Origin of the sequence: Acidovorax facilis, assembly GCF_023913775.1 — a bacterium.
GTDB classification, from domain to species: Bacteria; Pseudomonadota; Gammaproteobacteria; order Burkholderiales; family Burkholderiaceae_C; genus Acidovorax; species Acidovorax facilis.
The window spans coordinates 1-46,082 of record NZ_JAMXAX010000031.1; the positions used below are offsets into that span (position 1 = coordinate 1).

A 46,082-nucleotide genomic window follows, 5' to 3' on the forward strand; every position below is an offset into this window, starting at 1 on the left:
CTCCGGCAAAGTCGGTCAAGCCGGCTGCGGTGGCCACGAAGGCTCCCGCCAAAACGGCTGCTGTCGCCAAGCAACCTCAAAAAGCAGCCACAAAGCCTGCGTCGGCTTCCAAGAAAAAGGCGTCCACCGCCACGCAAGTGACACCGAAATTGGCCAAGGCCCCCGCCGCGCCAGCCGCCGCCCGGGATACCAAGGCCAAGAAGCCCAAGCTGGTGCGCGACAGTTTCACTATTCCCAAAGATGAATACGCGGTCATAGAAACCCTGAAGCAGCGCTCGGCTGCTCTCGCCCAGCCCGTGAAGAAAAGCGAGCTGTTGCGCGCGGGCCTGAAGGTCCTGGCCGCCATGTCTGACGCCGCCCTGCGCAGCGCGGTACAGGCAGTACCTTCCATCAAGACAGGTCGCCCCAAGGCGGAAGCCGCGCCTGCGGTTCCGGCGCCCGCCACCAAAACGTCGACCAAAGCCTCGCGCAAGTAGCCCCAGCTGTACCGAGGCATACCCTCGGCACAACAGGTCTCAAAGAAACTCGGGGGACTGGACAGTGATCAACAAGGTCTGGCTCTGGTCCAGCCGCTGCCGCTGCCTCAACCACCAGACAGCTCCCTTGCGCACAGCGCATTCCGAAGCCTGCAGCCCCATCAGTTGCGCAATGGTCTGGCCCAGCATGGGTTGATGGCCCACAACCAGCACCGTCCCCTTGGCGCGCGGCCACTGCACAAGGTCCAGCAGATCTTGCGGCGTTCCACCAGGTAACAGCTCGGCGCGCATCTTGAACTTGCGCCCCAGGGCGTTGGCCGTTTGCTCGGTGCGCCGGGCCGGACTGGCAAGCACGCGCAAGCCCTCGGGCAATTGCCGGTCCAGCCAGGCCGCCATGCGCGCTGCCTGCTTTTCCCCGCGCGACGTCAAGGCCCTCGCCAGATCATCGCCCGCCTCTGCGAGCTCCTCTGCCTCCGCATGGCGCCACAGGATGAGGTCCATCATGCCGCCCCCTGGTCCATGCGCGTCCCCGACGGGGCTGGACCGTAGCGAACCATTAGAGCGTTCTGGGCGCCCAACCCATCCTGCGGACGGGGGGCTCGGCTGTAGGAGCCGTCAGCGTTCAGCGTCCATGCATCCCGGTCGTCATGCAAATAGGCGACCAAGCACTCGTCCACAATCTGTTGCCGCAGGCGCGGGTCTGTCACAGGCCAGGCCAACTCCACACGCCGCATCATGTTGCGGTTCATCCAGTCGGCGCTGGAAAGGTACAGATCTTCCTCCCCCCCGCTGCGGAAGTAGAAGACACGTGTGTGCTCCAGGAAGCGGCCGATCACCGAACGTACACGGATGTTGTCGGTCACCCCAGGCACTTGGGCTGCCAGCATGCAAGCTCCCCGCACGATGAGATCAATGCGCGCACCGCGCTGGCCGGCCACGATCAGAGCACGCATCAGGGCCTCGTCGGTCAGGGCATTCATCTTGGCCACGATCCGCGCATCCTCTCCCCGGCTGGCCGCCAGACCCACTTGTTCGATTTTCTCCAGCATTCGCCTGTGCAGATGGAACGGCGCCAGCATCAGCTTGCGCAGCTTGGGCGGGCGGTTCTGGCTCGCAAGGTGATTGAACACCCCGTCCATGTCGGCCGTGGTTTCTTCATCGGCCGTAAGGTAGCTCAGATCGGTATACAGCCGTGCAGTACGTACGTTGTAGTTGCCCGTCGATAGGTGCCCGTAGCGCCGCAGTTTTCGCCCATCCCTGCGCGTAACCAGCAGCATCTTGGCGTGCGTCTTGAGGCCCACTACGCCGTAGACCACCTGGGCGCCAATCGACTCCAGGGCCTCGGCCCAGTTGATATTGGCCTCTTCATCAAAGCGCGCCTTGAGCTCCACCACCGCCATGACCTCTTTGCCACGGCGTACGGCCTCGGTGAGCAGGTCCATGAGTTCGGAGTCCGCGCCGGTGCGGTAGATGGTCTGTTTGATGACAAGCACATCAGGGTCATTGACGGCTTCACGCAAAAAGGCAAGGAGCCCGTCAAAACTCTCGAACGGCTGGTGGATCAGCACATCGTGCTTGCTCAGTTGTTCCAGGATGGACACGCCGGATTGCAGCTGCCGGGGCCACGCGGAATTCCAGGGTGGAAAGAGCAGTTCCGGCGCATCCACCAGATCCACCAGTTGCGTCAAACGCACCAGGTTCACAGGGCCATGCACCCGGTACAAGGCAGCGGCCGGCAAAGCAAACTGCGCCAACAGAAAATCCGACAAAAACTGCGAACACCCGGAGGACACCTCCAGCCGTACCGCCTGCCCATAGTGCCGGTGTTGCAAGCCCTGGCGAAGGGCGGTCCGCAGATTGCGCACATCCTCTTCGTCCAGTGCCAAATCGGAATGTCGCGTCACGCGAAACTGAGAGAACTCCGTGACCTCCCGTCCCGGGAAAAGATCCTCCAGATGCGCGCGAACAATACTGGAGAGGCTCACAAAAAGGGCCTCTCCAGGCGCCACGCGGGCCGGCATGCGGATCAACCTTGGCAGCGCACGCGGCACCTTCACGATGGCGATCTCGTTCTCCCTGCCGAAAGCGTCGTGGCCCTTCAGGCGAACAATGAAGTTCAGCGATTTGTTGGCCACCTGTGGAAACGGATGGGCCGGATCCAGCCCCACCGGAATCAGCAGTGGCCGGACCTCGTTCACAAAATAGTCGTGGACCCAGCGCTTTTGGGCGGGTGATCGCTCACCATACCCCACGATGCGAATCCCGTGCGCAGCAAACGCAGGCACCAGAGACTCGTTGTACAGCGCGTATTGCCGCTCCACCAGGCTGTGTATTTTGGCGGCAATGGCTTCGAACGATGCCGTCGAATAGAGCCCTTTGGTCTCACCTTTTTGCGCAGCAGTAATGTGCGGCGCAGCACGGACCTCAAAAAATTCGTCGAGATTGGACGACACGATGCACAGGTATCGCAACCGTTCCAGCAGTGGCACATCCGGCCTCACAGCCCAGTCGAAAACACGCTCGTTAAAAGCCAGGATGCTGTGATCCCTGTCCAGAAACATGTGAGGGGGCGCGCTGGCGGACTGTGAGAATCCTCCGCTCGTACCACTGTCCGGCGACAGGGAGGCGTTGGCATGCACGAGAGCATCATCGGAAGGCAAAGGCAACATGGGTACGCAAACGCGGCTAATGCAGGATGGCAGCAGTATTTAACGCCCAGATGACAAAGATGTGACAGATTTTGTGACAGTCACACGAGACGAGCCCTGCGCCTGTGCGGGAACCAGATACTGCTCGAACAGCCGGGCGGCATGCGCCCAGGTGAAGTCGAGTGCCCGTGCGCGCGCTTCGGACCGGGGTATCGCCAGTGCCTGCTGGCTTGCCACGAGCAGATCGTCTTGCAGCACGCCCCCTCTGGGCGGCTGACCAGAATGCGCCCCCAACACCTCCATCGGGCCATCCTCAGGGTAGGCGGCCACAGGCGTCCCGCAGGCCATTGCCTCCAGCATGACCAAGCCGAAGGTTTCTGACCGGCTGGGAAACACAAACACATCCGCAGCCGCATACACCTGCGCCAGCGCGGCACGGTCCAGGATGCCCAGCCAACGGACCTGCGGATACTTGGCCTTGAGGCGAGCTTCCAGCGGACCGACCCCGCACACCACCTTGGAGCCTGGTATGTCCAGCTGGAGGAAAGCTTCGATGTTTTTCTCGTACGAAATTCGCCCGACATACAAGGAGACGGGGTGCGCCAAAGCACCCGTGAGCGGGCTCTGGATGGTTGCACCGTGGAACGGAAAAGCCCGTGTGTCCACCCCATGGGTCCATGGGCGTAGATTGCGAAAGCCCCGTCGCTCCAGCATCTGCAAAACGCCTTGCGTAGGCACCATCACCCCCGAAGATGGCTGGTGAAAATGCCGGAACAGCGCATACCCCCATCGCAGTGGAACGCGCAGCGCCGCATGCAGTATTTCCGGAAATCGCGTGTGGAAAGCGGTAGTGAATGCCAACCCCTTGCGCAGGCAATAGCGGCGCCCCGCCCAGCCCAACGGCCCTTCCGTGGCAAGGTGAATGGCATCGGGTTTCATCGCGTCCAGCATCGTCGTCAGCCGCTTCGCCGGGCGCACTGCCAAGTCGATGCCAGGATAGCCGGGGCACGGACGGGTTGCGAACTGGCCGGGGTGCAGCACCTGCACCTCGTGCCCGGCCGCCTCAAGCTCCTGCACCAGCTCCAGCAAGGTGGTGACCACCCCATTGACCTGGGGCAGCCAGGCGTCTGTCAACAAGGCAATTTTCATACAACGGCGGCCGACTCGGACCGGGAAATATTGACGACAGGAGAAGCCGGCCACTGCAGCAGCTCCAGCCTGCCGTCCATGTGCTCGACCAAGGCGGTGTGGCTTTCCACCCAGTCGCCGTCATTGCAGTAAAGGGTCCCACCGATCTCGCGCATCTCGGCACGGTGGATATGGCCGCACACGACGCCGTCATGCCCCCTGCGGCGTGCTTCAGCCGCAACAGCCACTTCAAAGTCGGTGACGTAGTTCAGGGCCTTTTTGACCTTGCCTTTCAGGTAAGCCGACAGAGACCAGTAGGGCAGGCCCATGCGGGCGCGCAGTGTGTTGAGGTACCGGTTGAGCTTGAGCGTGAATTCATAAAGGTTGTCGCCCAGATACGCCAGCCACTTGGCGCACTGGATGACTCCATCAAAATGGTCGCCGTGCGTGACCCAGAGGCTGCGGCCATCCGCCGTGGTGTGCACCGCATCGGCCCGCACCTCGATGCCTCCAAACGAGTGACCTACGAACGCGCGGGCAAATTCGTCGTGGTTGCCCGGCACAAACACCACCCGGCACCCCTTGCGCGCACGGCGCAGCAGCTTTTGCACCACATCGTTGTGGGCCTGTGGCCAGAACCACTTGCGGCGCAGTTGCCAGCCATCGACGATGTCGCCCACAAGGTAGAGGTGATCGCTGGGGTGGTGCTTGAGAAAGTCCAGCAGCGCAACCGCCTGGCAACCCGGCGTGCCCAGATGCAGATCAGAAATAAAGACCGCGCGGTACCGACGATGGCCGGCGGCTGAGGCATGTGCGTCTTCGGACGCGTCCTCGTGGCCCATGGATGGCTCCATCCAGGGCCCCAGGGCATCGAATGCGGCGCGCATCAGGCCCCCAGAAAGTGCTTGCGATAGCGAGGATGCAGGTCCGCCAGGCGCATCAACATCGGCAGGTCTGCCGTGTTGAAGTCTGGATCCCAAGCCGGCGCGCCCAGCACGCGGGCCCCGAGCCGCAGGTAGCCTTTGATCAGCGCCGGTGGCTCCACCGTGATGGATCCGTCGAGTTGCTCCACGGGCAAGGGCAAACGTGGAAGCACGTGGTATTCGATGGGGGCAAGGTGTGTCTTTCGCACCTGCTGCCAGATGCTGGCGGCCGCATCGCCGCTGACAACACCGTTGTGAAGCATGGGGATGCTCGCGCAACCGATCATCGTGTCCAACTGGTTGCGCACCATAAAGTCCGCCAGCGCGCTCCACAAAGCCATGATCACGCCGCCGTGGCGGTGGTCGGGGTGCACACAGCTGCGCCCCAACTCCACCATGCGAGGGCGCAGCGAACGCAGCCGCGTCAGGTCAAACTCGGTATCGCTGTAGGTACCGCCGACGCGCCGGGCCTGGGCCGGAGTGAGCACCCTGTAAGTCCCAATGACTTGCTGGCTCTGGACATCGCGCACCAACAGGTGCTCGCAGTAATCGTCAAAAAGGTCCACGTCATGGCCCGCAATGGGAGTCGTCAATCGAGCGCCCATTTCCGCCGCAAACACGTCGAACCGCAGCCGCTGCGCCTGGCGCACTTCATCTTCATGGCGCGCCCAAGCCACCTGAATAGCGCCGCGTTCCGGCATCGGATGCGCAGCGCCCGTCAAAGCGCCCACCCCTTGAAGCACTCTCGGGGAAGCAACTTCGGCAGACAGCGGTGGTGTCAAGGTGGGCAGTTCATTCATGGTGCAACATCTCCTTGCATGAGGATGGGTTGGGCTGAAGGCACCAACCATGGCCGGGAATCTTTTTTCCCTGCGAGCAAGTGTGGAATTGAGACGTGACGTCGCCATGTCGGAGGCGTGTCAATGTCGTGACAGCCGTTCACGCAGAAGCACCAACGCTCGCCATCGTGCGGACTGCATAATTGATTCAGGAACCCGCACCGTGCATGCTCCCTCCCCCGCTCGCCCCCGGAGCCCTGTTACGGGCCCACTGGTCGTGTTTGTTCTCGCGGCGCTGTGCGCAGGGGTGATGGTGTGGGCGCTGGAGCGCCAGGAGCATGCACAACAGCGCACCCAGGTGGCGGACATGGCTGGCGACCATGTGCAGGCCCTGCAACGCGCCATCGAGCTGGCCCTGTCGGCCAACAACGCCCTGGTGGCCCTCGTGCGCCAGGGAAAAGGCCAGGTAACGCAGTTTGAAGAGATCGGCACCCAGATGCTGCCGTTCTATCCGGGCATCGCCGCCATGGGGCTGTCACCCAACGGGGTGGTCAGGCACGTAGTTCCGCGCCAGGGCAACGAAAACTCCATCGGCTTCGATCAGCTCAACGACCCACGCCAAGGCCCCGAATCCGCCAGGGCACGGGAATCAGGCCGACTGACCCTGGCCGGCCCCATGGAACTGGTGCAAGGTGGCTTGGGAGTGGTGGGGCGCCAGCCTGTTTATCTGGAAGACACACAGGGCCACCGTGCCTTTTGGGGCTTTACCTACGTCACCATCCGATTGCCCGAGGTGCTGGCAGCCGCCCGACTGCCGCAATTGACCCAGCGGGGATACCACTACAGGTTGTGGCGCATCCGGCCCGACACGGGGGAAGAACAGACGATCGCAGCCTCGACCCCACCCGCTGGCCCCGACGCCGTGGGCCGTTCCTTGACGCTGCCCAACGGACAATGGACGTTGAGCCTGGTCCCCATCAAAGGCTGGGGAGACCCGGGCGTGCTGGCCATGCGATGCGCGGTGGCCTTGCTGTTTGCGCTGCTGATGACCTACCTCGCCCGGCTGCTTTTCGAGCTGAAGGCGCATGAGCGCGGTCTGGCCTACCAGGTGGCGCAGCGCACCTCCGAGATCCAGGCCACCCAGCAGCAGTTGCGTGCCACCATCGATGCCATCCCGGACCCGCTTTTCGAGCTTGACCTGGACGGCTTGTACTGCAGCGTGCACAGCCAGCGCGCTGAGTTGCTCATGGCACCCGCAGACATGTTGGTCGGGCACAACGTGACCGAGGTACTGCCTGCGGTGGCCGCACTGTCGGTGATGGACGTGCTGAACGAAGCCCACGCCCAGGGCTGGTCCACCGGTCGGCAGATCGTGCTTGATCTGTCCAGTCTGGGCGCCACCTGGTTTGAGTTGTCTGCGGCGCGCAAGGCCACCTCCCCCAGCGCAAAGCCCAGGTTCATTGTGCTGTCGCGCGACATCACCGAACGCAAGCGGTCCCAGGAGCAGTTGCAGCTCACCGCCCAGGTGTTTGACCAGAGCAGTGAAGCCATCGTGATTGCCGACGCGGCCCATACCATCGTGCGCATCAACCGGGCATTCACACGGATCACCGGGTACACGGAAGCCGAAGCGGTAGGACAGTCCGTGCGTCTGCTCACGGTCGCCGGAGCCGACGATGACTTCCACGCCGATACCGTCTACGCACAGTTGCCGCAGGGCGGAAGCTGGGAGGGCGAGGCCTGGGGGCGCCGCAAGGATGCATCCACCTACCCGCAGTGGCTGTCGGTCAGCAGCGTGCGAGACGGCAATGGCGTTGTAACGCATTCCATCACGCTGTTCCGCGACATCACCCAGCAGCGAGAGGCCCAGGACCGCATTCAACGGCTGGCCCACTTCGACCCGCTCACCAACCTTCCCAACCGCGCGCTCCTGGCGGAACGCGCCCACCGCCACATTGCCGACGAGCAGGAGCGCGGCGGTACGCTGGCCATGCTGTTTCTGGACCTGGACCACTTCAAGAACGTCAATGATTCGCTGGGCCACAGAATCGGCGACATCCTGCTCGTGGCCGTGGCACAAAGGCTTCAGTCTCTCCTGAGGCCCCAGGACACGGTTTCGCGCCTGGGTGGGGACGAATTCCTACTGCTGCTCCCAGCCACTTCCGCCGCTGCCGCCGCCGACAAGGCCACGCAGCTGCTGGCCGCCGTGGCCCAGCCCTTCCAGATTGACCCCTACGAACTCACCACCACCTTGTCGATCGGTATTGCGATGTACCCGGCCGACGGGGAGTCGTTCGACACGCTGTACCAGCGGGCAGACGCCGCCATGTACCGTGCCAAGCAAAACGGGCGTAACCGGTACGGATTCTTCACCGCCGATCTTGAAGCCCGCACCGCCCGTGCCCTCCAGATCGAAAATGCGCTGCGCCGTGCGCTGGAGCGCAACCAGTTTGAGCTGCACTACCAGCCGCAGGTCTCGCTCACCACGCGCCAGGTGGTGGGTGCCGAAGCCCTGCTGCGCTGGCGCCATCCCGAACTGGGCCTGGTGTCGCCAGCGGAGTTCATCCCCGTGGCCGAGAGCAGCGGCATGATCGTGGCAATTGGCGAATGGGTCATCCACACAGCGGTGAGGGACACCAAACGCTGGCTGGATCTGCACCTGCCCCTGCGGGCCGTTTCCGTGAACGTTTCCGCCGTGCAATTCAGGCACCCCCAGTTGCCCGAGATGGTGACCCGCTGCCTGGAACAGGCTGGCCTGCCAGCCCGCAGGCTGGAGCTGGAGCTGACGGAGGGTGCCGCCGTGGACGATCCCGCCGCCGCACTGGCGATGATGGACCAGCTGCACGACCGGGGCGTGCGCCTGTCGATGGATGACTTTGGCACTGGGTACTCATCGCTGAGCTACCTCAAGCGTTTTCAGATCTACAAACTCAAGATCGACCAATCGTTTGTACGCGACCTCGAAGAGGATGCCAACGACCGCGCCATCGTGAGCGCCATCATCCGCATGGCGCAGGCGCTGGGTATGCAAACCACGGCAGAGGGGGTGGAGACCGACGGGCAGCTCGAATTTCTGCGTGCGCAGGGCTGCGACGAAGCGCAGGGCTTTTACTTCAGTCGCCCCCTGCCCGCGGATGCCTTCGAGGCCTACTTGCGCCAGCAGCAGGAGCAGCAGTCGTCGTCGTCGTCAGGCTAGGCACTTGCGCACCGTTGGATGCGTGCGGCATTGCGGCGGTTACCGAAGGTGCCCCCATGGGCTTGTAAGGGAGCGCTGCTACACTTTGGTACAAATTACCCAGGCCGCCAGGCCCTACAGCCCGTACCGGTCTCCATGTTTGCGCCGTACAGAACTCCAGAATTGCAGCGTCCTGGAGTCGCCACCGATACTCCTTTACAACGCGCGCTGCGCGAACAGCAAACCCTGCTCGACAGTGCGGGCGTAGGCATTGTGTTCCTGCGCCAGCGCAGTGTGGTGCGCTGCAACCAGCGGTATGCCGAAATTTTTGGCCATGCCAGCGCCGAGAGCCTGGTCGGGCTGAACACCGAAACCTTCTACCCTTCGCGCGAGGCGTTTCGCGATCTGGGCCGCACAGCCTACCCGGTCCTAGCCCAGGGCCAGGCGTTCCGCGTCGAGCGCCAGCTGCGCCGGCGCGACGGCAGCCTGTTCTGGGGCAGCCTGACCGGGCGGCTCATCAACCCGCACGACACAGCCGAAGGTTCCATCTGGATTCTGGACGACATCGACGAGCAAAAACGTGCGCAGGCTGCACTGGGCGCAGCGGTGCGTGAAAAGCAGCTGCTCTTTGACAGCGCGATGGTGGGGATCGTGTTCCTGCGCGACCGGCGCCTGACCCGCTGCAACCACCACTTCGAACAGATGTTGGGCTACGAGCCCGGTGAACTGGTGGGCAGCCCCTCGCGCCGGTGGTACGCCAGCGACGCTGCGTGGGAAGAGGTCGGCCGCCGATGCTATCCGCAGCTGGCCGCCGGCCACTCCTACGAGGGCGAGCTGGAGCTGTGCCGCAAGGATGGGACCCCCGTGATCTGCGAGGTGCGCAGCAAGTCCATCGACCCAGCCGATCCATCGCAGGGCTCCATCTGGATCACGATGGACATCACGGAGCGCAAGCAGGCGCAGGCCGTGCTTGCCAGTGCCCACGAAGACCTGGAAAGGCAGGTGCAGGACCGCACCCGCGAACTGCGCGAGACCGTGGACAACCTGCACCGTGAGATCAACGACCGCAAGGCCGATCAGGAGCGCATCTACTGGCTGGCCCACTACGACGCCCTGACAGGCCTGCCCAACCGCACGCTGCTGGCAGAACGGGCGCAGGAGGCCATCCGCGTCGCCCAGGAGGGCAACACGCCGCTGGCCCTGATCTTCCTGGACCTGGACCACTTCAAGCATGTGAACGACTCGCTGGGCCACCGCGTGGGCGATACCCTGCTCGTGGAGATCGCCAAGCGGCTGCGGGCCGTGGTGCGCGACAAGGACACCGTGTCGCGCCTGGGCGGCGACGAGTTCATTTTGCTGCTGCCAGGCGCCAATGCCCATGGCGCCGCCCGCGTGGCCGGCAAGCTGCAGGAGGCATCGCGCCAGCACTACCAGATTGACCACCACGAGCTGACCATGGCGCCGTCCATGGGCATCGCGCTATTCCCGCAGGATGGCACGGACTTCGACACGCTGACGCAGTCGGCCGATGTGGCCATGTACCGCGCCAAGCTCGACGGGCGCAACACCTTCAAGTTCTTCACCCCCGAGATGCAGGCGCAGTCGGTGCGCGCCTTGCAGCTTGAAAACGCCCTGCGGCGTGCGCTGGAGCGCAACCAGTTCCACCTGCACTACCAGCCGCAGATGAGCCTGACCAACGGCTCCGTGCGCAGCGTGGAGGCATTGCTGCGCTGGCAACACCCGCAGCTGGGCGCAGTATCGCCGGCAGAGTTCATTCCCATTGCGGAAGACAGCGGGCAGATCCTGCAGATTGGGGAATGGGTGCTGCGCACGGCGCTGTCACAGCTCAAAACCTGGCGCACGAACGGATTCCCCCACCTGACGATGGCGGTGAACCTGTCAGCCATCCAGTTTCGCCAGCCGCAGCTGCCGGAGCTGGTGAGCCGCATGCTGGCCGAGTTCGGGCTGCCGCCCGACTCCCTGGAGCTGGAGTTGACCGAAGGCGTTGCCGTGGACGACCCGCATGCTGCCGTGGCCACCATGGACCAGTTGCACGCACGCGGCGTGCGCATGTCGATGGACGACTTTGGCACCGGCTACTCATCGCTGAGCCAGCTCAAGCGCTTTCAGATCTTCAAGCTCAAGATCGACCAGTCGTTCGTGCGCGACCTGGGTGATGACGGCAACGACCGCGCCATCGTCAGCGCCATCATCCGCATGGCCCAGGCGCTGGGCATGCGCACCACGGCCGAAGGCGTGGAGACCGAAGGTCAACTGGCCTACCTGCGCGAACAAGGGTGCGACGAGGCGCAGGGCTACCACTTCAGCATGCCGCTGTCCGCGCCCGAGCTGGAAGCCTTCATGCGGCGGCAGTTGCATTGACCGACACTGCCCCATGCTGGCCAAAGGGCTCGTGCGGCGGCCAAGGAATGCATCGGTGGACGCAGCAGGGGCATAAGCCCATCGACTCGAAAAATAGCATGAAAACAGGGCCTAGCGCTTGATAGGAATGCGCAAGCAGCTATAAATTCAGTAGCAAATACACCCAATCTGCAGGACCGAGGCTCCTGGGGCAGTGCGGGCTTTCAGCAGTCAGCATCCCATGCATCGTCGCCCAGGTCAGTCCCTGCGAGCGCAGTTCAGCGGATCGGAAACGCGTACATCAGGCCCTGCTTGCTCCACAGGTTATTGAGGCCGCGCGACAGCCCCAGTGCCGACTTCTGACCGACGTTGCGCTCGAAAATCTCGCCGTAGTTGCCGGTGGTCTTGAGGGCGCGCAGCAACCAGTCCCGGTCCAGCCCCAGGAGCTTTCCGGTGTCTTCCGAAGTACCCACCATGCGTTGCACCACCGGGTGGGCGCTGCTGGATTTCAGCGAATCCGCATTGGCTTTCGTCACACCATACTCTTCGGCTTCGATCAGGCCGTAGATCACCCACTTGACCACCGCAAACCACTCGTCGTCACCCCGCCGCACCAAGGGCCCCAAGGGTTCCTTGGAGATGAGTTCCGGCAAGATGGTGTGCATTGCCGCGCCTTGTGAAACACCGCTGCGCAAGGCTGCCAGGCCCGATGCATCGGTGGTGAATGCGGTGCACCGCCCCGCCAGATAGGCGGCCGTTGCAGCATCTACCTTCTCAAACATCACGGGTTTGATGTCGAGGCCGTTGGCACGGGAATAGTCGGCCAGGTTTTTTTCGGTGGTGGTGCCCGACTGCACACACACGGTCTGTCCCTTGAGCTGGCGGATGCTCCTGATCCTGCTCTTGGCAGGCACCATGAAACCCTGGCCGTCGTAGTAGGTAACGACCGTCTGGTGCAGACCCATCGATGCATCGCGCGCCAGCGAAAAGGTGGTGTTGCGCGAAAGCACGTCCACCTCGCCGGATTGCAAGGCCGTGAAACGCTGCGGCACGTCCAACGGCACGTACTTGACTTTCTTGCCGTCGCCCAGCACGGCGGCTGCAAGTGCCCTGCAGACATCCACGTCAAGTCCGGACCACTTGCCGCTGGAGTCTGCCATCGCAAACCCGGCCAGCCCTGTATTGACGCCACACACCACCTGCCCGCGCGCCCTGATACCGTCGAGAGTCTTGCCCGCATGGGCCACGGGAGCGGCCAGCAACGCGGGCACAACGATGGCGCCCATTGCGGCGATCTGGCCAAACACTGTCTTCATGCGGTCAGGTCTCCGGGAGGGTGATTCACGGTGCCGCCAATGGCGCAGGCCCTGCCCCATCCAGCATCTTCTGCAGAAATTGCGCCTGCCCCATGCTGGGGTCCAGGGTGTAGGCAGCAAAGCCTTCCCGTTCGTACGCGCGCATTGCACTGTGGTTGCCCGAAAGCACTTCGAGCGTGAGCTTGCAGGCACCGCGCTCGCGGGCCAGCGCTTCCACCCGGTGCAGCATGCGCTGGGCGATGCGGTGGCCGCGCCAGCCGGGTGCCACCACCACGTCATGCACGTTGACCAGAGGCCGGCAGGCAAAGGTCGAAAAGCCCTCCAGGCAATTGATCAGCCCCACGGGCACCTCGCCGTGTGGCGCCAAAGCGTCCGCCGCCCAGGCCATCACGCTGAAAGCCTGCGGCCGCTGGCGCAGCGCCTCGGGCAAGCCCCGCTGGACCTCGGCGCTCAGTGGAACGCCACCACCCGCCACGTCCCTTGCATAGCCGTCGAGCAGTTCGACCAACGCCCGCGCTTCGCGGGCATTGCCGTAGTCCACGGAACGGACGGTGATGGTGGAAGGTATGTCAGTGTTTGAAGGCATCTATGGGGTTCCTGGTCGGCGGCAAAGGCCGCAGCGTAGCGGATCGTGCGGCGCGCCAACGGTGGAAGGAGCTCTCGGCGGGATCACCATCAGCCAGCACGGGCCGCGTCGGCCAACCTTTGCGCGCAGGAACTGGCCATTTGCGCATCACGGGCCTCCACCATCACCCGCAGCAGCGGCTCGGTACCACTCGCGCGGATCAGCACGCGGCCTGACGCGCCCAGTTCCTGCTCGACGGCCTGGGTCGTGTCAGCCAGCAAGCGGTTGGCCTTCCAGTCCTGGCCAGGGGCCAGCCGCACATTCAGCAGCACCTGCGGATAGAGCGTTATGTCGGCCAACAGTTGCGCCAAGGTACGGCCACTGCGCACACAGGCCTGCAGCACCTGCAAAGCACTCACCAAGCCGTCGCCGGTGGTATGGCGGTCCAGCGCCAGCAGATGGCCCGAGCCCTCGCCGCCCAGCACCCACTGGTGCCGCGCCAGCTCTTCAAGCACATAGCGGTCCCCCACCTTGGCCCGCACAAACTTCACGCCCTTTGCCTTCAGCGCCACCTCCACTGCCATGTTGGTCATCAGGGTGCCCACGACACCCGGCACATGCTCATCGCGGCCCATGCGGTCCGAAGCCATCAGGTACAAAAGCTCGTCGCCGTTGTACAGGCGCCCGGTGGCATCGACGATCTGCAGGCGGTCCGCGTCGCCATCGAGCGCAATGCCATAGTCGGCGTGGTTGGCGCGCACGGCCCGCACGAGCGCATCAGGATGGGTGGCTCCCACCTCGTGGTTGATGTTGAGGCCGTCGGGTGAGCAGCCAATCGACAGCACTTCGGCACCCAGCTCGTGGAAGACCTTGGGTGCCACCTGGTAGGCCGCGCCATGCGCGGCATCGACGACGATCTTGAGGCCCTTGAGGGTCAGGTCCTGCGGAAACGTGCTCTTGCAGAACTCAATGTAGCGGCCCGCCGCATCATCGAGCCGCCGCGCCTTGCCCAGGCTGGCCGAATCGGCCCACACCGGGGGTTCGCCCAGGGCCGCTTCCACGGCCTGCTCCCACGTGTCGGGCAACTTGGTGCCCTGTGCACTGAAAAACTTGATGCCGTTGTCGGGATAGGCGTTGTGGCTGGCGCTGATGACCACCCCCAGGCTGGCGCGTTGTGCGCGGGTCAGGTAGGCCACGCCCGGGGTGGGCAAAGGACCCAGCAGCACCACATCCACGCCCGCGGAGTTGAAGCCTGACTCCAGCGCGCTTTCCAGCATGTAGCCTGAAATGCGGGTGTCCTTGCCGATCAGCACCGTGGGGCGCTCCTCGGTCCTGCGCAACACTCGCCCGACGGCATGGGCCAGGCGCAGAACAAAATCCGGGGTGATGGGTGGCTGCCCGACGGTGCCACGAATGCCATCGGTTCCAAAGTATTGGCGCGTCATGTTCTAGCGTCTCCTCGTGTGAATCTCATTGTTTGTTATCCATCGCCAAAGGGTCTGGCATGCGCCCATCCATACAACGCCCCAGCCTCCGGAAGACCCCGTCAGACCGCTTGCATTGCACGCCACACCGCGAGCGCCGCCACGGTTTCGCGGACATCGTGCACGCGCACCACAGAAGCTCCACGCTCCACGGCCAACACCGCCGCCGCCACGCTGGGCACCATGCGCTGCTCTACCGCCAGGCCCGTCACCGCGCCCAGCGAGGACTTGCGGGACCAGCCTGCCAGAAGAGGATAGCCTGCAGCCCGCAGCACCGACTGGTGCGCCAGCAGCGCAAAATTCTGTTCCACCGTTTTGCCAAAACCAATACCCGGGTCCAGCACAATCCGGTTCTTTTCGACCCCTAGCGCTTGCAGGTCAAGCGCAGAGCGCTGCAAAAAGTATAGTACCTGCTGTACCACATCGCCCTCCATCGGGGCCATCTGCATGGTTTGGGGGTCGCGGTGCATGTGCATCAGACACACCCCACATTGCGGGTGCGATGCCACCACCTCTGCGGCACCCGGCTGGCGCAATGCCCAGATGTCATTGATGATGTCCGCGCCCAGGTCCAGCACCGCGCGCATGACCTCGGGCTTGTAGGTATCGATGGAGATAGGCACCCCCAGGGACACCGCGCCCTGCACCAGAGGCACCACCCGCGCCAGCTCTTCGTCCAGCGGCACCGCCGGACTGCCGGGGCGCGTGGACTCCCCGCCAATGTCCAGAATGTGTGCACCGTCGCGCAGCAACTGCTCGCAATGCCGCAGGGCCGCAGCGGTGGAGCCATGCCGCCCGCCGTCGGAGAACGAGTCCGGCGTGGCATTGACGATGCCCATCACGCGGGGCTCGGCCAGGTCAATAGAGAAACGGGAGGTCTGCCAGATCATGGGGGGATCGAGAAAAGGTCACAGGCGCCTTCCTGGTGGAGGTCGGGAGGCAGCACAACACCACCCATGAAAAACGGGGCACAAGGCCCCGTGAGAACGGATGGACCGGCCAGCAATCAGGCGGCCGATGGTGCGGTGTCCGTCGTCACCGCAGGCGTGCCGCCGCTGGAGTTGTCGCCGCCCGAGGGAGGTGTACGGGGCGTCCAGTCCTTGGGAGGACGGGGCTCCTTGCCAGCCATGATGTCGTCCAACTGCTCGGTGTCGATGGTTTCCCATTCGAGCAAGGCCTTGGCCATGGCGTGCATCTTGTCGCTGTTCTCTTCGATCAGGCGGCGGGCCAGGTTGTACTGCTCATCGATGATGCGGCGCACTTCCATGTCCACCTTTTCCATGGTCTGCTCGCTCATGGTCGTGGTCTTGGTCACCGAACGGCCCAGGAACACTTCGCCTTCGTTCTCGGCGTAGACCATAGGCCCCAGGGCATCGGTCATGCCGTAGCGGGTGACCATGTCGCGGGCAATGTGCGTGGCACGCTCGAAGTCATTGCTGGCCCCAGTGGTCATCTGGTTCATGAACACTTCTTCAGCGATGCGGCCACCAAACAGCATGCTGATCTGGTTGAGCATGTATTCGCGATCGTAGCTGTAGCGGTCCTGGGCAGGCAAGCTCATCGTCACGCCCAGGGCACGGCCACGGGGAATGATGGTGACCTTGTGCACGGGGTCGCACTTGGGCAGCAGCTTGCCAATGAGGGCGTGGCCAGACTCGTGGTAGGCCGTGTTGCGGCGCTCTTCCTCGGGCATGACCATGCTCTTGCGCTCGGGGCCCATGAGGATCTTGTCCTTGGCCTTCTCAAAGTCCTGCATCTCCACGGTGCGCGCATTGCGGCGCGCAGCCATCAGGGCAGCTTCATTGCACAGGTTGGCCAGATCGGCACCGCTCATGCCAGGGGTGCCACGGGCAATGATGCCAGGGGCCACGTCCTGACCAATCGGGATCTTGCGCATGTGCACGTTCAGGATCTGCTCGCGGCCACGGATATCGGGCAGCGTCACATAGACCTGACGGTCGAAACGGCCAGGGCGCAGCAGGGCGGCGTCCAGGATGTCGGGGCGGTTGGTGGCAGCCACCACGATCACGCCCAAGTTGGTTTCGAAGCCGTCCATCTCAACCAGCATCTGGTTGAGGGTCTGTTCGCGCTCGTCATTGCCACCGCCCAGGCCAGCACCACGCTGGCGGCCCACCGCGTCGATTTCATCGATGAAGATGATGCACGGAGCGTTCTTCTTGGCGTTGTCGAACATGTCGCGCACACGGGCCGCACCCACGCCGACAAACATTTCCACAAAGTCGGAGCCAGAGATGCTGAAGAACGGCACCTTGGCTTCGCCTGCGATGGACTTGGCCAGCAGGGTCTTGCCGGTACCGGGAGGGCCAACCAGCAGCAGGCCGCGCGGAATACGCCCGCCGAGCTTCTGGAATTTCTGCGGGTCTTTCAGGAAGTCCACGACTTCCTTGACTTCTTCCTTGGCCTCGTCGCAACCCGCCACGTCCGCGAACGTGACCTGGTTGTTGTTTTCGTCGAGCATGCGCGCCTTGCTCTTGCCGAAGCTGAAGGCGCCGCCCTTGCCGCCGCCCTGCATCTGACGCATGAAGTACACCCACACGCCGATCAGTAGCAGCATGGGGCCCCAGCTGACCAAGAGGGTCATGAGCAGGGAGCCTTCTTCACGGGGCTTGACGTCGAACTTGACGTTGTTGTTGATGAGATCGCCCACAAGGCCACGGTCCAGATAGGTGGCGGTCGTGCGGATCTTGCGGTCGTCATTGGTGACGGCCACGATCTCGGTGCCGCCCTGGCCTTCCTGGATGGTCGCGCTCTTGATGCGGTTGCTGCGGACTTCCTCCAGGAACTCCGAGTAGCCGACGTGGCCTGCACTGGCTCCGGCACGGGTGTCAAACTGTTTGAACACCGTGAACAGCACCATGGCAATAACCAGCCACACGGCAATTTTTGAAAACCACTGATTGTTCAAGCGGGGCTCCAGTTGCGGGAAACAGAAAACGGACACACTGCCGTCATGGCACGCATGTGCGGCCCATTTTAGGTGTTTCAAGCCACCCGGCCATCCCTATTCCCCCTAGCGGCCATGGAAACAGCACGGGCTTTAGGGTCGAAATTCACGGATTCTTGACCTGAGGCAAGCCCGTTCAGGCGGTCTTCTTGAGGCCCATGCCCACCAGAAAGGTCTCGGACGATTTGTCGCGGGAGGCCTTGGGCTTCAACGGCTTGACCACTTTGAAGGTCTGTTTGAACAGCGTGACCAGATCGCTGTAGCCGCTGCCATGGAACAGCTTGACCACCAGGGCCCCATCCGGTTTCAAATGGTTGCAAGCAAACTCCACAGCCAGTTCGACCAGATGGGCAATGCGCGCAGCGTCGGCCGATTCGATACCGGACAGATTGGGAGCCATGTCCGAAACGACAACATCCACCACCCGGCCATCCAGGGCCTGCTCCAGGCGCTCCAGCACCTCCGCCTCACGAAAATCACCGTTGATATAGGTAACGCCCTCGATGGGCTCCATGGGCAGAAGGTCTAGCGCAATGATGGTGCCGTTGAGTTGGCCCGCTGCAGCCCCCCCGGGCGACATGCGCCTGCGCAGGTACTGGCTCCAGGCGCCCGGTGTGGAACCCAGATCCACCACGGTGTAACCGGGTTTGATGAGGCCCAGCTGTTCGTCGATTTCCTTGAGCTTATAGGCGGCGCGTGCCCGGTATCCCTCTTTCTGGGCCAATTTGACATAGGTGTCGTTGACATGGTCGTTCAACCACGCCTTGTTGACCTTCTTGCTTTGGGTTTTGACTTTCATACCGCTCCATTGTCTCTCGACAATCAGCACCGCCGATAATACGGCCCATGCCCCAAATTCAACTGACTCCCGCCGAGCGCCGGGAACAACGCGCCAATGCCCACCACCTGGACCCCGTCGTCCTGGTCGGCGGCGATGGACTCACCCCTGCGGTCAAGAAGGAAATCGACGCCGCCCTGAACGCCCATGGCCTGATCAAGGTGCGCGTTTTCAACGATGACCGCGTGGCGCGCGAGCTGATGTACCAGGAGCTGACCGCCGAACTCAACGCAGCCCCCATCCAGCACATCGGCAAGCTGCTGGTACTGTGGCGCCCCCAACCCGTCAAGGAACGTACGGTCGATGAGGACCGCATGCCCGGCCCACGCGACGTCAAGGTGCTCAAATACAGCAAGCGCGGCGGCCAGCGCCCCGAGATCAAGCAACTGCGCGTGCTGGGCAACCAGCGCCTCACTTCGGGCGGCCAGATCAAGCGCGCCAAGCCCAAGCAAAAATCCATCAAGAAGCGCCAGGCAGACTGATGAGCCACGATGCAGGTTCGGCAGTACCTGCAAACTTTGCAGCACCTGCCGGCATGGCGCCCGTCCGCCACATCCTCTGCATGAAGTGGGGCACGAAATACGGCCCCGAATACGTCAACCGGCTATATGCCATGGTGCGCAGGCACCTGAGCGGGGATTTTCGCTTTGTCTGCCTGACCGATGACAGCACGGGCATCCGCAGCGAAGTGCAGTGCCTGCCCATCCCCGCACTCGATCTGCCACCCGGCATCCCCGAGCGGGGCTGGACCAAGTTGGTCACTTTCAGCAAGGACCTGCACGGACTTCGAGGCACGGCCTTGTTCCTGGATGTGGACGTGGTCATCACCGGCAGCCTGGACGATTTTTTCACCCAGCCGGGTGAATTCCTGATCATCCACGACTACAAGCGCCCCTGGCGCATCACGGGCAACTCCTCGGTCTATCGCTTTGAGCTGGGAGCTCACCCCGACGTGCTGGAGCACTTTCGCGCGCATTTTTCAGAAATTCGTGAGCAGTTTCGCAACGAGCAGGCCTACTTGTCGGACTTCCTGCACCGGCAGGGCAAGTTGCAATACTGGCCTGCGGCCTGGTGCCCGAGTTTCAAATACCACGGGATACCGCCCTGGCCGACCAACTACTGGCGGCCGCCGTTTGTGCCAGCGGGCGCACGCATCGTGATCTTTCATGGGGAATGCAATCCCCCCGATGCTTTGGCCGGGCGGCGCAACCGGCGGTTTCGCTTCATTCGTCCGGCCACCTGGGTGGCGGAGCACTGGCGCGAATAGGCGGTTTGGAGGCAGCGCTGGTTGCGACCAGCGCTCGGTTCAGTCGTCTGCAGTGCCGTCAGGCCCGACCGGCAACAACGGCGGCTTCTGAACCTGGCGCAGTGTTTGCCACAACACGGCCAGTGCGCAGCACCACTGCAGCACATACATCACCGTCCCTACGCTGTGCCACAGGCGCAAATCCTGCCGCGCCACGATACGCGGCGCCACGCCAAACTGCGTGAGCAACGCCAGCAGCATGCCACCGAGTATAAAAACCATAGCAGCTTGCGCCCATGGATACTGCGCTATCGCCTGTTTTGGCCTTGAAATCAGCAGCAGAACCAGACAGCAGGCGACCGCCACCCAGGTCTGCGCCGCAAACAGCTTGGCCGCCATGTTGCCCGCCACCATGGGCGACGGAAGGTGGGCAAACAGCATGGGCACGACCAGAAACCCGATGGTAGTCAGGCTGCCCCACCAGAGCGCAGCGACCAAGGCAGGAAGGCGGTGGAACATGCCGTGCCCGCTCACTGGTAGCTGACCGCCACCACTTCGTAGCGGCGAATCCCGCCGGGGGCCTGCACTTCGGCGGTATCGCCCTCTTCCTTGCCGATCAAGGCGCGGGCGATGGGGCTCGAGATATTGATGAGCCCTTGCTTCAGATCTGCCTCGTCCTCACCCACGATCTGGTATTTCACGAGGTCGCCAGACTCTTCATCTTCCAGTTCGACCGTGGCGCCAAAGACGACCTTGCCGCCGCCATCCACGGCGCTGGGGTCGATCACCTGCGCCACCGATAGCTTGCCCTCGATCTCCTGGATGCGGCCTTCGATGAAGCCCTGGCGGTCCTTGGCGGCGTCATAGTCAGCGTTTTCGCTGAGGTCGCCCTGCGCGCGCGCTTCGGCAATTGCCGTGATCACAGCGGGGCGCTCTACGGTCTTGAGGCGGTGCAGTTCTTCCTTGAGCTTTTCAGCACCGCGCTTGGTAATCGGAATGGTGGCCATCGTGTTGCGTCTCCATAAATCAAAACGGTGAAAGCGCCAGAAGCACTTCCACCGGTCAATCGCCAGGCATGCCCGCGCTGCGCTGGGCGATGCGAATGGCAAGTCTACAAAAGGAAACCGCCGCACGTTGCCGCGCGGCGGTGTCTGTTCAGGCGGCAATTATGCCGCTTTTGCCGATGCTCAGGCAGCCAGTTGGGCGTGCAGCTCCTGCACCGAGTACACGTCGAGTTTGTCCAGGTACTTCATGCCCTCCACCGCCGCCTCGGCGCCAAAGATGGTCGTGAACGTGGTCACGCGGGCCAGCAGCGACGAGGTGCGGATCGCACGCGAATCGGCAATCGCATTTCGGCGCTCTTCCACGGTGTTGATGACCATGACGATCTCGTTGTTCTTGATCATGTCCACGATGTGCGGGCGGCCTTCGGTCACCTTGTTGACCACGCCCACAGGCACGCCAGCTTCGGCAATAGCAGCTGCAGTGCCCTTGGTCGCCACCAGCTCAAAGCCCAGCGCCACCAGTTGGCGGGCGATGTCCACGGCACGCGGCTTGTCGGCATTCTTCACCGTGAGGAACACCTTGCCCGATGTGGGCAGCTTGGTGCCCGCGCCCAGCTGGCTCTTCACAAAGGCTTCGCCAAAGGTCTTGCCCACGCCCATGACTTCGCCGGTGGACTTCATCTCTGGGCCGAGGATGGTGTCCACGCCAGGGAACTTCACGAACGGGAACACGGCCTCCTTCACGCTGAAGTACGGCGGTGTCACTTCCTTGGTGATGCCCTGCGAGGCCAGCGTTTGACCCGCCATGCAACGCGCCGCGACCTTGGCCAGCTGGATGCCCGTGGCCTTGGAAACGAACGGCACCGTGCGCGAGGCGCGGGGGTTCACTTCCAGCACGTAGATCACATCCTTGCCGTCCATCTCCTGGATGGCGAACTGCACGTTCATCAGTCCCACCACGTTCAAGCCCTGGGCCATGGCGGCGGTCTGGCGCTTGATCTCGTCGATGGTGGGCTGCGACAGGTAGTACGGGGGCAGTGAGCAGGCGGAGTCACCACTGTGCACGCCCGCCTGCTCGATGTGTTCCATGACCCCGCCGATGAAGGTGACGCCCGCCGAATCGCGCACGCAGTCCACGTCGCACTCGATAGCGTTGGAGAGGAAGCGGTCGAGCAGCACGGGCGAGTCGTTGCTTACCTTCACGGCCTCGCGCATGTAGCGCTCCAGGTCGCGCTGCTCGTGCACGATTTCCATCGCGCGGCCGCCCAGCACGTAGCTGGGGCGCACCACCAGGGGGTAGCCCAGAGCGGCGGCCTTTTCCAGGGCTTCGGGTTCGGTGCGTGCCGTGGCGTTGGGCGGCTGGCGCAGGCCGAGCTCACCCAGCAGCTTCTGGAAGCGCTCGCGGTCTTCAGCCGCGTCGATCATGTCGGGGCTGGTGCCGATGATCGGGACGCCAGCAGCTTCCAGACCCAGGGCAAGCTTCAGGGGCGTCTGACCGCCGTACTGCACGATCACGCCGACCGGCTTTTCCTTGTCCACAATCTCCAGCACGTCTTCGAGCGTCACGGGCTCGAAGTACAGGCGGTCGGAGGTGTCATAGTCGGTGGAGACGGTTTCGGGATTGCAGTTGACCATGATGGTCTCGTAGCCGTCTTCGCGCATAGCGAGGGCCGCATGCACGCAGCAGTAGTCGAACTCGATGCCCTGGCCGATGCGGTTGGGGCCACCGCCCAGCACCATGATCTTCTTGTTGTTCGTAGGCTCCGACTCGCATTCGGCGACACCACCGTGGGTGGCGACTTCGTAAGTGGAGTAGAGGTACGCGGTGTTGGTAGCGAACTCAGCCGCACAGGTGTCCACACGCTTGTACACGGGGCGCACTTTGAGCGCACGGCGTGCGTCGCGCACCGCCTTCTCGGTGGTCTTGAGCAGCTTGGCCAAGCGGCGGTCGGAGAAGCCTTTTTGCTTGAGCGTGAGCAGCGTGCCGGCATCCAGCGCCGCCAGGGCACCGTCACCCTTTTCGGCCACCAGCTTGTCGATGTCCAGCTCGATCTTCACGATCTGCTCAATCTGCACCAGGAACCACTTGTCGATCTTGGTCAGCTCAAACACTTCGTCGACCGACAGGCCCATGGCGAAGGCGTCACCCACGTACCAGATGCGCTCAGGGCCGGGCTCGCCCAGTTCCTTTTCGAGCGTCTCGCGGTCCTGGGTTTTCTCGTTCATGCCGTCCACGCCCACTTCCAGGCCGCGCAGGGCCTTCTGGAAGGATTCCTGGAAGGTGCGGCCCATGGCCATGACCTCGCCCACCGACTTCATCTGCGTGGTCAGGCGGCTGTCGGCCGTGGGGAATTTTTCGAACGCGAAGCGTGGGATCTTGGTGACCACGTAGTCGATCGAAGGCTCGAACGACGCAGGCGTCGCACCGCCCGTGATTTCGTTCTTGAGCTCGTCCAGCGTGTAGCCCACGGCCAGCTTGGCGGCGACCTTGGCGATGGGGAAGCCCGTGGCCTTGGAGGCCAGTGCCGAGGAGCGCGAGACGCGCGGGTTCATCTCGATCACGATCATGCGGCCGTCCTTCGGGTTCACGGAGAACTGCACGTTGGAGCCACCCGTGTCCACACCAATTTCACGCAGCACTGCCAGCGAGGCGTTGCGCATGATCTGGTATTCCTTGTCGGTCAGCGTCTGCGCGGGGGCCACGGTGATCGAGTCGCCGGTGTGCACACCCATCGGGTCCAGGTTTTCGATGGAGCAGATGATGATGCAGTTGTCCGCCTTGTCGCGGACCACTTCCATCTCATACTCTTTCCAGCCAAGCAGCGACTCTTCAATCAGCAGCTCATTGGTGGGCGAGGCTTCCAGGCCGCGCTTGCAGATGGTCTCGAACTCTTCAGGGTTGTAGGCAATGCCGCCGCCGGTGCCGCCCAGCGTGAAGCTGGGGCGGATCACCGTGGGGAAACCCACGGTCTTTTGCACGGCCCAGGCTTCGTCCATGCTGTGGGCGATGCCGGAGCGCGCGGAGCCCAGACCGATCTTGGTCATGGCGTCCTTGAACTTCAAGCGGTCTTCGGCCTTGTCGATGGCTTCGGGTGTGGCGCCGATGAGCTCCACCTTGTATTTGTCGAGCACGCCGTTGTGCCACAGGTCCAGCGCGCAGTTGAGCGCTGTCTGGCCACCCATGGTGGGCAGGATGGCGTCGGGACGCTCCTTGGCGATGATCTTCTCGACCGTCTGCCAAGTGATGGGCTCGATGTAGGTAACGTCGGCCGTGGCCGGGTCGGTCATGATCGTCGCAGGGTTGCTGTTGATCAGGATGACCTTGTAGCCCTCTTCGCGCAGGGCCTTGCAGGCCTGTACGCCGGAGTAGTCGAACTCGCAGGCCTGGCCGATGATGATGGGGCCAGCGCCGATGATGAGGATGCTTTTGATGTCTGTGCGTTTTGGCATGGTGCGTCGATCAGTCGATCGTGGGTTCGGCTGCCTGGGGGCTGGGGGTTGGGGCAGAGGCTGCTGTTGCATCTGCGGGCAAACGCCGCTGGGTCAACTTGGCAAGCAGCGCCTCGGCGCGTGCGGGAGGAAGGTTCTTCTGCATCAGCTGCAGCAGGCCGTCGCCCTGAATCAGCGGGCGCAAGACTTCTTCTTCCGCGTCATAAAACGTCACTTCCCACTCCTGCAGCAGCTCTGCAAAGGCGGCATCGTCCAGCGTCTTGCCCTTGGCCACGAGCGTGACGAGCGGCATGGCCTTGTTCTCGACGAACGCTTTCTTGTAGGGCTTTTGCGCCCAACGTTCCGTGAACCACTCACGGTGGGGCGAAGGCAGGGTCAGGACACGCTTGTGGATCGCCTTTTCCAGCGATGCAAGGGGGAAGCTGAACAGTTTCATGGTGCTGTTTCCTTCCGCGCTTAACCGGCTTTTGCCGCGCGCATGGCGTCGGTGAAGCGGTCAAAGAGGTATGCGATGTCGTGCGGACCTGGGGATGCCTCAGGATGCCCCTGGAAACAGAAAGCGGGCTTGTCCTTGTGGACCAGCCCTTGCAGCGTGCCGTCAAACAGGCTGACGTGCGTGGCGCGCAGATGAGCAGGAAGCGATTCCATGTCCACCGCAAAACCGTGGTTCTGGCTCGTGATGCTCACGCGGCCCGTGTCCAGGTCCTTCACCGGGTGGTTGGCACCATGGTGGCTGTGGGTCATCTTGAAGGTCTTGGCACCAGCAGCCAGGGCCATGATCTGGTGCCCCAGGCAGATGCCGAACGTGGGCATGCCACTGTCCACAATCGTGCGGGTCGCTGCAATCGCGTAGTCGCAAGGCTCTGGGTCGCCAGGGCCGTTGGACAGAAAAACGCCATCGGGCTTGAGAGCCAGCACATCAGCGGCCGGCGTCTTCGCGGGCACCACGGTGACCTTGCAGCCACGTTCCGCCAGCATGCGCAGGATGTTCTTCTTCACGCCGAAGTCGTACGCCACCACATGAAACTGTGGGGCCGACAGTTCGCCGTAGCCAGTACCCAGTTTCCACTCTGTCTGCGTCCACTCATAACGCGCTGCCGTGGTAACCACCTGGGCCAGGTCCAGCCCGGCCATGTTGGGGGCCGCCTTGGCCTTGGCGATGGCTTCGTCGATGAGCGCCTGCGTGACAGGCTGCCCTGCAGCAAGGCCGATGATGGTGCCGTTTTGCGCACCCTTGCTGCGCAGCAGGCGCGTGAGCTTTCGGGTGTCGATGTTGGCGATGGCAACGGTCTTCTCACGCACGAGGTATTGCGTGAGCGTTTCCGTGGAGCGGAAGTTGCTTGCCAGCAGGGGCAGGTCTTTGATGATCAGGCCTGCGGCGTGGACCTTGTCGGCTTCGATGTCCTCCACATTGACGCCGTAGTTGCCGATGTGCGGATACGTGAGGGTCACGATCTGCTGGCAGTAGCTCGGGTCGGTGAGGATTTCCTGGTAGCCGGTGATGGCGGTGTTGAACACCACTTCGCCGACAGTGGTGCCGGTGGCACCAATCGAATTGCCGATAAAGACCGTGCCGTCTGCGAGCGCCAGGATGGCGGGCGGGAAGTTTCCCTGTAGAGACAAAAGCACTGGGTTCTCCGGATGGTTACGGTCGCCCGGCGCCTGCAGTCCACTCGTGCACGCAAAGGTACGCAAGTGCTGGTGGCTGCTCTCAGATGGGTTGTTGCTTTGGGTGCGGTCGGGCGACGCTGTTGCGAGAAAAGCTCCCGATTATATCCTTCATGGCGCGCTCACCAGCAAATGCGCGTCTTGCATAACCTTGTTACGTAAGCAAGTGTTCCAGGCATTTCAGAGGACAACGGGCACCCTAGACTTCGCCCCGTTTCCCTACCGCCCCCACTCCAAAGGCTGATCCCGATGCGCATTTTTCTCCGCCCCCTCGCCCTTTTCCTGGCAGGCCTGTGTGCCGCCATGGCCGCTCAGGCCCTGGAGCTGGCGAAATACCCCCAGGTCTTCGTGGCGCCCCAGGGCGTTGAAGTCGTGCTGGCCCCCACCGCAGACGGCAAGCAGGCCCTGGTGCGAGTGAGCGGCATCAACGACCCCATCGATCAGGTCGTCTTCCTGAGCCAGTTGGAGCAACGGGGCTCGGCGCGCGAGGTATACGCCACCACGCTCGATGGCCGCAGCTACGGTCTGCTGCAAAAGCAGAACCAGGCCTATCGCAATGGCGACCACTATGTGGTGTACCTGCCAGGCAAGCGCGATGGCGTGCCACTGGCCTTCAGTGAAGAAAAGAGCAAGGCCTTCAAGCTGGCAGACCTGCTGGCAAGCTACAAAGGCCAACAAAAGCAGGGCCTGCAGGACAAGCTGGCCCGCTTTGACCGTAACAAGCGCCTGGCCAGCGTGCAGACCGAACTGGCCAAGGCCGACCAGGACGCCACCGCTGCATGCAGTACGCCAGTGAAGACCAACGTTGACTGGGCCACGATTGACGACGAAAAACTCCAGTCGCTGAGCATCGGCAGCTTCTGCGGCGTGGTGGCATCAGAGCTGGAGTCCATGTGCCGCAACACCCCCGCCTTCAAAAGCACGGCATCCGGCCTGGGCTTGGTGCAATGCAAGTTCGCGCCGCAGCTGAAAATCCGGGTGGAGAACCAGCAGGTGCTGTTCAGCACGGAGAAGGACGCCCCCAACCAGGAAGAATTCGTGCGCCAGTTCCTGCGCAATCTCTAAAAAAGTGAGGCGCTCCGCCCCCTGAGATCTGCTGGAAACGATCAAGAAGCGGTGGCTTCAGCGCCCGGCGCCGCTCGCATGCAGACAGATCGCTGCAGCGGCCGCCACATTGAGCGACTCTTCGCCGCCCGGTTGTGCAATGCGGATGCGCAGAGCGGCACGCTCTTCCAGTGCAGGGGAAACGCCCTGCCCTTCGTGGCCCAACACCCATGCACACGGCCAGGGCAAGGAGGCACGGTGCAACCAGTCTCCGGCGTGCGAGCTGGTCACAAGCATGGGCACCTGCAGCGATTGAAGCTCGCCGTGCTCCACGCCCTCGATCAGGTCCAGCGCGAAATGCGCACCCATGCCCGCCCGCAGCACCTTGGGGGACCACAATGCGGCGCTGCCCTTGATGGCAACCACCTGCCGGAAGCCAAACGCGGACGCACTGCGCAGGATGGAGCCCACGTTGCCAGCGTCCTGCACACGGTCCAGCACCACGGTCGCCGCACCCGGATGCACCGCAGCGGGCGCGGGCAAATCCATGATGAAACCCATCCGAGCGGGCGACTCCAGCCCACTGATGTCGGCAAACAGTGCGTCAGCAATTACTATGATTTTCATAGCTGCTTGCGCCCACTCTACCTGCGCCATCGGCCAAAAAGACTCTGAAAACACCGCGATGGATGCGCGCTGGCCACGCTCCAGGGCCGCGCGGCAAAGGTGATCGCCCTCCAGCCAAACCCGGCCTTGCTTGCGGTAGGCCGTGGTGTCCTGCGCAAGACGGCGCAGGTCTTTCACGAACGTGTTGTCCCGCGAATGGATGGTGGTGATCGAGGAGGATGTCATGGGTGGGCAGGTTCAGCCGCGCAGATTCTGCGCCACGGGCGCAAAGGAACGCCGGTGGTGGACGCACGCGCCGTGCTCGCGCAGGGCCGCCATGTGCACCGCCGTGCCATAGCCTTTGTGGCCCGCAAATCCGTATTGGGGAAATTCTTCATGCACCTGCACACACCAGCGGTCACGGTGCACCTTGGCCAGGATCGACGCGGCCGAGATGGCCGGCACCAGCGCATCGCCCTTGACGATGGCCTCAGCCTGGATGTCGAGCGTGGGCAGCCGATTGCCATCGACGAGGACCATGACGGGCTTCAGGCGCAGCCCCATCACGGCCCGCCGCATGGCCAGCATCGTGGCCTGCAGGATGTTGAGCTGATCGATCTCTTCCACGCTGGCCTCGGCAATGCTGCAGCACAGCGCCTTGGCGCGGATTTCGTCGTAGAGCTTTTCGCGCCGGGCGGGCGTGAGCTTCTTGGAGTCTGCCAGGCCTGCGATGGGATGCAGATCGTCCAGGATGACTGCAGCAGCCACCACAGGCCCCGCCAGCGGGCCACGGCCCGCTTCATCCACGCCGGCCACAAGGCCTGGCGGATGCCAGGGCAGGCAGGCCTGTTCAGGCAGCGGGATGGAGGATTTTCTGGATCGCATCGGCAGCCAGTTGGGGAGTGTTGCGGCGCAGGCTCTCGTGCAGCGCCGTAAAGCGCTGCTCCAGGGCCGTGATTTTTTCGGGATGGTGCTGGCGGGCATCCAGCCATTGGAGTGTTGCCGCACAAAGCGCCTGGGGTGTCGCGGCATCCTGGATCAGCTCGGGCACGACGAAGTCGCCACACAGGATGTTGGGCAAGCCCACCCAGGGCTGCAACTGCTTGCGGCGCATAAGCCACCAGCTCAATGGGTGCATGTGGTAGCCAATGACCATGGGGCGCTTGAACAGGGCCGCCTCCAGCGTGGCGGTGCCACTGGCGATCAGCGTGGTGTCGCAGGCTGCGAGCACGGCGTGGGATTGCCCGGAAACGATTTGCACCACACCGCCCAGCCCAGCGGCCTGCGCTGCCTGCACGATGCGTTCGCGCAGCGCTGGCACGGCAGGCACTATCAATTTAATAGCTGGTCGCGCTTTTCTGACAAGCGCTGCAGCCTCAAAGAAGGGTTGAGTGATGTAGGCGACCTCCGAAGAGCGGCTGCCCGGCAGAATGGCGAGCACCTCGTCCGTATCCTGCAGCCCGAGCTGGGCACGGGCCGCAGCGCGGTCCGGCACCATGGGAATCACACCCGCCAGCGGGTGCCCCACGTAGGTGGCGGCGATGCCATGCCGCGCGAGCAGTTCAGGCTCGAACGGAAAGATGCACAACACGTGATCAGCGCTGCGGCGAATCTTCTCGACGCGTTCCGCGCGCCAGGCCCAGATGGAGGGGCACACGAAATGCACCGTCTTGATGCCCGCAGCGCGCAGGTCAGCTTCCAGCCCCAGGTTGAAATCAGGGGCATCCACACCGATGAAGACATCCGGGCTGTCCTTGAGCAACCGCTCACGCAGTTGCTTGCGAATGCCCAGCAACTCGCGCAGACGGCGCAGCACTTCCATGCTGTAGCCATGCACGGCCAACTTCTCGCTGGGCCACCAGGCATCAAAACCCCGGCGTTGCATTTGCGGGCCACCAATGCCGCAGGTCTGCAGGTCTGGCCAATGGGCCTGCATGCCGTCGATCAACAGACCGGCCAGCAGGTCGCCCGATGTCTCGCCCGCCACCATGGCGACGCGGGGGGAAGCAGCCATCACCCAGCCCTCAGCGCGCTATGCCGCGCGTGGCGTCGGCCAGGAACCGCTCCATCATCGCGGCATCCTCGCTGGCCTGCGGTGCGGACTGCACCAGCTCAGCAATGGCGGCTCGTGCAGCCTCCAGCGTGAGGCCCTGGCGGTAGATCAGCTTGTGCATCTGCTTGACAGCAGCAATGCGCTCTGGCGAGAAGCCGCGGCGGCGCAACCCCACCACGTTATAGCCCCGCACGGCCAGCGGGTTGCCATCCACCAGCATGAAGGGGGGCACGTCCTGCGACACTGCGCTGGCAAAGCCCACCATGGCATGCGCCCCGACCTTGACGAACTGGTGGATGCCGGTAAGCCCGCCCACCGTCACCCAATCGCCCAGGTGGACATGGCCTGCCAGGGTGGTGTTGTTGGCCAGCGTGGTGTGGTTGCCCACATGGCAATCATGGGCGATGTGGGTGTACGCCATGATCCAGTTGTCGTCCCCCACCGTGGTGATGCCACCGGCCTGGGGCACACCGAGGTTCAGGGTGCAGAACTCGCGGATGGTGTTGCGGTCGCCGATGACCAGTTCGGTAGGCTCGCCCGCATATTTCTTGTCCTGCGGGATGGCGCCGATGGAGTTGAACTGAAAGATGCGGTTGTCGGCGCCAATCGTCGTGCGCCCGTCAATGACGCAATGTGCGCCGACCGCCGTGCCCGCACCGATCGACACATGCTCACCAATAACCGCATACGGTCCCACCGTGACCGAAGGGTCCAGGCGTGCGCCGTCCGCAACAATGGCAGTGGGATGAATATTGCTCACGATCCAACAGGCCCGGGTCGGTCAACCCACGCTGCGCATGGTGCACATGAGTTCGGCCTCGCAGGCCACCTCTTCGCCCACGCTGGCCACGCCCTTGAACTTCCAGATGCCGCCACGAACGCGATCGATGGTGATGCTCAGGATCAACTGGTCGCCGGGCTCCACCGGGCGCTTGAAACGCGCGCCATCAATGCCCACAAAGTAGTAGATATTGTTCTCATCGGGCACCTTGCCCATGGCATCAAACGCCAGCAAGCCCGCAGCCTGGGCCAGCGCCTCCAGGATCAACACACCCGGCATCACGGGACGTCCGGGGAAATGCCCCATGAAATAGGGCTCATTGAACGTCACGTTCTTGATGGCCTTGATGCGGGTGTTGCTCTCAAGCTCGATCACTTTGTCCACCAGCAGGAACGGGTAGCGGTGGGGCAGTTGCTTGAGAATTGCGTGAATATCCATCATCGAGTTGTTCTTCCGTTCATGCTGCCTTGAGAGCCTGCTCAAGCGCCTTGATGCGCTCCCGCAAGCTGTGCAGTTGTTTGAGTGTTGCAGCGTTTTTTTCCCAGCGCGCATTGTCGTCGATGGGAAACATGCCCGTGTATTGCCCAGGCCGCGTGAGCGAGCGTGTGACCACGGTAGCTGCCGAGATATGCACGTTGTCGGCCAGCTCCAGATGGCCCAGCACAATCGCCCCGCCGCCCACAGTGCAGTGCGCGCCAATGGTCGCGCTGCCAGCCACCCCCACACACCCAGCCATGGCCGAGTGCTTGCCGATGTGCACGTTGTGGCCGATCTGGATCAGGTTGTCGAGCTTGACACCATCTTCGATGACCGTGTCTTGCAGCGCGCCCCGGTCGATGCAGGTGTTGGCGCCGATCTCGACGTCGTCTCCGATGCGCACGGCACCGAGCTGCTCGATCTTGACCCACTGCCCTTGTTCGGGCGCAAAGCCAAAACCATCCGCGCCGATCACCACACCGGCGTGCACGATGCAACGCGCGCCGATGGTGCAGCCTTCGCCCACGGTCACACGCGACTTGAGGATGGTCCCCGCGCCCACCTGCGCTCCACGCTCCACCACACACAGCGGCCCAATGGTCGCAGTGGGGTGCACCAGTGCCATCGGATCGACCACTGCACTGGCGTGCACGCCCGCCTGTTGCGCTGGCGCATTGCGTTGCCGCCACAATTGGGTGGCACGCGCGAAATACACGTAGGGGTTGTCCGCCACGATGCAGGCACCACGTGCCAGAGCGGCATCGCGCATGGCAGGCGCCACAATGACACAGGCCGCCCGGGAGGCGGCCAGTTGCTGTTGGTAGCGGGGGTTGCTCAAGAAACTGAGATCTCCCGGCCCGGCAACCTCCAGGGGCGCGATGCGGGAGATGACGACATCCCGTGTCGCACCTCCTTCCAGCGAGCCACCGAGCGCATCAACTATGTGCCCAAGAAGCAAGCTCACGCGCCACCTGTCCAGGGCTGTGGCTTACTTGCCAGCAGAGGCATTCAGCGCCTTGATCACCTTGTCGGTGATGTCATGCTTGGGGTTGATGTAGACGGCCTCCTGGAGGATCACGTCGTACTTCTCGGCTTCAGCCACTTGCTTGACGACCTTGTTCGCACGTTCGAGCACCTGGGACAGTTCCTCGTTCTTGCGGGCGCTCAGGTCTTCCTGGAACTCGCGGCGCTTGCGCTGGAATTCACGGTCCTGGTCCACCAGCTGGCGCTGGCGGGTCGTGCGCTGGCTTTCAGCCATCGTGGGGGCTTCGCGTTCGAATTTCTCTGTGGCGGTCTTCAGGGTACTGCCCATGTCCACCAGTTCTTTCTCGCGACGGGAGAACTCCTGCTCCAGCTTGGCCTGTGCAGCCTTGGCAGTGCTGGCCTCACGGAAGATGCGGTCTGTATTGACAAAACCGGCTTTGAACGACTCTTGAGCTTGCGCAGGGGCAGCCACGGCCATGGAGCCAAGCAGCAGAGCCAAAGAGATATGGCGAGAAATGGATTTCATTAGAAAGACGTTCCAATCTGGAATTGCAGTTTCTGGATTCTATCGCCGGCGAACTTGCGCACCGGTTGCGCAAAAGCCAGACGCAAAGGACCGAGCGGGGAAATCCAGCTCAAGCCCAGGCCCACGGAAGAACGCATGTCACTGAAGGTAACTTTTTCGTTTTCTCCGTACACATTACCCACGTCAAAGAAGGTAAATACACGCAGCGTCCGGTCGTTCCCTGCACCCGGGAACGGCGCGATCAGCTCCGCGTTCAGCGTCACCTTCTTTGGCCCCCCCAAAGAGGCCCCCGTCACGTCGCGCGGACCCAGGGTACCCTGGTCAAAGCCACGCACCGAGCCCAACCCGCCCGAATAGAAATTCTTGAACACCGGGAACGGCCGGCCATTCATGCCCTTGCCGATACCCACCTCGCCATTGAAGGCGATGGTGAAACGTTTGTTCAGCGGTACGTACTGCTGGTACTGGTAGTTGGCCCGCACATAGCGAGCATCCCCAGCCACCGACCATTCTGAATTGAGGCGCTGATAGCGGCCGGAATTCGGTGCCAGAGCGCTGTCGCGGTCGTCCCGCGACCAACCGATCGTCAAAGGAATGGAGGTGCTGCTGTAGCCAAACTGGTCGGCATAAGCCAGGTAGGTGGCGGGAATGTTCGTCCCCGCCTTGATCTTGGTCTGCTCCAGCCCACCGCCAAAGAACACGGTATCGGTTTCACTGAACGGAACACCGAATCGCACCGACGTGCCGGTGGTCACCAACTCGTAGTTACCGCCCTGGTCTTTGTAAGGCTTGTCCGTGCGGTAGTACACGTCCAGCGTGCGAGAAATACCGTCGGGAGTGAAGTACGGATTGGTGGTGCTGAACACGAGCGTGCGGCGGTACTTGCTGGTGTTGACATCAATGCCCAGGTAGTTGCCAGAGCCAAAAATGTTCTCTTGCTTGATACCAAACGACAGCGACACCTTTTCGGCGCTGGAAAAACCCACCCCCATCTGCAGCGACCCGGTGGGTTTTTCTGCCACGTTGATCACCAGGTCCACCTGGTCTGGAGAGCCCGGCACCTCCTGGGTCTCCACATTGACCTCGGTGAAGAAGCCCAGGCGGTCCACGCGATCACGCGACAGGCGGATTTTTTCACCGTCGTACCAGGAGGCTTCGTACTGGCGGAACTCGCGGCGGATCACTTCGTCGCGTGTGCGGTTGTTGCCGCTCACATTGATGCGGCGCACATAGGCACGGCGCGAGGGCTCCGCCTGCAGAACAAAAGCAACGCGGTTGTTTTCGCGGTCAATCTCTGGCACGGCTTCTACCCGCGCGAACGCAAAGCCAAACCGGGAGAAATACTCGGAAAACGCCTTGGTCGTTTCAGTGACCTGGTCCGCGTTGTAGGGTTCGCCAGGGCGAATGGTGACCAGGGACTTGAACTCATCTTCACGGTCCAGGTAGTTGCCTTCCAGCTTCACGCCAGACACCACATAGCGCTCACCTTCGGTCACATTGACAGTGATGGAAATGTCCTGCTTGTCGGGCGAAATAGCGACCTGGGTGGAATCGACACGGAATTCGAGATAGCCGCGCTGCAGGTAGTAGGAGCGCAGGGTTTCCAGATCGGCGTTGAGCTTGGCACGTGAATAGCGGTCCGACTTGGTGTACCAGCTGAGCCAGCCACCGGTGTCCTGATCAAACAGGCCTTTGAGCGTGGATTCGCTGAAGGCCTTGTTGCCAACAATGCGTACTTCCTTGATGCGGGCGGGATCGCCTTCGACCACGGTGAAAGTCAGGTTGACACGATTGCGCTCGATCGGGGTCACGGTCGTGACGACCTCGGCGCCATAGAGGCTCTTGTTGATGTACTGGCGCTTGAGCTCCTGCTCGGCACGGTCGGTCAGCGCCTTGTCATAGGGACGACCCTCGGTCAGACCGACATCCCGCATGGCCTTCTTCAGCGCGTCCTTGTCAAACTCGCGGGTACCGGCGAAATCCACGTCGGCCACAGTGGGGCGCTCCTCCACCACAACCACCAGCACATTGCCAGTCGCCTCCAGGCGCACGTCCTTGAACAGGCCCAGACCAAAAAGTGCGCGAATGGCAGCTGCGCCCTTCTCGTCGTTGTAGTCGTCACCAACCCGCAGTGGCATGGAGGCAAACACGGTGCCGGGCTCGACGCGCTGCAGCCCCTCGACGCGGATGTCCTGCACCTTGAAAGGCTCCAGAGCCCATGCCGCATTGGCGGCAAAAATCATGGCTGCAACGGCCGATGCGGTACGCACGCCCAGGCGATTGATGTGTTTTTTCATGAATGAAGCTGGCGCCGCAGTTGCAGGGCAAGCGCGGCAAAAGTGTTAGCCAAAGAGCCGAGTGATATCGTTGAACAGGGCAATGGACATCATGAGAAGCAAGACCGCAACGCCTCCACGCTGCAGGCGCTCCATCCACGCGTCTGAAACCCCCCTGCCCGTGACACCCTCCCAAAGATAATACATCAGGTGCCCTCCGTCCAAGACGGGCAGCGGCAGGAGGTTGAGCACGCCCAGGCTCACGCTGATCAGGGCGAGGAAAACGAGGTACTGCGTCAGGCCCAGGCTGGCAGAACGCCCGGCATAGTCGGCGATGGTCAAGGGCCCGCTGATGTTCTTGAGAGATGCCTCACCAATCACCATGCGGCCCATCATGCGCAGCGTCAATACCGACACATCCCAGGTCTTGACCACACCGGCCCAAGCGCCTTCCAACACGCCATATTCAACGGTCACGAAATCAGGTGGAGCGCCAACATAGGCCCCAATGCGGCCTATGGTCGCGCCCAGTTCCGGCTTGGCCTCCGGCAAAACATCCAAGGTCAGCACCTGCCCCGCGCGATCCACGCGCCAAGGCTGGGCCAGTGGCTCGCTGCCACGCACGGACTGCCGGATCAACTCGCGCAGCTGCTGGCCATCCACCACATCGATGGCACCAATCTTGAGCACTACATCCCCTTGGCGCAATCCGGCGCGCGCAGCGGCTCCGTCAGGCATGACCTCGCCCAGCACCGGACGTGTCCATGGCCCCAGAATGCCTATTTTGCGAAACAGCTGGGCGTCTGCTTCGCGGCTGTCGATCTTCGACATGTCCAGCACAATTTCCCGGTGTGCAGCCCCCGACTGTGGCTGCACATCCAGGCGCACGTTCACCCCCTCCAGGGCACCGCGAGTAAGCAGCCAGCGCAAATCTTCAAACGACCGCACGGGTTCCAGGTCGTCAGAACCCAATGCTGCCTGCGCGACCAGTTCACCGCCACGCAGGCCCGCGCTCTGCGCCACGGAACCAGCCACCGGGCTGGCCAGGACCGCCTTGGGCTCCTCCACCCCGTTCCAGTTGACGATGGAATACAGCAGCACGGCCAGCAGCAGATTCGCAACAGGGCCTGCGGCCACGATGGCAGCGCGAGACCGCAGAGGTTGGGTGTTGAAGGCCAGATGCCGCTCTTCGGGGGGCACAGGCGCTTCCCGCTCGTCCAGCATGCGCACGTATCCACCCAGCGGAAACGCCCCCAGGACAAACTCCGTGGGCGAGCCCTTGGGCTGCCAGCGCAGCAACGGGTTGCCAAAGCCCACCGAGAAGCGCAGCACCTTCACTCCGCACGCCACGGCCACCCGGTAGTGGCCGTATTCGTGTACGGCAATCAGAAGGCCGAGGGCCACGATGAAGGCAACGATGGTGAGGAGCATGTGCGGGTCCGTGTTGCGGTGGAGACTCAGGCAGCCAGGCGGTCTGCAGCTTGCTCAGCGGCATTGCGCGCTTGGCTGTCCAGGTCCAGCAACGCTTCGAGCGAATTGGGCTTGGAGGGGGAAACCGCCTCCAAAGTTGCAAGATTCACGGCATGAATATGGTCAAAACGAAGCCGTCCCGACAAGAATGCTCCCACAGCCACCTCATTGGCAGCATTCAATACGGCCGTCGTCCCTTCGGCCGCTTTCAGCGCTTGCCAGGACAGGTGCAAACCCGGGAAGCGGTGGGCGTCAGCATCTTCAAACGCCAGCGCGGACAGGGTCGAAAAGTCCAGTTTGCTCGCACCACTCGCAATGCGCTCCGGCCAGGCCAGGCCGCAGGCAATGGGCACGCGCATGTCGGGCGTTCCCAATTGAGCCAGGATCGATGCATCCTTGAACTGCACCATGGAATGGATGATCTGCTGCGGATGGATCACCACCTTGATCTGGTCCGGGTGCAGATCGAACAGCCAGCGGGCCTCGATCACTTCGAGCGCCTTGTTCATCATCGTGGCCGAATCCACCGAAATCTTGCGCCCCATCGAGAAATTGGGGTGCGCACAGGCTTGGGCGGGTGTGATCTCAGCCAACGTGGACGGGTCTCGTTGCCGAAACGGCCCCCCGGAAGCCGTAAGCAAAATGCTGTCCACCCGTTGCACCCAAGTGGCAGGGTCTTCGGGCAGGCATTGAAAGATGGCGGAGTGTTCGCTATCGATGGGCAACAGCGTCGCCCGCCCCTCGCGCACCGTCTGCATGAACAACCCACCACCAACCACCAGCGCTTCCTTGTTGGCCAGCAGCAACCTCTTGCCCGCGCGCGCAGCCGCCAGACACGGTGCGAGACCCGCAGCGCCCACAATGGCCGCCATCACCGCGTCTACTTCATCGTGTGAAGCTATCAATTCAAGAGCATCTTGCGATTGAAGGACCTGCGTTGGAAGGCTATTGGCCACCAATTTTTCAGCCAGAAGCGCCGCATGGGGCGCGCTCGCCATCACCGCGAAACGAGGACGGAACTGTGCACACTGCGCCAGCAGAAGATCGACCTGGGTGGCAGCGCTGAGCGCAAAAACTTCGAAGCGATCGGGATGACGGGCCACCACATCCAGCGTGCTGGTGCCAATGGAGCCGGTGGAACCGAGGACGGTGATTTGTTGTTTCTTCATGGAGTCGTCAGGCTCGTGAGCATCATGGCCAGGGGGAGCGTGGGCAGCAGAGCATCCACGCGGTCGAGCACACCACCGTGTCCGGGCAACAGGCCGCTGCTGTCCTTAACACCGGCGCTGCGCTTGATGAGGGACTCCACGAGATCTCCCGACACACTCATGGCCACCATGAACAGCGCGGCAAGCACCAGCATCCACCAGCCTTGTAGCGCCATTCGGCTGTAAAAACTGGGCACAGCCGCCTGCCAGTGCGCATCGGCCACGACCCAGACGAAGGCCATAACCACCACGCCCGCCAAACCGCCCCACACGCCCTCCCAACTTTTGCCAGGACTGATCGAAGGGGCCAGCTTGCCTTTTGTGAAGCGCAGGCCAAAAGCACGGCCGGCGAAATAAGCAAAGATGTCTGCGACCCACACCAGGAGCAGCACCGACAACAGGAAATTGATACCCACATTGCGCGCCTGCACAACGGCGAGCCAAGCGAGCCACAGCGCCAATACCCCTGCCACCAGGCGCACTCCACCCGGAATGCGGGGCCAACCAGGCACCCCTGCCTTGAGCAGCCAGGCAGCCGCCAAGACCCACAGGCCCCCGCCCACCACCCACAGGGCGGTCAACGGACGATCGACCCAGCCCAGGGCCCACGAACCCGCACACAGTGCGACACAAGCAGCGCCCACGGTCAGAGAGCCGGCCTGGCCAAAACCGCTCAGACGCCCCCACTCCCAAGCACCCGCAGCCATGAGCACCAACACGACCACGGTGAAGGGCACCGTAGATGGGTAAAAAAGCGCCGGCAGCAAAATGGCCAGCAGGACAAGGGCTGTGATAACGCGCTGCTTGAGCATGGGGCCTTTCAGAACCTGTTCAGGTTCTTAGCCCGGCATCGGCTGGGGATGCGCGGACAGGATTTGTTCGGAGGTTTTGCCAAAACGGCGCTCGCGGCCACCGAAGGCAGCAATCGCCTCGTCCAGCGCCGACTCATCGAAATCCGGCCACAACCGGTCGCTGAAGAAAAACTCGGAGTATGCGGCCTGCCACAGCAAAAAGTTGCTGATCCGCATTTCCCCGCCGGTGCGAATCACCAGGTCCGGATCGGGCACATGGGCCATGCCCATCGCACCCTGCAGGCTGGCCTCGGTGATAGGCTCACCGCGTGCCGCCAGCGACGCTGCGGCCTGGGCAATGTCCCAGCGGCCACCGTAGTTGAAACACACGTTGAGCACCAGGCGGGTGTTTTCAGCCGTAGCGGCTTCTGCCTGCGCCAAGCCATCGCGGACCTTCTGCGAAAGACCCGCACGCTCACCCACGAAATACAGGCGCACGCCATCCTTCTTGAGTTGCGGCACTTCGCGCGCCAGCGCCATCGCCAACAGTTCCATGAGGCCGGAGACCTCGTCGGCGGGGCGGTTCCAGTTTTCGGAAGAGAACGCAAACACCGTGAGCACAGCCACACCGCGCTGCACGCAGGCGCGTGCACAGCGGCGCAGTGAATCCACACCTTGTTTGTGGCCCGCCAGGCGCGGCAAAAAACGGCGCGTGGCCCAGCGGCCGTTGCCATCCATGACGATGGCAATGTGGTGTGGCACCAACGGAGAGTCAGCCATGTGAATGTTCAAGCCCTGGGGCCTAGAGCGTGTGATGCACTTTTACGTGCCCGCGAAAGTCGGGGAAAGGCCCGGCAACTAGGCGCAGGACGCGCCGCGGTATGAGTACCGCAAGCGGCTTGCAACGACGTAGCCGGGCCTTTCCCCAACTTTCCCAAAGGGTTGACCCCACACGCAGGCACTCGCGGCGTTGCAGCGCTTGCCAAGGCCGAAGCCTTGCCTGTGCACTGCACCTTGCGATCACCTGCGTGTGGGGCCAACGCGGGTACGTAAAAGCGCATAACACGCTCTAGACCGCCATGATTTCCTGCTCTTTGGCGGCCACCAGCGCATCGATCTCGGCGATGTGCTTGTCGGTGAACTTCTGCACGTCGGTTTCGGCGCGCTTCTGGTCGTCCTCGGAGGCCAGCTTGTCCTTGACGAGCTTCTTGACGGACTCGTTGGCATCGCGGCGCAGGTTGCGCACGGCAATCTTGGCGCTCTCGCCCTCGTTGCGGGCGAGCTTGGTCATTTCCTTGCGACGCTCTTCGCTCATGGGGGGCATGGGCACGCGGATCAGGTCGCCCATGGAGGCGGGGTTCAGGCCCAAGTCACTTTCGCGAATGGCCTTTTCAATCTTGGCGCCCATGCCTTTTTCCCAAGGCTGCACGCTGATGGTGCGCGAATCAATCAGGGCCACGTTGGCCACCTGGCTCAGGGGCACCAAGGAGCCGTAATACTCGACCTGGACGGTATCGAGCAACGCCGGGTTGGCACGGCCGGTGCGGATCTTCTGCAGGTTGTTCTTGAAAGCCGAGATGGACTGGTCCATCTTGGTTTCTGCATTTTTCTTGATGTCGGCAATCGTCATGTTTTCTCCTGGGCGCCCGCCTGCATCGTGGGCAGGCCTCGGCCATTGTCGTCAAGCGTAAACCAGCGTACCTTCGTCTTCACCCATCACCACGCGCTTCAGGGCGCCGTGCTTGATGATGGAGAACACCCGCACGGGCAGCTTCTGGTCGCGGCACAGGGCAAACGCGGTCGCATCCATGATGCCCAGATTGCGGGACATGGCCTCGTCAAAGCTGAGCTTCGTATAACGCGTGGCCGTGGGGTCCTTCTGGGGGTCGGCAGTATAAACGCCGTCCACCTTGGTGGCCTTGAGCACCAGTTCAGCACCGATTTCGGCACCGCGCAACGCTGCGGCGGTGTCGGTGGTGAAGAAAGGATTGCCCGTGCCGGCCGCAAACACGACGACCTTGCCCTCTTCAAGATACTGCAGCGCCTTGGGGCGCACATAGGGCTCAACCACCTGCTCGATGGCAATGGCGGACATCACTCGGGCCACCAGGCCCTGCTTGTCCATGGCGTCTGCCAGGGCCAGGGCGTTCATCACGGTGGCCAGCATGCCCATGTAGTCTGCGGTGGCACGGTCCATCCCGACCGAGCCCCCGGCGACACCACGGAAGATGTTGCCCCCACCGATCACCACAGCCACCTGGACACCCAGGCGGGTCACTTCGGCGATCTCCTCGACCATGCGCACGATGGTGGCGCGGTTGATACCGAAGGCGTCATCCCCCATCAGCGCCTCACCAGACAGCTTGAGCAAAATGCGCTTGTGGGCTGGTGCAGCGTTGGACATGGGAAATTTCTCCGGTAAGTGGTACGAGGCTTTGGCGGGGTGGTTACAGGGAACGATCAGGCAGCAGCCTTGGCAGCAGCCACCTGGGCAGCCACTTCGGCAGCAAAGTCGTCCACCTTCTTCTCGATGCCTTCGCCCACCACGTACAGCGTGAAGCCCTTCACGTTGGTGTTGGCAGCCTTGAGCATCTGGGCCACGGTTTGCTTGCCGTCGGCAGCCTTCACGAAGACCTGGTCGGCCAGCGAGACTTCCTTGAGGTACTTCTGCACCGCGCCGTCGATGCGCTTGGCCGTGATTTCAGCGCTTTGTGCAGGCTTGCCTGCAGCCACGAGTTCCTTGTTGGCTTCGTCGGCCTTGCCTTCGGCGACCGAGCGCTCCTTGGCAATCAGGTCTGCAGGCACGTCGGCGCTGGTCAGGGCCACGGGCTTCATGGCGGCCACGTGCATGGCAACGTCCTTGGCGGCGGTGGCGTCACCGTCGAACTCGACGACCACACCGATGCGCGAGCCGTGCAGGTAGGCTGCCAGGTTGGAGCCGCTGAAGCGCTTGAAGCGGCGGAACGACATGTTCTCGCCGATCTTGCCGATCAGGCCCTTGCGCACGTCTTCCAGCGTGGGGCCGAAGCTGTCTTGGCTGTAGGGCAGCGCGCCCAGGGCTTCGACGGTGGCAGGGTTGTGCTCAGCCACCAGCTTGGCAGCGGCGTTGGCCATGGCGATGAAGCTGTCGTTCTTGGAGACGAAGTCGGTTTCGCTGTTGACTTCCACCAGGGCACCGGTGGTGCCGTCGATGTAGCTGGCGACCACGCCTTCAGCCGTGATACGCGATGCAGCCTTGCCAGCCTTGGTGCCCAGCTTGACGCGCAGCAGCTCTTCAGCCTTGGCCATGTCGCCGTCGGCTTCCGTCAGCGCCTTCTTGCATTCCATCATCGGAGCGTCGGTCTTGCCACGCAGTTCGGCAACCATGCTTGCGGTAATTGCAGCCATCTTTGTTCCTTCAGTGTTCAGTTCAGTCAGTTCAGATTCGGGCTAAAAAAAAGGGGGCTCACCAGGGGCCCCGCTTTTGTTCGCGACGGATCGCGCAGCCGGGCTATCAGGCAGCGGCTTCTTGCACTTCCACGAATTCGTCGGTGCTCTCTGCAGTAGCAGCCTTCACGACTTCATTCACGGCGTTGGCACGGCCTTCGATGATCGCGTCAGCGATGCCACGGGCGTACAGCGTCACGGCCTTGGCCGAGTCGTCGTTGCCGGGGATCACATAGTCAATGCCTTCAGGCGAGTGGTTGGTATCGACCACACCGATCAGCGGGATGCCCAGCTTCTTGGCTTCGGCAACGGCGATCTTGTGGAAGCCCACGTCGATGATGAAGATGGCATCGGGCAGAGCAGCCATGTCCTGAATGCCGCCGATGTCCTTTTCGAGTTTCTCGATTTCGCGGGAGAACGTCAGTTGCTCCTTCTTGCTCAGGCTGTCGAGGCCAGCTTCTTGCTGGGCCTTCATGTCCTTGAGGCGCTTGATCGAGGTCTTCACGGTCTTGAAGTTCGTCAGCATGCCGCCCAGCCAGCGCTGGTCCACGAAAGGCACGCCAGCGCGTTGCGCTTCGGTGGCCAGGATTTCACGGGCTTGGCGCTTCGTGCCGACCATCAGGATCGTGCCGCGGTTGGCAGCCAGTTGCTTGGCGAACTTTTGGGCTTCCTGGAACAGTGGCAGCGACTTTTCCAGGTTGATGATGTGAATCTTGTTGCGATGGCCGAAGATGTAGGGGGCCATCTTGGGGTTCCAGAAGCGGGTTTGGTGACCGAAGTGGACACCGGCTTCCAGCATTTCGCGCATGGTAACGGACATAAAAATACTCCAAAGGTTAGGTCTAAAATCAGCCCCAATATTTGCAGTGCCGTGATCCTCACGAACACTGCAACACCTTGACAGGGCTGCTTTGCGATTGGTCTTGCCGCAGCGGCCACGCTGGTTGTGCAAACCTTGCACCACTGCGCTACTGCTCCCAGCAAAACCCAAAGATTCTAGCACACCCATGCTCCCTGACCTGATCGCCACCCGTGAGCAACTGCGGGACGGCGCCACTACCGCGCCCGCCGAGCTGGAACGCTGCATCGACGCTGCCCAGACCACCTCCAACACCCACAGTTTTGTGCGAACCCTGTTCGACGAGGCTCGCACCACAGCGGTGCAGCCGGGCGTGGCCCAGTTGCCTCTGGCCGGGCTGTCGGTGTCGGTGAAGGACCTGTTTGACGTGGCCGGCCAACCCACCCCGGCGGGCTCCACCGCGCTGGCGGGGGCTCCCGCAGCAGCTCAAGACTGCCCGGCCGTGGCCCGACTGCGCGCAGCGGGTGCCAGCCTGATTGGCCGCACCAACATGGTGGAGTTCGCTTTCTCGGGCGTGGGCGTCAACCCCCACTACGGCACGCCTGCTGCCTGGGACGCCCGTTTTGGCGCCGTGCCCGGCGCACCCCGGGTGCCCGGCGGGTCTTCGTCCGGCGCCGGGGTGTCGGTCGCCACTGGCGCCGCGTTCATTGGACTGGGATCGGACACCGGCGGCTCCATCCGCATTCCTGCGGCGCTCAACGGCATCGTGGGCTTCAAGAACACCGCCCGGCTGGTGCCTACCGCTGGCGCCGTGCCGCTGTCCACCACCCTGGACACTGCCTGCGCCATGACGCGCACAGTGCGCGACGCCATCGTGGCGCACGAGGTGCTGGCCGCCCGGCGCGTGACGCGCAGCCTGGCGCCGCTGTCGCAGTACCGGCTGGCGGTGCCGTCCACCCTCTTCCTCGACGGGCTGGATGCCACCGTGGCGCGCGCCTTTGAGCGCAGCGTGGAAGCCTTGCGCCAGGCCGGCGCCCAGATCGACACCATCGACCTGCCCGCCGTGCTGGAGCAGCCCGCCTACGGTTTTGCCGCCCCCGAAGCCTACGCCTGGCACCGCGAGTTGCTGCAGCGCACAGGCGACCGCTACGACCCCCGGGTGCGCATGCGCATTGAAAAAGGCGCCACGCTGATGGCCTGGGAATACATCGACCTGGTGCAGGCGCGCCAGCAATGGATTGCACGCATGCTCTCCGACATGGAGCGCTATGACGCCCTGCTGTCCCCCACCGTTCCCATCGTGGCACCGCTCATTGCCGATGTCGCGCCGGCCGATGGACTGGACAAAGTCCAGGACGCCGCCCGCGACGCCGAGTTCTTCCGCGTCAACAACCTGCTGCTGCGCAACACCAGCGTGGTCAATCTGCTGGATGGCTGTGCGCTGTCGCTGCCTTGCCACGTGCCAGGGGAACTCCCGGTCGGGCTGATGGTCTGGCACGGAGCGCTCAGGGACGACACGGTGCTCAACGTGAGCCTGCAGATCGAACAAATACTACAAAAATAATAGCTACTTGCGCTTTACCAACAAGCGCTAGAAGCCAAAAACACCCATATTCATGAAGATTGCTATCGTGGGCGCCGGCATCATCGGCGTCACCACCGCATACGAGCTGGCCAGCGACGGCCACGAAGTCACGGTGTTCGAACAACGCAGCGCAGCCGCCGAGGAAGCCAGCTTTGCCACTGCAGGACTGCTCGCACCCTACCTGCTGAGCCCCTGGGCAGTGCCGGGCTTTGGCCAGCCGCTGCGACTGATGGGGGCACAGGCCACCTTGCGGATGGCAGGCGGCCTGACCCTCGCCAACTGGGCCTGGTTGCGCCGCTGGCGCAGCATGGCCCGCAGCCACAGTGCCCCGGCTACAGCCGTCGAGCGCCTGGCGCAGTACAGCCAGACGCGCCTGCAATCCATCGCCAGCCAGCACGAGCTGGATTTCGAAGCCAGCGATGGCCGCCTGGTGCTGCTGCGCACTGAGGAAGACCGCACGCGCCTGCAGCCCGCACTGCAGGTGCTGCGCGACAGCGGCGTGACCTTGCGCGAGATCGACGCCGATGTGGCCCGCCAGATCGAGCCCGGCCTGTCGCCCGAGGCGCCGCTGGCAGGCGCCATCCACTTGCCCGACGCGCGCGCGGGCAACTGCCGCCTGTTTGCCCAGCTTCTGCGCCAGGGTATTCAGGGCGGTGGCGTGCAGTTTGTGTTCAACACCCGCGTGGACCGACTGGGCAGCAGCCCCACCGGCGTGGTGCTGCAAGGCGAAGCGGAGCTGCGCCGCTATGATGCCGTGGTGCTGTGCGCGGGCATGGCATCAGCCACGCTGCTGCCTGCGCTGGGCCTGGACCTGCCCATGGCGGCCGTGTATGGCTACTCCGTCAGTGCGCCGCTGCGCGAATCCACCCACGCCCCGCGCGCCAGCGTGGTGGATGCGGGTCAGCAGATATCCATCACCCGCCTGGGCCAGCGTGTGCGCATTGCCGGTGGCGCCGAACTGGCCGGGGCCGATGCCGAGCACCACACCCCCACACTGCAGCGCCTGTACCGCACGTTGAACGACTGGTTCCCCGGTGGCGTGCAGCTGTCATCCAACCTGCAGATCTGGCGCGGCGCCCGCACCATGCTGCCCGACGGAGCACCGGTGGTGGGCGCCAGCGGCGTGCCGGGCTTGTGGCTCAACACCGGCCACGGCGCAAGTGGCTGGGCTCTGGCCTGCGGCAGCGCCCGGGCGCTGGCCGACCTGATCGCGCAGCGCGAGCCCGAGGTGTCGCTGGACGGGCTGGGCATGCGTCGGTTCTAGGAGCCTGCGCTTTGCCCCCACGGGGCGTCGGCGCACAATGGCAGGCGCGCTGCCACTGGCAGCAGCCCTTGCCCCCTGCAGCCCATGCACCGCATCACCGCCCACCAGCCTTATCCCCTGTTCAACACAGCCGCCACCCGCCGCCTGGAAAATGCGGCAGCGGCCGCCCTGCCCCCGCACACCCTCATGCAACGCGCCGGCCTGGCCGTGGCGCAATTGGCCCAGGCGATGGCCCCCCACGCACGCACCGTGTGGATTGCCTGCGGGCCCGGGAACAACGGGGGTGACGGACTGGAGGCTGCCATGCACCTGCAGCGCAGTGGCCGCAAAGTGGTCGTGACCTGGCTGGGCCAGCCCGATACGGCCCCGGCCGATGCCAAGGCCTCGTGGCAGCGCGCACGGGATGCGTGCGTGGTCTGGGCAGACACCGCACCCGGCGATCTGGGGGCCAACGACCTGTGCATTGATGCGCTGCTGGGCATTGGCGTCTCTTCTTCACCCCACAGCCCCGCACGCACGCCCGACGCAAGGCTCCAGGCCTGTCTGCAAGCCCTGCACCGCAGCCCGGCCCCCGTGCTGGCCGTGGACCTGCCCAGCGGGCTGGACGCAGACACCGGCCAGTTTGCAGCAGGCCTTGCGCCCGACACCCCAACCCACCAGCACTACCACCTGCACCACCAAGCGCCCCCGCCACGCCACACACTGAGTCTGCTCACCCTCAAGCCCGGCCTGTTCACCGCCGCCGGGCGGGACGCAGCAGGCCAGG

The 46,082-nt window shown here is 63.2% G+C and carries 41 protein-coding genes; 9 read left to right on the forward strand and 32 right to left on the reverse strand.

Annotated features, from left to right (window positions below; all coding sequences use genetic code 11):
* Nucleotides 1-476: hypothetical protein (locus NFX52_RS11380; RefSeq protein ID WP_289781592.1), on the forward strand; the 476-nt coding region annotated here is incomplete at its 5' end.
* 39 nt (nt 477-515) lie between these two features.
* Here the strand turns inward: NFX52_RS11380 and NFX52_RS11385 are convergent.
* Genes NFX52_RS11385 through NFX52_RS11405 form a run of 5 tightly spaced genes read right to left on the reverse strand, consistent with a single transcriptional unit; the run spans nt 516 to nt 5,975 of the window.
* Complete coding sequence (locus tag NFX52_RS11385) at nt 516-980, reverse strand: SixA phosphatase family protein (RefSeq protein WP_055398215.1); 465 nt, start codon at nt 978-980, stop codon at nt 516-518.
* Entirely contained in the window at nt 977-3,145 is a 2,169-nt protein-coding gene (ppk1, locus tag NFX52_RS11390; RefSeq protein ID WP_255572550.1) for a polyphosphate kinase 1, read from the reverse strand. Before ppk1 ends, NFX52_RS11385 begins: the two co-directional genes overlap by 4 nt.
* Before the next feature lie 39 nt (nt 3,146-3,184).
* On the reverse strand, nt 3,185-4,273 hold the full coding sequence (locus NFX52_RS11395) for a glycosyltransferase family 4 protein (RefSeq protein ID WP_055398216.1): 1,089 nt from the start codon (nt 4,271-4,273) through the stop codon (nt 3,185-3,187).
* On the reverse strand, nt 4,270-5,139 hold the full coding sequence (locus NFX52_RS11400; RefSeq protein WP_055398217.1) for a UDP-2,3-diacylglucosamine diphosphatase: 870 nt from the start codon (nt 5,137-5,139) through the stop codon (nt 4,270-4,272). The genes NFX52_RS11395 and NFX52_RS11400 overlap by 4 nt, the downstream gene beginning before the upstream one ends.
* Nucleotides 5,139-5,975 (reverse strand): GNAT family N-acetyltransferase, encoded by an 837-nt coding sequence (locus NFX52_RS11405; RefSeq protein WP_055398218.1) that lies wholly within the window; start codon nt 5,973-5,975, stop codon nt 5,139-5,141. The genes NFX52_RS11400 and NFX52_RS11405 overlap by 1 nt, the downstream gene beginning before the upstream one ends.
* A gap of 289 nt (nt 5,976-6,264) precedes the next feature.
* On the opposite strand from NFX52_RS11405, the gene NFX52_RS11410 reads away from it, so the two are divergent.
* Together NFX52_RS11410 and NFX52_RS11415 are read left to right on the forward strand one after the other, a co-directional pair.
* Nucleotides 6,265-9,150: a bifunctional diguanylate cyclase/phosphodiesterase gene (locus NFX52_RS11410; RefSeq protein ID WP_238385597.1), complete on the forward strand. Its 2,886-nt coding sequence runs from the start codon at nt 6,265-6,267 to the stop codon at nt 9,148-9,150.
* A 135-nt stretch (nt 9,151-9,285) separates the two neighbouring features.
* Nucleotides 9,286-11,511, forward strand: coding sequence for a sensor domain-containing protein (locus NFX52_RS11415; RefSeq protein WP_055398220.1), 2,226 nt, complete (start codon nt 9,286-9,288; stop codon nt 11,509-11,511).
* A 257-nt stretch (nt 11,512-11,768) separates the two neighbouring features.
* Here NFX52_RS11415 and NFX52_RS11420 read toward each other — a convergent pair whose 3' ends face one another.
* The 6 genes from NFX52_RS11420 to NFX52_RS11445 all read right to left on the reverse strand — a co-directional run bounded on the left by NFX52_RS11420 (nt 11,769) and on the right by NFX52_RS11445 (nt 18,619).
* Entirely contained in the window at nt 11,769-12,806 is a 1,038-nt protein-coding gene (locus NFX52_RS11420; RefSeq protein ID WP_055398221.1) for an amino acid ABC transporter substrate-binding protein, read from the reverse strand.
* A gap of 25 nt (nt 12,807-12,831) precedes the next feature.
* Nucleotides 12,832-13,392, reverse strand: coding sequence for a GNAT family N-acetyltransferase (locus tag NFX52_RS11425; protein ID WP_055398222.1), 561 nt, complete (start codon nt 13,390-13,392; stop codon nt 12,832-12,834).
* Between the two features lie 89 nt (nt 13,393-13,481).
* Complete coding sequence (gene glmM, locus NFX52_RS11430) at nt 13,482-14,816, reverse strand: phosphoglucosamine mutase (protein WP_055398223.1); 1,335 nt, start codon at nt 14,814-14,816, stop codon at nt 13,482-13,484.
* Between the two features lie 101 nt (nt 14,817-14,917).
* Nucleotides 14,918-15,745, reverse strand: a complete 828-nt coding sequence (gene folP / locus NFX52_RS11435; protein WP_055398224.1) for a dihydropteroate synthase — start codon at nt 15,743-15,745, stop codon at nt 14,918-14,920.
* 116 nt (nt 15,746-15,861) lie between these two features.
* Nucleotides 15,862-17,781: an ATP-dependent zinc metalloprotease FtsH gene (gene ftsH, locus NFX52_RS11440; protein WP_055398225.1), complete on the reverse strand. Its 1,920-nt coding sequence runs from the start codon at nt 17,779-17,781 to the stop codon at nt 15,862-15,864.
* Nucleotides 17,782-17,956: 175 nt separating this feature from the next.
* A complete protein-coding gene (locus NFX52_RS11445; protein ID WP_055398226.1) occupies nt 17,957-18,619 on the reverse strand; it encodes an RlmE family RNA methyltransferase in 663 nt (220 codons plus the stop codon).
* Between the two features lie 47 nt (nt 18,620-18,666).
* Between NFX52_RS11445 and NFX52_RS11450 the strand changes: the two genes are divergently transcribed.
* Nucleotides 18,667-19,140, forward strand: a complete 474-nt coding sequence (locus tag NFX52_RS11450; protein ID WP_055398227.1) for a YhbY family RNA-binding protein — start codon at nt 18,667-18,669, stop codon at nt 19,138-19,140.
* Entirely contained in the window at nt 19,140-19,925 is a 786-nt protein-coding gene (locus NFX52_RS11455) for a hypothetical protein (RefSeq protein ID WP_055398228.1), read from the forward strand. Before NFX52_RS11450 ends, NFX52_RS11455 begins: the two co-directional genes overlap by 1 nt.
* A gap of 39 nt (nt 19,926-19,964) precedes the next feature.
* Here NFX52_RS11455 and NFX52_RS11460 read toward each other — a convergent pair whose 3' ends face one another.
* From NFX52_RS11460 to carA, 5 genes are all read right to left on the reverse strand, one after another.
* The gene (locus NFX52_RS11460; RefSeq protein ID WP_055398229.1) at nt 19,965-20,423 is read right to left on the reverse strand and encodes a DUF4149 domain-containing protein; all 459 of its coding nucleotides are present in this window, start codon (nt 20,421-20,423) and stop codon (nt 19,965-19,967) included.
* Nucleotides 20,424-20,434: 11 nt separating this feature from the next.
* The gene (gene greA, locus NFX52_RS11465; protein WP_055398230.1) at nt 20,435-20,911 is read right to left on the reverse strand and encodes a transcription elongation factor GreA; all 477 of its coding nucleotides are present in this window, start codon (nt 20,909-20,911) and stop codon (nt 20,435-20,437) included.
* Nucleotides 20,912-21,091: 180 nt separating this feature from the next.
* Nucleotides 21,092-24,358 (reverse strand): carbamoyl-phosphate synthase large subunit, encoded by a 3,267-nt coding sequence (gene carB, locus NFX52_RS11470; RefSeq protein ID WP_055398231.1) that lies wholly within the window; start codon nt 24,356-24,358, stop codon nt 21,092-21,094.
* Nucleotides 24,359-24,368: 10 nt separating this feature from the next.
* On the reverse strand, nt 24,369-24,794 hold the full coding sequence (locus NFX52_RS11475) for a hypothetical protein (protein ID WP_055398232.1): 426 nt from the start codon (nt 24,792-24,794) through the stop codon (nt 24,369-24,371).
* Between the two features lie 20 nt (nt 24,795-24,814).
* On the reverse strand, nt 24,815-25,987 hold the full coding sequence (gene carA / locus NFX52_RS11480; RefSeq protein WP_055398233.1) for a glutamine-hydrolyzing carbamoyl-phosphate synthase small subunit: 1,173 nt from the start codon (nt 25,985-25,987) through the stop codon (nt 24,815-24,817).
* Between the two features lie 288 nt (nt 25,988-26,275).
* Between carA and NFX52_RS11485 the strand changes: the two genes are divergently transcribed.
* Nucleotides 26,276-27,091: a hypothetical protein gene (locus NFX52_RS11485; protein WP_055398234.1), complete on the forward strand. Its 816-nt coding sequence runs from the start codon at nt 26,276-26,278 to the stop codon at nt 27,089-27,091.
* Between the two features lie 57 nt (nt 27,092-27,148).
* Here the strand turns inward: NFX52_RS11485 and NFX52_RS11490 are convergent, their stop codons facing one another.
* From NFX52_RS11490 to rpsB, 16 genes are all read right to left on the reverse strand, one after another.
* The gene (locus tag NFX52_RS11490) at nt 27,149-27,922 is read right to left on the reverse strand and encodes a TrmH family RNA methyltransferase (protein ID WP_055398235.1); all 774 of its coding nucleotides are present in this window, start codon (nt 27,920-27,922) and stop codon (nt 27,149-27,151) included.
* Between the two features lie 12 nt (nt 27,923-27,934).
* A complete protein-coding gene (gene rnhB, locus NFX52_RS11495; RefSeq protein ID WP_055398236.1) occupies nt 27,935-28,561 on the reverse strand; it encodes a ribonuclease HII in 627 nt (208 codons plus the stop codon).
* The gene (gene lpxB, locus NFX52_RS11500) at nt 28,527-29,690 is read right to left on the reverse strand and encodes a lipid-A-disaccharide synthase (RefSeq protein ID WP_055398237.1); all 1,164 of its coding nucleotides are present in this window, start codon (nt 29,688-29,690) and stop codon (nt 28,527-28,529) included. Before lpxB ends, rnhB begins: the two co-directional genes overlap by 35 nt.
* A 10-nt stretch (nt 29,691-29,700) precedes the next feature.
* The gene (gene lpxA / locus NFX52_RS11505) at nt 29,701-30,489 is read right to left on the reverse strand and encodes an acyl-ACP--UDP-N-acetylglucosamine O-acyltransferase (RefSeq protein WP_055398238.1); all 789 of its coding nucleotides are present in this window, start codon (nt 30,487-30,489) and stop codon (nt 29,701-29,703) included.
* A 21-nt stretch (nt 30,490-30,510) separates the two neighbouring features.
* A complete protein-coding gene (gene fabZ, locus NFX52_RS11510; protein WP_010457855.1) occupies nt 30,511-30,951 on the reverse strand; it encodes a 3-hydroxyacyl-ACP dehydratase FabZ in 441 nt (146 codons plus the stop codon).
* 16 nt (nt 30,952-30,967) lie between these two features.
* Nucleotides 30,968-31,951: a UDP-3-O-(3-hydroxymyristoyl)glucosamine N-acyltransferase gene (gene lpxD, locus NFX52_RS11515; RefSeq protein WP_055398239.1), complete on the reverse strand. Its 984-nt coding sequence runs from the start codon at nt 31,949-31,951 to the stop codon at nt 30,968-30,970.
* A 24-nt stretch (nt 31,952-31,975) separates the two neighbouring features.
* Nucleotides 31,976-32,497, reverse strand: coding sequence for an OmpH/Skp family outer membrane protein (locus NFX52_RS11520; RefSeq protein WP_055398240.1), 522 nt, complete (start codon nt 32,495-32,497; stop codon nt 31,976-31,978).
* Entirely contained in the window at nt 32,497-34,794 is a 2,298-nt protein-coding gene (gene bamA, locus NFX52_RS11525; RefSeq protein ID WP_055398241.1) for an outer membrane protein assembly factor BamA, read from the reverse strand. The genes NFX52_RS11520 and bamA overlap by 1 nt, the downstream gene beginning before the upstream one ends.
* Nucleotides 34,795-34,839: 45 nt before the next feature.
* A complete protein-coding gene (gene rseP / locus NFX52_RS11530) occupies nt 34,840-36,204 on the reverse strand; it encodes an RIP metalloprotease RseP (RefSeq protein ID WP_055398242.1) in 1,365 nt (454 codons plus the stop codon).
* A gap of 26 nt (nt 36,205-36,230) precedes the next feature.
* Nucleotides 36,231-37,412 (reverse strand): 1-deoxy-D-xylulose-5-phosphate reductoisomerase, encoded by a 1,182-nt coding sequence (gene ispC / locus NFX52_RS11535; RefSeq protein ID WP_055398243.1) that lies wholly within the window; start codon nt 37,410-37,412, stop codon nt 36,231-36,233.
* On the reverse strand, nt 37,409-38,263 hold the full coding sequence (locus NFX52_RS11540; protein WP_055398244.1) for a phosphatidate cytidylyltransferase: 855 nt from the start codon (nt 38,261-38,263) through the stop codon (nt 37,409-37,411). The genes ispC and NFX52_RS11540 overlap by 4 nt, the downstream gene beginning before the upstream one ends.
* Before the next feature lie 27 nt (nt 38,264-38,290).
* Nucleotides 38,291-39,022, reverse strand: coding sequence for a polyprenyl diphosphate synthase (uppS, locus tag NFX52_RS11545; RefSeq protein WP_055398245.1), 732 nt, complete (start codon nt 39,020-39,022; stop codon nt 38,291-38,293).
* A gap of 289 nt (nt 39,023-39,311) precedes the next feature.
* Entirely contained in the window at nt 39,312-39,872 is a 561-nt protein-coding gene (gene frr, locus NFX52_RS11550; RefSeq protein ID WP_055398246.1) for a ribosome recycling factor, read from the reverse strand.
* 51 nt (nt 39,873-39,923) lie between these two features.
* On the reverse strand, nt 39,924-40,646 hold the full coding sequence (pyrH, locus tag NFX52_RS11555) for a UMP kinase (protein ID WP_010457839.1): 723 nt from the start codon (nt 40,644-40,646) through the stop codon (nt 39,924-39,926).
* Between the two features lie 56 nt (nt 40,647-40,702).
* Nucleotides 40,703-41,629 (reverse strand): translation elongation factor Ts, encoded by a 927-nt coding sequence (tsf, locus tag NFX52_RS11560; protein WP_055398247.1) that lies wholly within the window; start codon nt 41,627-41,629, stop codon nt 40,703-40,705.
* 106 nt (nt 41,630-41,735) lie between these two features.
* Nucleotides 41,736-42,488 carry a 30S ribosomal protein S2 gene (gene rpsB / locus NFX52_RS11565; RefSeq protein WP_055398248.1) on the reverse strand — a complete coding sequence of 251 codons (753 nt, stop codon included), beginning with the start codon at nt 42,486-42,488 and terminating at the stop codon, nt 41,736-41,738.
* A gap of 187 nt (nt 42,489-42,675) precedes the next feature.
* Between rpsB and NFX52_RS11570 the strand changes: the two genes are divergently transcribed.
* From NFX52_RS11570 to NFX52_RS11580, 3 genes are all read left to right on the forward strand, one after another.
* A complete protein-coding gene (locus NFX52_RS11570; protein ID WP_055398249.1) occupies nt 42,676-44,031 on the forward strand; it encodes an amidase in 1,356 nt (451 codons plus the stop codon).
* A gap of 52 nt (nt 44,032-44,083) precedes the next feature.
* Entirely contained in the window at nt 44,084-45,316 is a 1,233-nt protein-coding gene (locus tag NFX52_RS11575) for an FAD-dependent oxidoreductase (RefSeq protein WP_055398250.1), read from the forward strand.
* Nucleotides 45,317-45,400: 84 nt separating this feature from the next.
* On the forward strand, nt 45,401-46,082 hold a 682-nt coding region (locus tag NFX52_RS11580; RefSeq protein WP_252635645.1), incomplete at its 3' end, for an NAD(P)H-hydrate epimerase.

Bases quoted from the DNA above. Each gene is read 5' to 3' on its own strand.
- NFX52_RS11385 (WP_055398215.1), bottom strand. From the start codon at position 980: ATGATGGACCTCATCCTGTGGCGCCATGCGGAGGCAGAGGAGCTCGCA.
- ppk1 (WP_255572550.1), bottom strand. From the start codon at position 3,145: ATGTTGCCTTTGCCTTCCGATGATGCTCTCGTGCATGCCAACGCCTCC.
- NFX52_RS11395 (WP_055398216.1), bottom strand. From the start codon at position 4,273: ATGAAAATTGCCTTGTTGACAGACGCCTGGCTGCCCCAGGTCAATGGG.
- NFX52_RS11400 (WP_055398217.1), bottom strand. From the start codon at position 5,139: ATGCGCGCCGCATTCGATGCCCTGGGGCCCTGGATGGAGCCATCCATG.
- NFX52_RS11405 (WP_055398218.1), bottom strand. From the start codon at position 5,975: ATGAATGAACTGCCCACCTTGACACCACCGCTGTCTGCCGAAGTTGCT.
- NFX52_RS11410 (WP_238385597.1), top strand. From the start codon at position 6,265: ATGGTGTGGGCGCTGGAGCGCCAGGAGCATGCACAACAGCGCACCCAG.
- NFX52_RS11415 (WP_055398220.1), top strand. From the start codon at position 9,286: ATGTTTGCGCCGTACAGAACTCCAGAATTGCAGCGTCCTGGAGTCGCC.
- NFX52_RS11420 (WP_055398221.1), bottom strand. From the start codon at position 12,806: ATGAAGACAGTGTTTGGCCAGATCGCCGCAATGGGCGCCATCGTTGTG.
- NFX52_RS11425 (WP_055398222.1), bottom strand. From the start codon at position 13,392: ATGCCTTCAAACACTGACATACCTTCCACCATCACCGTCCGTTCCGTG.
- glmM (WP_055398223.1), bottom strand. From the start codon at position 14,816: ATGACGCGCCAATACTTTGGAACCGATGGCATTCGTGGCACCGTCGGG.
- folP (WP_055398224.1), bottom strand. From the start codon at position 15,745: ATGATCTGGCAGACCTCCCGTTTCTCTATTGACCTGGCCGAGCCCCGC.
- NFX52_RS11445 (WP_055398226.1), bottom strand. From the start codon at position 18,619: ATGAAAGTCAAAACCCAAAGCAAGAAGGTCAACAAGGCGTGGTTGAAC.
- NFX52_RS11450 (WP_055398227.1), top strand. From the start codon at position 18,667: ATGCCCCAAATTCAACTGACTCCCGCCGAGCGCCGGGAACAACGCGCC.
- NFX52_RS11455 (WP_055398228.1), top strand. From the start codon at position 19,140: ATGAGCCACGATGCAGGTTCGGCAGTACCTGCAAACTTTGCAGCACCT.
- NFX52_RS11460 (WP_055398229.1), bottom strand. From the start codon at position 20,423: ATGTTCCACCGCCTTCCTGCCTTGGTCGCTGCGCTCTGGTGGGGCAGC.
- greA (WP_055398230.1), bottom strand. From the start codon at position 20,911: ATGGCCACCATTCCGATTACCAAGCGCGGTGCTGAAAAGCTCAAGGAA.
- carB (WP_055398231.1), bottom strand. From the start codon at position 24,358: ATGCCAAAACGCACAGACATCAAAAGCATCCTCATCATCGGCGCTGGC.
- NFX52_RS11475 (WP_055398232.1), bottom strand. From the start codon at position 24,794: ATGAAACTGTTCAGCTTCCCCCTTGCATCGCTGGAAAAGGCGATCCAC.
- NFX52_RS11485 (WP_055398234.1), top strand. From the start codon at position 26,276: ATGCGCATTTTTCTCCGCCCCCTCGCCCTTTTCCTGGCAGGCCTGTGT.
- NFX52_RS11490 (WP_055398235.1), bottom strand. From the start codon at position 27,922: ATGACATCCTCCTCGATCACCACCATCCATTCGCGGGACAACACGTTC.
- rnhB (WP_055398236.1), bottom strand. From the start codon at position 28,561: ATGCGATCCAGAAAATCCTCCATCCCGCTGCCTGAACAGGCCTGCCTG.
- lpxB (WP_055398237.1), bottom strand. From the start codon at position 29,690: ATGGCTGCTTCCCCCCGCGTCGCCATGGTGGCGGGCGAGACATCGGGC.
- fabZ (WP_010457855.1), bottom strand. From the start codon at position 30,951: ATGATGGATATTCACGCAATTCTCAAGCAACTGCCCCACCGCTACCCG.
- NFX52_RS11520 (WP_055398240.1), bottom strand. From the start codon at position 32,497: ATGAAATCCATTTCTCGCCATATCTCTTTGGCTCTGCTGCTTGGCTCC.
- bamA (WP_055398241.1), bottom strand. From the start codon at position 34,794: ATGAAAAAACACATCAATCGCCTGGGCGTGCGTACCGCATCGGCCGTT.
- rseP (WP_055398242.1), bottom strand. From the start codon at position 36,204: ATGCTCCTCACCATCGTTGCCTTCATCGTGGCCCTCGGCCTTCTGATT.
- ispC (WP_055398243.1), bottom strand. From the start codon at position 37,412: ATGAAGAAACAACAAATCACCGTCCTCGGTTCCACCGGCTCCATTGGC.
- NFX52_RS11540 (WP_055398244.1), bottom strand. From the start codon at position 38,263: ATGCTCAAGCAGCGCGTTATCACAGCCCTTGTCCTGCTGGCCATTTTG.
- uppS (WP_055398245.1), bottom strand. From the start codon at position 39,022: ATGGCTGACTCTCCGTTGGTGCCACACCACATTGCCATCGTCATGGAT.
- frr (WP_055398246.1), bottom strand. From the start codon at position 39,872: ATGACGATTGCCGACATCAAGAAAAATGCAGAAACCAAGATGGACCAG.
- pyrH (WP_010457839.1), bottom strand. From the start codon at position 40,646: ATGTCCAACGCTGCACCAGCCCACAAGCGCATTTTGCTCAAGCTGTCT.
- tsf (WP_055398247.1), bottom strand. From the start codon at position 41,629: ATGGCTGCAATTACCGCAAGCATGGTTGCCGAACTGCGTGGCAAGACC.
- rpsB (WP_055398248.1), bottom strand. From the start codon at position 42,488: ATGTCCGTTACCATGCGCGAAATGCTGGAAGCCGGTGTCCACTTCGGT.
- NFX52_RS11570 (WP_055398249.1), top strand. From the start codon at position 42,676: ATGCTCCCTGACCTGATCGCCACCCGTGAGCAACTGCGGGACGGCGCC.
- NFX52_RS11575 (WP_055398250.1), top strand. From the start codon at position 44,084: ATGAAGATTGCTATCGTGGGCGCCGGCATCATCGGCGTCACCACCGCA.